General features: G+C 37.0%; 58 protein-coding genes and 1 other RNA gene (2 of these 59 cut by a window edge). 11 read left to right on the top strand and 48 right to left on the bottom strand.

Annotation, left to right across the window (positions count from 1 at the left end):
* From AC2S94_RS08385 to ssrA, 17 genes are all read right to left on the bottom strand, one after another.
* Positions 1-169: the 5' end (the start) of a DUF5018 domain-containing protein gene (locus AC2S94_RS08385; RefSeq protein WP_484628158.1), read on the bottom strand. 1,052 nt of this gene lie to the left of the window's left edge; only the first 169 of its 1,221 coding nucleotides appear in the window; it begins with the start codon at positions 167-169; its stop codon lies off the left edge, out of view.
* A 3-nt stretch (positions 170-172) separates the two neighbouring features.
* Entirely contained in the window at positions 173-1,570 is a 1,398-nt protein-coding gene (locus AC2S94_RS08390) for a PQQ-binding-like beta-propeller repeat protein (protein ID WP_484628159.1), read from the bottom strand.
* A gap of 261 nt (positions 1,571-1,831) precedes the next feature.
* Entirely contained in the window at positions 1,832-2,398 is a 567-nt protein-coding gene (locus AC2S94_RS08395; protein ID WP_484628160.1) for a hypothetical protein, read from the bottom strand.
* Between the two features lie 158 nt (positions 2,399-2,556).
* Positions 2,557-3,234: a hypothetical protein gene (locus tag AC2S94_RS08400; protein WP_484628161.1), complete on the bottom strand. Its 678-nt coding sequence runs from the start codon at positions 3,232-3,234 to the stop codon at positions 2,557-2,559.
* A gap of 138 nt (positions 3,235-3,372) precedes the next feature.
* On the bottom strand, positions 3,373-3,864 hold the full coding sequence (locus tag AC2S94_RS08405; protein WP_484628162.1) for a hypothetical protein: 492 nt from the start codon (positions 3,862-3,864) through the stop codon (positions 3,373-3,375).
* The gene (locus AC2S94_RS08410) at positions 3,864-4,622 is read right to left on the bottom strand and encodes a DUF2971 domain-containing protein (RefSeq protein ID WP_484628163.1); all 759 of its coding nucleotides are present in this window, start codon (positions 4,620-4,622) and stop codon (positions 3,864-3,866) included. The genes AC2S94_RS08405 and AC2S94_RS08410 overlap by 1 nt, the downstream gene beginning before the upstream one ends.
* 892 nt (positions 4,623-5,514) lie before the next feature.
* On the bottom strand, positions 5,515-6,054 hold the full coding sequence (locus AC2S94_RS08415) for a DUF4738 domain-containing protein (RefSeq protein ID WP_484628164.1): 540 nt from the start codon (positions 6,052-6,054) through the stop codon (positions 5,515-5,517).
* 167 nt (positions 6,055-6,221) lie between these two features.
* A complete protein-coding gene (locus AC2S94_RS08420; protein WP_484628165.1) occupies positions 6,222-6,914 on the bottom strand; it encodes a tetratricopeptide repeat protein in 693 nt (230 codons plus the stop codon).
* 174 nt (positions 6,915-7,088) lie between these two features.
* Positions 7,089-7,769: a hypothetical protein gene (locus AC2S94_RS08425; RefSeq protein ID WP_484628166.1), complete on the bottom strand. Its 681-nt coding sequence runs from the start codon at positions 7,767-7,769 to the stop codon at positions 7,089-7,091.
* A 158-nt stretch (positions 7,770-7,927) separates the two neighbouring features.
* Entirely contained in the window at positions 7,928-9,349 is a 1,422-nt protein-coding gene (locus AC2S94_RS08430) for a TlpA family protein disulfide reductase (RefSeq protein WP_484628167.1), read from the bottom strand.
* A 171-nt stretch (positions 9,350-9,520) separates the two neighbouring features.
* On the bottom strand, positions 9,521-10,105 hold the full coding sequence (locus AC2S94_RS08435) for a hypothetical protein (protein ID WP_484628168.1): 585 nt from the start codon (positions 10,103-10,105) through the stop codon (positions 9,521-9,523).
* 143 nt (positions 10,106-10,248) lie between these two features.
* Entirely contained in the window at positions 10,249-10,659 is a 411-nt protein-coding gene (locus AC2S94_RS08440) for a hypothetical protein (RefSeq protein WP_484628169.1), read from the bottom strand.
* On the bottom strand, positions 10,649-11,188 hold the full coding sequence (locus tag AC2S94_RS08445) for a hypothetical protein (protein WP_484628170.1): 540 nt from the start codon (positions 11,186-11,188) through the stop codon (positions 10,649-10,651). Before AC2S94_RS08445 ends, AC2S94_RS08440 begins: the two co-directional genes overlap by 11 nt.
* A 121-nt stretch (positions 11,189-11,309) precedes the next feature.
* Positions 11,310-12,593, bottom strand: a complete 1,284-nt coding sequence (locus AC2S94_RS08450) for a hypothetical protein (protein WP_484628171.1) — start codon at positions 12,591-12,593, stop codon at positions 11,310-11,312.
* Positions 12,594-12,751: 158 nt separating this feature from the next.
* Entirely contained in the window at positions 12,752-13,204 is a 453-nt protein-coding gene (locus AC2S94_RS08455) for a hypothetical protein (protein WP_484628172.1), read from the bottom strand.
* A gap of 273 nt (positions 13,205-13,477) precedes the next feature.
* Positions 13,478-13,861 carry a hypothetical protein gene (locus tag AC2S94_RS08460; RefSeq protein ID WP_484628173.1) on the bottom strand — a complete coding sequence of 128 codons (384 nt, stop codon included), beginning with the start codon at positions 13,859-13,861 and terminating at the stop codon, positions 13,478-13,480.
* A 633-nt stretch (positions 13,862-14,494) separates the two neighbouring features.
* Positions 14,495-14,893: a transfer-messenger RNA gene (gene ssrA, locus AC2S94_RS08465) on the bottom strand.
* 261 nt (positions 14,894-15,154) lie between these two features.
* Between ssrA and AC2S94_RS08470 the strand changes: the two genes are divergently transcribed.
* A complete protein-coding gene (locus AC2S94_RS08470) occupies positions 15,155-16,363 on the top strand; it encodes an NAD(P)-dependent oxidoreductase (protein WP_484628174.1) in 1,209 nt (402 codons plus the stop codon).
* Between the two features lie 47 nt (positions 16,364-16,410).
* Here the strand turns inward: AC2S94_RS08470 and AC2S94_RS08475 are convergent, their stop codons facing one another.
* From AC2S94_RS08475 to AC2S94_RS08510, 8 genes are all read right to left on the bottom strand, one after another.
* Positions 16,411-16,809 (bottom strand): ribosomal maturation YjgA family protein, encoded by a 399-nt coding sequence (locus AC2S94_RS08475; RefSeq protein ID WP_484628175.1) that lies wholly within the window; start codon positions 16,807-16,809, stop codon positions 16,411-16,413.
* Positions 16,796-17,434, bottom strand: coding sequence for a DUF1361 domain-containing protein (locus AC2S94_RS08480; RefSeq protein ID WP_484628176.1), 639 nt, complete (start codon positions 17,432-17,434; stop codon positions 16,796-16,798). The genes AC2S94_RS08475 and AC2S94_RS08480 overlap by 14 nt, the downstream gene beginning before the upstream one ends.
* Positions 17,431-18,153 carry a DoxX family protein gene (locus AC2S94_RS08485; RefSeq protein WP_484628177.1) on the bottom strand — a complete coding sequence of 241 codons (723 nt, stop codon included), beginning with the start codon at positions 18,151-18,153 and terminating at the stop codon, positions 17,431-17,433. Before AC2S94_RS08485 ends, AC2S94_RS08480 begins: the two co-directional genes overlap by 4 nt.
* Positions 18,154-18,184: 31 nt before the next feature.
* Complete coding sequence (locus AC2S94_RS08490; protein WP_484628178.1) at positions 18,185-18,955, bottom strand: oxygenase MpaB family protein; 771 nt, start codon at positions 18,953-18,955, stop codon at positions 18,185-18,187.
* 45 nt (positions 18,956-19,000) lie between these two features.
* Entirely contained in the window at positions 19,001-19,288 is a 288-nt protein-coding gene (locus AC2S94_RS08495) for a hypothetical protein (protein WP_484628179.1), read from the bottom strand.
* A gap of 25 nt (positions 19,289-19,313) precedes the next feature.
* Complete coding sequence (locus tag AC2S94_RS08500) at positions 19,314-19,637, bottom strand: hypothetical protein (protein WP_484628180.1); 324 nt, start codon at positions 19,635-19,637, stop codon at positions 19,314-19,316.
* 82 nt (positions 19,638-19,719) lie between these two features.
* Positions 19,720-20,031 carry a winged helix-turn-helix domain-containing protein gene (locus AC2S94_RS08505; protein ID WP_484628181.1) on the bottom strand — a complete coding sequence of 104 codons (312 nt, stop codon included), beginning with the start codon at positions 20,029-20,031 and terminating at the stop codon, positions 19,720-19,722.
* Positions 20,028-20,669: a hypothetical protein gene (locus AC2S94_RS08510; protein WP_484628182.1), complete on the bottom strand. Its 642-nt coding sequence runs from the start codon at positions 20,667-20,669 to the stop codon at positions 20,028-20,030. The genes AC2S94_RS08505 and AC2S94_RS08510 overlap by 4 nt, the downstream gene beginning before the upstream one ends.
* A 124-nt stretch (positions 20,670-20,793) precedes the next feature.
* On the opposite strand from AC2S94_RS08510, the gene AC2S94_RS08515 reads away from it, so the two are divergent.
* Complete coding sequence (locus tag AC2S94_RS08515; RefSeq protein WP_484628183.1) at positions 20,794-21,621, top strand: endonuclease/exonuclease/phosphatase family protein; 828 nt, start codon at positions 20,794-20,796, stop codon at positions 21,619-21,621.
* A 70-nt stretch (positions 21,622-21,691) separates the two neighbouring features.
* On the opposite strand, the gene AC2S94_RS08520 is transcribed toward AC2S94_RS08515, so the two are convergent.
* The 6 genes from AC2S94_RS08520 to kdsA form a co-directional block, all read right to left on the bottom strand.
* Positions 21,692-23,620, bottom strand: coding sequence for a redoxin domain-containing protein (locus tag AC2S94_RS08520; protein WP_484628184.1), 1,929 nt, complete (start codon positions 23,618-23,620; stop codon positions 21,692-21,694).
* 105 nt (positions 23,621-23,725) lie between these two features.
* On the bottom strand, positions 23,726-24,580 hold the full coding sequence (locus AC2S94_RS08525; protein ID WP_484628185.1) for a universal stress protein: 855 nt from the start codon (positions 24,578-24,580) through the stop codon (positions 23,726-23,728).
* Positions 24,577-26,208 carry a BCCT family transporter gene (locus AC2S94_RS08530; protein WP_484628186.1) on the bottom strand — a complete coding sequence of 544 codons (1,632 nt, stop codon included), beginning with the start codon at positions 26,206-26,208 and terminating at the stop codon, positions 24,577-24,579. Before AC2S94_RS08530 ends, AC2S94_RS08525 begins: the two co-directional genes overlap by 4 nt.
* 20 nt (positions 26,209-26,228) lie before the next feature.
* On the bottom strand, positions 26,229-27,383 hold the full coding sequence (locus AC2S94_RS08535) for a hypothetical protein (RefSeq protein WP_484628187.1): 1,155 nt from the start codon (positions 27,381-27,383) through the stop codon (positions 26,229-26,231).
* Positions 27,384-27,569: 186 nt separating this feature from the next.
* Positions 27,570-28,877 carry a mechanosensitive ion channel gene (locus tag AC2S94_RS08540; protein ID WP_484628188.1) on the bottom strand — a complete coding sequence of 436 codons (1,308 nt, stop codon included), beginning with the start codon at positions 28,875-28,877 and terminating at the stop codon, positions 27,570-27,572.
* Between the two features lie 182 nt (positions 28,878-29,059).
* Positions 29,060-29,878, bottom strand: a complete 819-nt coding sequence (kdsA, locus tag AC2S94_RS08545) for a 3-deoxy-8-phosphooctulonate synthase (RefSeq protein ID WP_484628189.1) — start codon at positions 29,876-29,878, stop codon at positions 29,060-29,062.
* A 115-nt stretch (positions 29,879-29,993) separates the two neighbouring features.
* On the opposite strand from kdsA, the gene AC2S94_RS08550 reads away from it, so the two are divergent.
* A complete protein-coding gene (locus AC2S94_RS08550) occupies positions 29,994-30,479 on the top strand; it encodes a DinB family protein (RefSeq protein WP_484628190.1) in 486 nt (161 codons plus the stop codon).
* A 51-nt stretch (positions 30,480-30,530) separates the two neighbouring features.
* Here the strand turns inward: AC2S94_RS08550 and AC2S94_RS08555 are convergent, their stop codons facing one another.
* The gene (locus AC2S94_RS08555) at positions 30,531-31,079 is read right to left on the bottom strand and encodes a CHRD domain-containing protein (protein ID WP_484628191.1); all 549 of its coding nucleotides are present in this window, start codon (positions 31,077-31,079) and stop codon (positions 30,531-30,533) included.
* 360 nt (positions 31,080-31,439) lie between these two features.
* Here AC2S94_RS08555 and typA point away from each other — a divergent pair, with 360 nt between their 5' ends.
* Both typA and AC2S94_RS08565 read left to right on the top strand, forming a co-directional pair.
* Positions 31,440-33,242 carry a translational GTPase TypA gene (gene typA, locus AC2S94_RS08560; protein ID WP_484628192.1) on the top strand — a complete coding sequence of 601 codons (1,803 nt, stop codon included), beginning with the start codon at positions 31,440-31,442 and terminating at the stop codon, positions 33,240-33,242.
* Positions 33,243-33,373: 131 nt separating this feature from the next.
* Positions 33,374-34,282: an EamA family transporter gene (locus tag AC2S94_RS08565; RefSeq protein ID WP_484628193.1), complete on the top strand. Its 909-nt coding sequence runs from the start codon at positions 33,374-33,376 to the stop codon at positions 34,280-34,282.
* Positions 34,283-34,307: 25 nt separating this feature from the next.
* Here AC2S94_RS08565 and ppgK read toward each other — a convergent pair whose 3' ends face one another.
* The 3 genes from ppgK to AC2S94_RS08580 all read right to left on the bottom strand — a co-directional run bounded on the left by ppgK (position 34,308) and on the right by AC2S94_RS08580 (position 36,011).
* A complete protein-coding gene (gene ppgK, locus AC2S94_RS08570) occupies positions 34,308-35,054 on the bottom strand; it encodes a polyphosphate--glucose phosphotransferase (protein ID WP_484628194.1) in 747 nt (248 codons plus the stop codon).
* A 94-nt stretch (positions 35,055-35,148) separates the two neighbouring features.
* Positions 35,149-35,328, bottom strand: coding sequence for a hypothetical protein (locus AC2S94_RS08575; protein WP_484628195.1), 180 nt, complete (start codon positions 35,326-35,328; stop codon positions 35,149-35,151).
* Positions 35,328-36,011 carry a cell division ATP-binding protein FtsE gene (locus AC2S94_RS08580; RefSeq protein WP_484628196.1) on the bottom strand — a complete coding sequence of 228 codons (684 nt, stop codon included), beginning with the start codon at positions 36,009-36,011 and terminating at the stop codon, positions 35,328-35,330. Before AC2S94_RS08580 ends, AC2S94_RS08575 begins: the two co-directional genes overlap by 1 nt.
* Before the next feature lie 249 nt (positions 36,012-36,260).
* On the opposite strand from AC2S94_RS08580, the gene AC2S94_RS08585 reads away from it, so the two are divergent.
* On the top strand, positions 36,261-39,281 hold the full coding sequence (locus AC2S94_RS08585; RefSeq protein WP_484628197.1) for a tetratricopeptide repeat protein: 3,021 nt from the start codon (positions 36,261-36,263) through the stop codon (positions 39,279-39,281).
* A gap of 26 nt (positions 39,282-39,307) precedes the next feature.
* On the top strand, positions 39,308-41,044 hold the full coding sequence (locus AC2S94_RS08590; RefSeq protein WP_484628198.1) for a TonB-dependent receptor: 1,737 nt from the start codon (positions 39,308-39,310) through the stop codon (positions 41,042-41,044).
* Between the two features lie 91 nt (positions 41,045-41,135).
* Here the strand turns inward: AC2S94_RS08590 and AC2S94_RS08595 are convergent, their stop codons facing one another.
* From AC2S94_RS08595 to AC2S94_RS08630, 8 genes are all read right to left on the bottom strand, one after another.
* A complete protein-coding gene (locus tag AC2S94_RS08595; protein ID WP_484628199.1) occupies positions 41,136-41,879 on the bottom strand; it encodes a DUF6090 family protein in 744 nt (247 codons plus the stop codon).
* A gap of 45 nt (positions 41,880-41,924) precedes the next feature.
* Positions 41,925-43,316 carry an amidohydrolase family protein gene (locus tag AC2S94_RS08600; RefSeq protein WP_484628200.1) on the bottom strand — a complete coding sequence of 464 codons (1,392 nt, stop codon included), beginning with the start codon at positions 43,314-43,316 and terminating at the stop codon, positions 41,925-41,927.
* Positions 43,317-43,459: 143 nt separating this feature from the next.
* Positions 43,460-44,239 carry a hypothetical protein gene (locus AC2S94_RS08605; RefSeq protein ID WP_484628201.1) on the bottom strand — a complete coding sequence of 260 codons (780 nt, stop codon included), beginning with the start codon at positions 44,237-44,239 and terminating at the stop codon, positions 43,460-43,462.
* A gap of 10 nt (positions 44,240-44,249) precedes the next feature.
* Entirely contained in the window at positions 44,250-44,984 is a 735-nt protein-coding gene (locus AC2S94_RS08610) for a DUF6090 family protein (RefSeq protein WP_484628202.1), read from the bottom strand.
* Positions 44,977-46,005, bottom strand: coding sequence for a DUF6090 family protein (locus AC2S94_RS08615; RefSeq protein ID WP_484628203.1), 1,029 nt, complete (start codon positions 46,003-46,005; stop codon positions 44,977-44,979). Before AC2S94_RS08615 ends, AC2S94_RS08610 begins: the two co-directional genes overlap by 8 nt.
* 3 nt (positions 46,006-46,008) lie before the next feature.
* Positions 46,009-46,854 carry a DUF6090 family protein gene (locus tag AC2S94_RS08620; protein WP_484628204.1) on the bottom strand — a complete coding sequence of 282 codons (846 nt, stop codon included), beginning with the start codon at positions 46,852-46,854 and terminating at the stop codon, positions 46,009-46,011.
* Positions 46,854-48,269, bottom strand: coding sequence for an MBOAT family O-acyltransferase (locus AC2S94_RS08625; RefSeq protein WP_484628205.1), 1,416 nt, complete (start codon positions 48,267-48,269; stop codon positions 46,854-46,856). The genes AC2S94_RS08620 and AC2S94_RS08625 overlap by 1 nt, the downstream gene beginning before the upstream one ends.
* A 14-nt stretch (positions 48,270-48,283) precedes the next feature.
* Positions 48,284-49,330: a hypothetical protein gene (locus AC2S94_RS08630; RefSeq protein WP_484628206.1), complete on the bottom strand. Its 1,047-nt coding sequence runs from the start codon at positions 49,328-49,330 to the stop codon at positions 48,284-48,286.
* A gap of 322 nt (positions 49,331-49,652) precedes the next feature.
* On the opposite strand from AC2S94_RS08630, the gene AC2S94_RS08635 reads away from it, so the two are divergent.
* The 3 genes from AC2S94_RS08635 (at position 49,653) to AC2S94_RS08645 (ending at position 52,862) form a co-directional block, all read left to right on the top strand.
* A complete protein-coding gene (locus AC2S94_RS08635) occupies positions 49,653-51,284 on the top strand; it encodes an amidohydrolase (protein WP_484628207.1) in 1,632 nt (543 codons plus the stop codon).
* 36 nt (positions 51,285-51,320) lie between these two features.
* Positions 51,321-52,253 carry a peptidylprolyl isomerase gene (locus AC2S94_RS08640; RefSeq protein ID WP_484628208.1) on the top strand — a complete coding sequence of 311 codons (933 nt, stop codon included), beginning with the start codon at positions 51,321-51,323 and terminating at the stop codon, positions 52,251-52,253.
* Positions 52,254-52,316: 63 nt separating this feature from the next.
* Positions 52,317-52,862: a YfiT family bacillithiol transferase gene (locus AC2S94_RS08645; RefSeq protein ID WP_484628209.1), complete on the top strand. Its 546-nt coding sequence runs from the start codon at positions 52,317-52,319 to the stop codon at positions 52,860-52,862.
* Between the two features lie 32 nt (positions 52,863-52,894).
* On the opposite strand, the gene AC2S94_RS08650 is transcribed toward AC2S94_RS08645, so the two are convergent.
* The gene (locus AC2S94_RS08650; RefSeq protein ID WP_484628210.1) at positions 52,895-53,539 is read right to left on the bottom strand and encodes a peroxiredoxin; all 645 of its coding nucleotides are present in this window, start codon (positions 53,537-53,539) and stop codon (positions 52,895-52,897) included.
* Between the two features lie 97 nt (positions 53,540-53,636).
* A complete protein-coding gene (locus tag AC2S94_RS08655; protein WP_484628211.1) occupies positions 53,637-54,194 on the bottom strand; it encodes a thioredoxin family protein in 558 nt (185 codons plus the stop codon).
* A gap of 65 nt (positions 54,195-54,259) precedes the next feature.
* On the opposite strand from AC2S94_RS08655, the gene AC2S94_RS08660 reads away from it, so the two are divergent.
* Positions 54,260-54,598: a tRNA-binding protein gene (locus tag AC2S94_RS08660; RefSeq protein WP_484628212.1), complete on the top strand. Its 339-nt coding sequence runs from the start codon at positions 54,260-54,262 to the stop codon at positions 54,596-54,598.
* A 1-nt stretch (position 54,599) separates the two neighbouring features.
* Here AC2S94_RS08660 and AC2S94_RS08665 read toward each other — a convergent pair whose 3' ends face one another.
* From AC2S94_RS08665 to AC2S94_RS08675, 3 genes are all read right to left on the bottom strand, one after another.
* Positions 54,600-55,307, bottom strand: coding sequence for a potassium channel family protein (locus AC2S94_RS08665; RefSeq protein ID WP_484628213.1), 708 nt, complete (start codon positions 55,305-55,307; stop codon positions 54,600-54,602).
* A 10-nt stretch (positions 55,308-55,317) separates the two neighbouring features.
* Positions 55,318-57,108: a TrkH family potassium uptake protein gene (locus AC2S94_RS08670; protein ID WP_484628214.1), complete on the bottom strand. Its 1,791-nt coding sequence runs from the start codon at positions 57,106-57,108 to the stop codon at positions 55,318-55,320.
* Between the two features lie 153 nt (positions 57,109-57,261).
* A protein-coding gene (locus AC2S94_RS08675; protein WP_484628215.1) for a M14 family metallopeptidase crosses the window boundary here: on the bottom strand, positions 57,262-57,671 show its end. It continues 2,107 nt past the right edge of the window; only the last 410 of its 2,517 coding nucleotides appear in the window; its start codon lies off the right edge, out of view; the stop codon is at positions 57,262-57,264.

Genomic DNA, 57,671 nt, shown 5'->3' on the forward strand with positions numbered 1-57,671 from the left:
TTGAATTTTGATCTATTTCACCGGAGACATATATTCCATCTACAGGTAATTGAAAGTCTGTGATTTTGTTTTCATCGCTTAAAACTTCTGGTTCGTTAGTATCATCATCTTTATTACAGCTTATAATAGTTATTGCTAGGAGTATAGAGATTATTTTAAATTTCTTCATTATTTAATTTGTTGATGGGTTTAGGGATGGGTATACTATTTCTTCAGATTCACCAATTACAAGGGTTGGACTAGTATAAGGGTAGTCACCGGTTTTAAAACGCCAAATTTCGCTACCATCTAAAACATTAAATGCATAGTAATATTCATCCCCTCCAACATAAATAATATCGTCATGGACAATTGGTGAAATTTGAGTGTGGGTGGGCAGGGTACGTTTCCATTTAATTGAACCTCTTGTTGCATCCATGCAAAATAAAAATTCGTTACTGGTGAAATAAATATGGTTTTCATAAAGAAATGGACTTGAATAAATTTGGCTTCCAGTGCCGAGCCTCCAATTGAGATTTCCATCATTTTGATTTATTGAAAATACTTCTGTATTCGCAATTACAATTATATCGTTGTGAAAAAGGATAGGTCTGGTTTCATTTCCCTTATAATTTGAAATACTTTCATTGGTAATTTGGATATACCAAATGGTTTCACCAGTATCTTTCGAAAGTGCAAAGAAATATCCCAGCCCTGATCTAAAGAATACCTTATCTTCAGAAGTTATCGGGGTATGTCCAATTTGGTTGTAATAATCATTGCCTAGTTCATTCGGTATTGTGAAGGTCCACTTTTCCTCTCCTGTAATTTTATCATATACTTCTAGATCTGGATTAGACCGATCAGTTAAATATATATTGAGATCGTCTAATCCTGCAGGTCCTTTACTTTCATATGTGTCTATAGACCATTGGGTTGCTCCTTTATCATTTGGATCGAGTCTTTCAAATGCATCATAATTAATTTTTCTATAAATAGCCTCTCCATCACTCATAACGAAATGACTTTCATATTCATCATTGGATTCTTTAGTCCATACAACGTCGCCGGTTAAAATATTCTTAGACTGCAATTTCTTGTAGTGTATAAATATTTGATCGCCTATAGTGGAATGTAGACCTCTCATTAGTGGATTCATTTGATCTTTCCATAACAGTTGTTGAGTTCTTACATCTAAAGCATAAAAGATATCTTCAGCTGTAAAGAACAAGATTTTACTTTTAGGCATTTCCAGGGTAAAGCTTACCTCTGAATTTCCTCCCTGGCTGTCTGTAGCAATTATTTTTCCAGAATGAGTTGAATTATATGGTAGGAAACCTGTTGCGGACTGATTGATGGTCTCAGAAAGTATCTTCTCGTTACCAATATAAACGTCATAAGTAATTAAGTCGCCATCCGGATCTGACGGGGTAGACCATTGCACCGTAAAATTTTGATTTTCATACTGGATCGATTCAATTTGAATTTTCCCGGGAGGTCTGTTTTCTTTTGGCTTATTTTCTTTGGAACAGGAAAAAAGTGATAACCAAATAATTGATAAAGTAATTACCTTAAATGGATTTCTTAGCATTAAAAATGTTAGTTTGAGAATTAAGAATCCAAATATAAAATTATTTCAATATGATTTAACAATTATTTAAGATTTCAGGCTATTTCTCTTCAATTGTAGGATTATAATTAGAGCTCTTGTATACAACGGTTACGGTTATCGCAAGTTGCGGGAGTAGGGACGCGGACTTGTCGGATTAACCATTTTCTTTCCTGGTTTCTAAAATTACACTTATTGGACAAAACCCGTTATTTGCGATGAACCGATGTTGGGCTGCGTTTTTTACTCTAAACCTAATTCCTTAATTAATCGGTTAATTTTGTCTTCTGATTTATATGCTCCTTCTTGCGTGGGATATTTTCCTGTTTTCATCTGATATGTTCTTCCTAAATATAATTCGAACTGATTTGAATTTATATTCTTATTTAAATAAGCCTTTTTTAAAACTTGAAAGTATTTATTTCTAGTTTTTATATCTGAGGAATGGTGAATTACCAGCCACGGTGCGATATTAGCATTTTGAGAAAACCTTTGTTTATCTGGATATTCAAATTTATTTAAATAAAGATCGATTCTTTTCAAATTTAATTGGTCTACAGAATCCATCTTCTTATAGAACTTCTTCAATTCTTTTGAATTCTTTCCATATTTAAGCAGTATTTCTGAACTCTCTCCTTTTCTTATATTTTGATCTGTCTGATGTATTGTTTCTAAGAATATTTCTTGTTCAGAAGTAGAATTCAATTCTGCAATTTCTTTTACTACGTTGATTTCCTCCTTTTTGACAACTTCTTGACAACTAAAGATTGTCATTATTAAAAAAGTCAGAATTATTCTTTTTAAACTCATATTTGTAAAATGCTGCCCAACGGTCTCGGTTATCGCCAGTTGGCGGAGTAAGAGACGCGGCTTTGTCGGCTTAGTATTGGTTTGTTGGTCAAGTTAATTATTTTCTTTCTAACGGTGCCGCTTATTGGCGATGAACCGTTGTTGTTGCAAGTATGGTATTACGAAATAGATGTTGTTTGAATTTTATCAATTACCCAATCACCATCATTATTTTTTCTAATAAAAACTCTAAATCCAATACCATTTAATATTCCCATCGAATAACCAATGGACATAACACCAAAATTCTTATTTATATCAAATTGTATTCTACTAATAGATACAACAGAGTTTAGATAAAATTTATAATCTGTTTTCCAAATTTCTCTTCCTTCAGGTAAGTCCGATTTATAGATGAATCTTATCTTATTGTCAGCATTTAATTTGTCAAGATCAATCTTATATTTTTCATTGGTATTAATAGTATCTATATCTGAATTATTAAGATTATAAAATTTTAGTAGTTGGCTCTTTTCACCTGCATCTAGTAAAAAAGTTGAATCGCTAATTGCAGTCACCAATTTTACAGAATCTTGATAATACTCAAGTTTTAATCTATCAAATTCCTTCCATCTTCTTTGGGATTCAATTGTATCAAACTCTAATCTATTACCAAGAGAATCAGTTTTATATGGCGGTGCAGGTATAGGAACCCTGGTATCTCTATGCAGAGAATCCATTAATTGTGGAAAAACTTCATATGCTACTTGCTTTTCGAACTTTAGGTGATCGAATTTTTCATTGCAACTATAAAGCAATGTTAGGCCGGTTATGAAAACGAGAAATTTCTTTAACATATTTGCTACAACGGTCTCGGTTATCGCCAGTTGGCGGAGTAAGGGACGCGGATTTGTCGGCTTAGTATTGGTTTGTTGGTCAAGTTAATTATTTTCTTACTAACGGTGCCGCTTATTGGCGATGAACCGTTGTTGGCACTAGTTTTTCTTACTCCAAATCCATTCATCTGCATTAATTTTTGGTTGAAATTTTGAATGGCCAATCCACTTTCCTTGTAAATTACTTGAATCAATTATTCTTAATTCAAAACTTCCATGATAAGAATTTTTATCATAAATCTCACCCCAAGTCCCAACAACGAAACTATTTTTAATTTCTCCGAAAAAATAAAACTTATCATTTCTGGAATAAAATTCACAATACAAATATTTACCTAACTGTTTTACCTCTGTAAAACTGTGACGTTCGGTATCCTTTTTATAGTTTTTCTTAGCATTAGAGAAGCTCCAATTTTGTTCCCAATCTCCTGCCAGCTTAATGGGATTTGTTCTGTATATAAATCGGACCGGAGTTTTATGACAATATTTTACTATCCATATTGCCAAGTTATGATCTAAGAGAGTTTTAACTATTAGTCCAATTATAAAAGCTATTATTGAAGTAATGACATGAGACAAGTTAATTTCCATTAATTAATTTTTTCTTCTATTAATTCAAAACTTTTTGGTGATTTCTGCATTTTGTAGAAGTCGACATTATTATAGCCTTTATTAAATTGAATAATCTGAATAATTTTTTCTTGTTCTTTTGGAACGCAATCAAGACCAAAATAAATGGCTTCTAAACATTGTGGATCAAATATTTCAAGACTATCTGCTTTTTTCATTAGTCTGACTTCTTGTTCGTAAGACCATTGTTGTGATTTGGTGAAAAAAAGGAAATTATCTGATTTGTCCTGCTTTGCGATATCATCAGAAGTGGGGAATTCCTCTGAATATTTAACTTCTTTATAATCTTCAAAAAAGGATTTGTCTTTGGTGTTGAATTTTAAGCAAACACCAGAATGATTATTGGCATAATGTGACCACATTAAAATACTTAAATGTGTTTTAGAAAAGCATGAAATACCAACTTCTGAAACTCTCTTTTGTAAGTCCAAATTCAATTTCTCCGTTTTCTCTTTCCGATCTTTTTCATGTCCTTCAGCTATTTTCATCAAGTTTTTATGCTGTCTAATAAAAATCTCGTTATGTGTCGCTGAATTGAAAGCAATACGTTGTTCCTCATTAATTTGTTCTTGATAATACTTATCAATTATATAATTACATTTTAAATTACAATCAAATGGATCATTAAATGTGCTTGGATTCGCAAACCAGACTTCATTTTTTTGTAACGATTTATAAAGGTTAATATTAATTTGATGATACTTAAATAAATATTCCATTTTTCTATTGAAAAATTAGTGCCAACGGTCTCGGTTATCGCCAGTTGGCGGAGTAGGGGACGCGGTATTGTCGGCTTAGTATTATTTAGTTGGTCAAGTTAATTATTTTCTATCTAACGCTGCCGCCGCCTATTGGCGATTAACCGTTGTTACCCACTGTGGCTTAAACTAATCATTAATTTTACTTTTTCGACTCCTTGTTAAAAATCGAGCGTAGAATAACGTTACTATCAAATACCCGACTATTGAAATAAAACTTATGTTTTTATTAAACATCATTAATATCACAGAAGTGATGAGACATACAAGACCTATTATATATAGGAGCTTCAAAAAAAATGGTTCGTTTTTAATAAAGTTGTTACTTGTAATTTTCATTCAATGAGCTCTTAGTTTTTAGTATTTGAATTTTTAAAATATTCAGTTTGTTATCATTTTTTATTTTTGATTCATTAAAAATAGAAAATAAAACATAATTCATTTATTATCAATATCATCTTAATCAATAATTTATTTTTTCTGACTTGAAAATATTGCAAGGCGGATTGTAAAAATTATTAAAATGATGCTAAAAGTTATATTTAGAAAACCATTAATTTCCCCTTCTTTAAAGAAGAAAAAAGTATTAAAAATAAATATCAAGATTGCTAGAATATAAATTAGTTTCAAAGCTTTAGGTTCTCTTCTCAAAAAGTCCATATTTTTCACCATTTTATTTTTATATTTCTTGATGTAGCCATTGTGGGTAACGGTCTCGGTTATCGCCAGTTGGCGAAGTAAGGGACGCGGATTTGTCGGCTTAGTATTGGTTTATTGGTCAAGTTAATTATTTTCTTGCTAACGGTGCCGCTTATTGGCGATTAACCGTTGTTGTGTGCAGTCTAGTTCATATCTAATTTTGAGTGATTTCTTTAATTTTAAATTCTTTTTTCTCTAAATCATAAACATGGTAAAAAAAGTAAGACCAATCCGTTTCCGGTTCTTGAATGATACCTAAAAAGATTAATTTGTTTTCCTCAGTTTTATCAAATTCATATGTTGTAAAATTTCCATATTTAATTAATTCTTCCCCAGCAAAATCTTTAAAGTTTTCTTTATTTAGTGAGGTATCTATGATTTTCAAATTTTCTTTTGTGACAACTAATGAATATTTAATGTCACGATATTTATCTATGTATTTTACATCTTCACTCTCAAAACTGTCAATAACATATGTGTCTAAAAATTTTTCAGAAATCGAGATCTCTAAATCGAGAGTTTGGATCAAAGTATCTCTTTGAGAATTGATTTTGTCTTTTCGAAAAAATCTAACTTGGACTGAATCAGTTTTTAGGTTTTTATCTTTTTCTAACTGAACTTGATTTTCTTTCTTTTGTTCTATACAACCACTTATTACTAAGAGTATAAAAATTGAAATTATTTTCTTTAGCATAAGATTTTAGCTTGCACACAACGGTCTCGGTTATCGCCAGTTGGCGGAGTAGGGGACACGGATTTGTCGGCTTAGTATTGGTTTGTTGGTCAAGTTAATTATTTTCTATCTAACGGTGCCGGCTATTGGCGATTAACCGTTGTTGTGTGTAGTGCTTGAACAAACAATTATCTCGTTTCATTCTTTTCTTTAATTTCACGCATACTAACACCTTTCATAAATTTCATTTCTATAGAATTCGTTAGCGATATATATTTATCATAATATTCAATAGATTTTTCTAGATTACCATCTTCTGTATATATCCAAGCCAAAAACATATAGAATTCTTCTTTAGGATCTATTTCAATAGCATGGTTAATATCATCTATTGATTTATCATATTTCTTATGCGCGAAATTCATTAATCCTCGTTGAAGATAGTATTCACTATTTCTCTCATTATCGGTTACACTATACAATGAATCTAGTGTTTTTTGGGACTGAAACTTATAAAGTCCATCTATAATATTGTCTTTTAAATCTTTAAAATAGTGATAAAAACTATCGCAATTTTCTACTAGGGGAATCTGCATAGTTTCAACAAATTCTTCTCCTAGTTCTTCAGATGTTACTCCATCAAAAAGAGTCGAATCTTTATTAATAATTCCTTTTAATTTTTCATCGTATTTACCCATGTTTTTTGTTAGACAGCCATTTAGAGCTTGAAGTTCTTGACCTTCATTCATGGTTACGCATTCGCAAACTTCTATTACAAGATGATCAAAAAGCTCTTTCTTAGTTATGCTATTTTCATTTGACTGGCCAATTATAGATGAAGAGCTTGTTAGGATTATTAATATTATTAATTTCTTGATCATGAATTTTGACTTTGAATTATTCTTAAGCATTACACACAACGGTCTCGGTTATCGCCAGTCGGCGGAGTAAGGGACGCGGATTTGTCGGCTTAGTATTGGTTTGTTGGTTAAGTTAATTATTTTCTTTCTAACGGTACCGCTTATTGGCGATGAACCGTTGTTGTGCATAGTGCCTTATTTAAATCCTTTTATTAATCTCAATATATTTGATTCTAAATATTCGTCCATAGTAAACTTGTTTGGTCGAAATTCATTAAACCCTTCTAAATTCTCTTTTTCGTTTTTGATAGCCTTTTGATAATCTGCTGTTTTTTTAAATTCTTTAAACTGGTTTTTTTTGAGCCTTCTGAACTTTTTATAATTTAAATCTAGTTCACTTATGACATTTCCATTTTTTATTTCGAAAACTAGATAATCTTCCCAATGAATATCAGTCCAATTGTTTTTAGTTACTTCTTTAATTTCACCAAATGGAATTATTTGAATATTTGAATAGAAGTCCATCAAAACTTTCTCTTGGTTCGGAAAGTAGGTCTTAAAAACGGATTTACTTACCAAATCTGGAGGATAGTCGGAACCATATTTAGACTCCTGTGTCACTTCAATCTCTACATCTATTAAAAATAATTTTTGATTGACTATTTCATAAGTCATTATGAAAACAGAATAGTTAGCGGTAGTAACAACTGCTTCATCAGGCGGTTGAAAATTATTCCGTTTAAAGTATTCATAAGCTGGACTATAACCATTCCAGTCATATTTTCTTCCTTCATATATTAAAATGTCTGGTATTTGCGGTGTAGCTAATACTTTAAATCCAATTATTAATATTATGAATATAAGTAGGTTTCTCATTCTTAGGCATTATGCACAACGGTTTGCGGTTATCGCAAGTTGCGGGAGTAGGGACGCGGACTTGTCGGCTTACCGTTTTCTTTCTTGGTTTCTAAAATTACACTTTTTCTTCAATACCCGGAATTTGAGATGAACCGCTGTTAGCATACGTTTTTAACTCAAAGTTCTTTCTGTAATTCTTCAAAATTACTTGGTCTTGGTGCATCTGAATTTGTAAGGTTTCCCTCTTTATCAATAATAAAATACCTTGGAATACTTCCTACTCCATAGTTATTTATTAAATCTGAATATAACTCTTTACTGGCCATTAAGTTTAATCCCTTCAAATCATAATATTTGATATCATTTTTCCATTTCTGCTCCATTTCAGGCTGATCTACAGAGATAAGAAGTTTTTTATAACCTTTTTCTTGTAATAAGCTATCAAGTTTTTGATTATGTTTAAATTCTATTTTGCAGGGTCCACACCAAGTTGCCCAAATATCTACGTAGTATTTTTCTCCTTTTAATTCTGCAGCAAGTGACTTGAAATCTTGGAATTCTTCTCCATGCATAATCTTTGCATCCTCAGGCATCTTATTTGCAATTTTCTCATTATATGCTACTACTTTATCGATTTCTGGTTTTAAATACGGAATATAGTTACTGTTCGGATACTCCTTCTTAAACTTATTAAATACAGAAATTAGGCCTTTCTCGTAATTGTCTTGCTTGGAGGAATTAATAAGATTGTAAGCCGCCACTTTTTCTGCAATTTGAGGATTTTTATAATTTGAAATAATCTTGAATTGATAATCAAAAAATTTATCATTCTCGTATAATTCTTTAATGGAATCGAAAGTCAATTCTCCACTTGCTCTTAGATCAGATAATTTTTTTGACAATAAGATTTCTTTTGCATATTCTAACCAACTGCTAGGCTTATATTGAATATTTAATGGATACTTGCTTAATGTTTGATCGTATAATTCACTCATGCGTGCATCTAGTGGAAAACCTTGATTCTGCTTGCTAATAATAATCTGTACGGTTCTTAAGGCATAGAAATAATTGATTTCGTCTTCTAAAGTTTGAAACAGAATATTATCAATTTGATTATTTCTCTCTAAAAGCTTTAAATCGTTTAGTTTTTCTCTTTTTAATGAATCTATTTTTCTTTTGATTTGAGATGCCGTTGTATCCTTCCTAAATCTACTTGCTTCTTCTACTGTGAAAATTGGAGGTTTTATTTTATTCAATAATACCACCCCCTTTTTATTTTCCCCAATAATCTTAAAAGCAGTGTCTTTAAATGAAATTTGTATTTCATCACCAGGAATTAGAAGTAATTTTTTTCTTTTATTGCCAATTTTTATAATGGCATATTCAGGTTTATCTACTTCTTTTTCGAAAGAATATATATTGTTATTATCTTTTTCAAGAGTATCTGTTTTATTATCCGATAACATAATATCATCTATCGGGGTTCTTAGTTCTATAGCTGTATTACCCTTGTAATTTACGGTTACCTTGGCCAGCTCATTTGATTTATTACATGATGCGATAAATAACACTAAAAGGATTAAGAAAAAATTTTTCATCGAAGTTCCAATCTTGTTTAAAAATGTATGCCAACGGTCTCGGTTATCGCCAGTTGGCGGAGTATGGCACGCGGCTTTATCGGCTTAGTATTGAATTGTTGATCAAGTTAATTATTTTCTTACTAACGCTGCCGCTTATTGGCGATGAACCGTTGTTGGCCACTGGCTTGTCTATAAAATTTCTGTCAGATAAACTATTCCATATATCCATCCTAAATATAGAATTGTATATGTCAAAGAATATGAGATAGATGAAAATATGTCTCCGAAGGTTTTATCTGATTTACTAAAAACTAATTTGAGAGCTCTAAAAAACACCCAATAAAGCATCATTAGAATAATAAATAAAGAGAACCAGAAAATTGCTTCTAGTAAAATTAATAATATAATCATTGCGATTGTTACCAATATCCATAACACGATGGATAAGATTAATCCTGCAATTCCATCTCCAACATCTGTATCTGGTGTTTCTATTGATCCTGGATGAGTACTTCCAAAAAGATCTCCTTTTTTAAAGCTTCTATATTTTGGAAAATCATCTTCTAATCCAACTCCTTTATAGAGTCCATATGTCATAAAAAGAAATAAAATCACTCCAATTATGGAGAGTGATAAATATAAATTAGAAGTTATTTCTCTGTTATAGTTTATTCCAGTCAGCCACACCGTTAAGAATGTTGCTAGAATCACAATAATTGAAACTATAAAGAGAGTTTTTCCTTTAAAGTAGTTTTTCTTCTTAGTTAATTTCATTTTGTTGCTTGTGGCCAACGGTCTCGGTTATCGCCAGTTGGCGGAGTGCGGGACGCGGATTTGTCGGCTTAGTATTGGTTTGTTGAACAAGTTAATTATTTTCTTTCTAACGGTGCCGGCTATTGGCGATGAACCGTTGTTGGCTAGCGTTTTTGACTACCGGCTTTTGTGCCTTTGTATATTATTGTTAAACCAATTAGACTTAATAAGGTTCCATATAAGAAATTGTTATTTTGTTTAAATGCATTCGGAAAAATGAACTTAGTATGCTTTTTATTGGTAAGCAATTTCACTTCTTTTTCGCCTTTAATTCGTCTAAAGTTTTCAGCGTCGATTCTTTCTACAAAGTTCTTATTATCGTATTGAAGCTTTAAATAATAGTTACTTCTTCTTTTTGATAATTCTAAAACTTGAACTGTAACTATTCTATTCTCTTTTGTAATTTCTTTCTCTATAAATCCATTTCTAATTACAATAAGACTTACAACTAGAATGAATATACCTCCAATTACAAGTCTATATTTTCCAAAGAAAAGGATTGCCTTATTTTTCAATATTCTGTAATGTTTCTTTAATCAGATTAATATAGTATTCACTTTCTTTTAAAAAAGTTTTTTCAATATCAATTTGATCATCTTCAAATCTATTATGTCCTAAACTAATAAAGTCTATTAATTTTTTATTTTTAAAAAGATATGTTCCGTTAAAACCTCCATCAAATTTGGTATAATCAAACTCATCAGTTTTTTCATCCCAAGCAAATCGTTTAAAATTATCAATAATCAGAATTATATTTTCCTTCCTCAAATAAAAACTGTATTCCTGGACTCCTATTGATTTAGAAACTAGAATTTCAACCTTTCTTATTTCTTGATTTTCATCATAAAACCCTGTAAGTATTCCTCCGCCATCTGTCATTTGTTCTAAAAATTCTTCATTCTCAAGAGAAATTTTACTTAAGGAGTCATTATTGTCAATTTTGATTTTTTCATTTTTGATATCAGGGTATTCATTAATCAAATCTTGTCCATAACTTTTAATAGTTAGGATTAAAAAAGTCAGAATTAATATTTTAGCTCTCATTTTCTAAAAATGCGTGGCAACGGTCTCGGTTATCGCCAGTTGGCGGAGTAGGGGACGCGGAGTTGTCGGCTTAGTATTGGTTTTTTGGTCAAGTTAATTATTTTCTTACTAACGGTGCCGCTTATTGGCGATGAACCGTTGTTGGCATTAGTGATTGTTCTCGCTCACAAAATTCTTGATACAATTCAGTTTCTCGCATTTCCTGAAATATTGGAAACTCTTGTAATTCTTCAGGTTTCAGTTCTTCAGTTTTCAAAACCTGTGGTAAGTTTTTGAAGAACCTTTCTTTATCTTCCTTTAATGCCATTAAAGCAATTTGAAATATTAAAGATTTATCAGAATAATCTATTTTTTCTAAATCATTTTTAATTGCTTCTAATCCCTTTTCTCTTTTTTTACAAAGCCATAAATTAAGTTCAGCGGCTGTTCTACTTGCCACAGGCATTTTTTTATCCATTGTTAAAAAGTAATTTGCTGAATTAGCCACTTTATAATCTGATTCACATAGATATTTATAACCTAAATTCATTACCAATTCTCCACGGCTTTCATCTTCACTATCTATTTTTTTCCATAATTCAAATGCAAATAGAGAGAATACTAAATGAAGTTTATTCATTGAATCGAAAAGGTAAGTTTCATCGATGGAAATTTTATCTCCTGCCTCTAAATCTTTGGAAAATTTTGAATTTACTTTCGATAAGTAAGTAGAATTTACTATACCATTGTTATGTACAAGAATATTTCTTCTTTGAAATACTTCTATGATATCATCTTCGAAGTCATTTAAATACCCCATTTTTAGTCCAAGGTCCTTTTTTAAAATTTGTGTCCAATCACTAAAACCTGCACGAACAGATTTGTCTATTAAATCTTCAATTAAATACTGTTCAGCATCTTTAATGGAATCGAAACCCTTCAAATCAGACAAAGTCAAAGTTTTATTTTTTACACCAGCAGATTCGGGAAACTCGTCATAGTAATAATGTAGTAATTGTGCAAAAAACCATTCTACAGAACTTATCAAGCTAATTAGGGAGCTTTTGTAAAGTCTTTCAATTTGAGATGAAGATTTATGTATAGCTTTCATTCCTTTATCAAATGATTTTGCATCTCCTGATAAAAACTTGAAATTTAAGCTTGTGATCTCATCATTTTCATCTTTTTCAGAGCGCACCTCTATTTCTCCATCGAAAATATCTTTCAATTGCTTATCAAGTTCTTTTGCCTTCTCGATGTCCTCTTCTAAATGCTTAGCAATAGCTAGATTTACTGGTTTTATGGCAGAAGAATGTTTTTCAGATTCTTTTCTAATGTGCTCTTCTAAAAACGGTTTTATAACTTCTGCAAAGTCTTTTAAACCTTCAATGTTTTCATTGAACTTTTCAATTATATTTTTAAGCATATATATTGTTTATCATTAATGCCAACGGTCTCGGTTATCGCCAGTTGGCGGAGTAGGGGACGCGGATTTGTCGGCTTAGTATTGGTTTGTTGGTCAAGTTAATTATTTTATTTCTAACGGTGCCGGCTATTGGCGATGAACCGTTGTTGTACACAGTTTTATTTCTTGATCACGTTTATCCATTTATTTCCTCCAGTTGATAGTTTTTCCGTTTCGATAATTTCAAATTTTGCATCATTTCGTTTTATAAAGGAAGTTTTGTTATTAGCGAAATCACCTGGGTATCTTGGATATTCTATTAATTTATTTATTTCTCCATCATTAAAAAATATGATAAGATTGATATCATCTCGATGTTCGATTCCCGTGTGTTCTACTGCAGAAAAATCTACTTTAAATTTTTCCGAAAGTATTTCTGGATTAGAATAAGGAGTTAATATGATTAGACTGTCCCAATTAAATTCGGCAGTTTCATTTAAGTCCAATGTTTTATCCCCCGACAATACTTTCTCTCTTATAGAATTTTCTAGAAATTGATCTGATTCAAGTTTCTTATTACAAGACAAAATTAAAATTGTCAGAATCATAAAGGTTATATAATACTTCTTCATCTTTTAAAATTGTGTACAACGGTCTCGGTTATCGCCAGTTGGCGGAGTAAGGGACACGGATTGGTCGGCTTAGTATTGGTTTGTGGATCAAGTTAATTATTTTCTTTTTAAAGGGCCGCTTATTGGCGATGAACCGTTGTTGTATGCTGTTTTTTCACTAGTTCTATATTAAGTTAACATTTTCAATGGATATCTATCTATTCAATTTGATTATAATTTAAAAAAGCCCCACATTTCTGTGAAGCTTCTGTCTTAGAATATTAAGCTTTGAATTTAATTAATTCGATGAAATAGAGTCCCGCGGTATTCTTCACCTTCCTTTCCATTGTGGCCTATCATTTCATCATTACTTATTTTTTCGATAAAAACAATACTCTCATTTTCATCAGTTTTAAGTTCCATGGTTTGAGTATCAAAAGTGTAATCATAAGTAGCTCTAAACTCTCCATTTTGTTCTGAAGTAACCGTAGTGGCTGTGTATGTATGAATAAATTCTCCATCTACTTCAGTAGAGACTTCATCACCTATATAGTCTTCTTTCGATTCCCATTTACCAATTAAAAAGTTTGATTCGTTAGTGTTTTCTTCGTTGTCATCTTTTGAGCAACTCGTTAGAACTGTAAGACTGACTAATACAATTGCAAAAATTTTTCTCATTTTAAATTTTATTATTAATGAATTTGAGCGCACTAAATAATTAAAACTTCTTTGAAAAAAATAACGTTTATGTGTAAAATATTTAACTAGAACTTATTTCCTTTCTTAAATAAGATACATTCCATTTACTATAAAATTTTCTATTTGCATCGAAAAAGCACCAATAGATAGCATAGAATATATTAGACTTAATTGACAAATTCTTAAAATTTGACATTTTACTTACGGTCTATTTCTAACGCGATAGAAATAAGAGTTCGGATTTTCTAAAAAATAGCATACAACTCGTTATATCCACAGCGATATACACTTTTACACGAATCAGCTTCGGGATAAACGCAGGTTTTGCTACTTTTTACGTAATTAGATATTAGGGTGAACCGTAAAGAATAATGATCATTAAATTGTCACCCAGATTGTCACCCAGATTGTCACCTGCAAATAAAAAGCCCCGATATCATTGCTGATTCGGGGCTATGTGATCCAGGGGCTGGCTGCGCCTTCCCCTGGTAAATCCAGTCCTGCAATTACAACTGCTCATCCCTACGGTCTGGGTGCTTTAAAACAAAAAATCCTGCTCGAATAAATTCGGCAGGATTTCTTTGTTCCAAATCACAACGCAGTTGTGAGTGATCGTGGAGTCGGAGGGGTTCGAACCCTCGTCCAAACAAGCAATTCAGCAGCTTTCTACACGTTTAGTTTTCACTTGGTTGTCGATGCAAAGCCGGCCGAAAACCACCAACTTTACACGTATCCTCGCTTAAGTTTCGCAACCGCATCAAGGCCCTGCGGTCACTATATTTACTTTATCGGTGCCTCTGGTGTGAACGCCGTAAATCAAGGCTTTCACGAGACATCTTGGTTCCCTGCCTGGCAGGGACTAAGGTAACGTACTATAATTCGGTTACGCAGCCAAGGCGTAGTTATTCTCGCCGTTTAAAAAAGTGTGAAATATGAGATTTAAGAGCTATATCCCAGCGCTCTACGTGCTTACAACTCAATTAGACTCGCTGTCAAAACCAAGTCGACCCCATAAAATAATGAACATCTTCTTTGTCGTAATGATTATACCAATCATTAGGGCGTTCCCCGCTTTAGCGGGTCGGGCTATTCGCTGCAATCTTTTTAATCGTGCTTCGACAAGCTCAGCACTTTAAAAAAGGATTTTCGCTACTATCCCTAACGCCAACTTTCAAAGAAATCCGACTGTAGTTTACAATCGGGCCAGCAAAGATACTCATTTAAATTTATATCTTTGAGACACTACAAAACTACGCAAAACCTATACCATAAATGATAAAATTCGCCCTGATCAAAGAACGAAAAACCCCGCCAGACAGGCGTGTGGTCTTTTCTCCAAAAATGCTTAAAGAAGTGGTTTCCCAATTTCCGGAAGCCTCTTTTAAGGTGGAAAGTTCTGATATCAGGATATTTAGCGATCAGGAATATCGCGATGCAGGTTTTGAAGTTTCCGAAGATATCAGCGATTGCGATGTATTATTGGGGGTAAAAGAAGTGCCTATTCCAAATCTGATACCTGACAAAAAGTACTTTTTCTTTTCCCATACCATCAAAAAGCAGCCCTATAATCGTGACCTGCTTCGTGAAATTTTGTCAAGAAAAATTGAATTATACGATCATGAGGTGATCACTGCAAAAAACAAGGCACGTCTTATCGGTTTCGGTCGCTACGCAGGCCTGGTGGGCGCTTATAACGGAATTCGGGCAATTGGTATAAAAGAAGATAAATTCCAGCTTCCCAAGGCAGAAGGTCTTCCAGACCTGGAGGCGATGCTGGCAGAACTGAACAAAATAGAATTACCCAATTATAAATTCGTGCTCACCGGAAGTGGAAAAGTAGCTCACGGCGCTCGTGAGATCCTGGAACATTTAAACATCAAGCAAATAGATCCTGAAACTTACCTGGTGAACGAATTCAACGAGCCGGTTTTCTGCCATATAGATGTGCTGGATTATGCCAAACGAAAAGATGGCGCCAAAGGCAGCAGGATGGAATTCTATAAAGTGCCAGAGAATTATGATTCTGACTTTATGAAATTTGCCAAAACCAGCGATGTCTTTATTGCCGGGCATTTTTATGGCCAGGGTGCCCCGGTCTTCTATTCCGAAGAAGATATTCGCGATAAAGATTTCCGTATCAAATATGTGGCCGATATTTCCTGCGATATCGCAGGTCCTGTGGCGAGTACCATAAGGCCTTCCACCATAGCAGAACCTTTTTACAGCTACGATCCTAAAACCGGTGCCGAAACAGATTTTCGGGAGAAATCGGCCATCACCATCATGGCGGTAGATAACCTGCCATGCGAATTGCCGAAAGATGCCAGTGAAGGTTTCGGTGAAATGTTCTTAAAGCATGTGATCACGGCATTTTTCAATAATGATAAGGATGGGATCCTGGCCCGCGCAAAAATGACCGAAAATGGCAAACTAACCGTGAATTATATGTATCTGGAAGCTTTTGTAAAAGGCGAAGAATAGTTTTAGATCATTTTATTCAGGATAATTCGATTAAAAACTGCTGGTGTTCAGGTCGCTGCTGATTCATTTTTAGAATTGAATTTTAATTCCAGTGATCCGGTAAATAGAATGCCGAGGCTGTAAGCTACCAGGTCCCAAACCGAAAAATCACTTCCTATAGCGATCATCACGATCTTTGGCGGCTGGTATTGTAACAATTTTACAATATTCAGCATCTGCAGGAATTCCACAGCAAAAGAGAAAATAAGTACTGTGATAAGGGCAGGAACTACTTTCAGTCTGGTGATCATCATAAGAAAAGAATAGATCAAGATCACCACCAGGAAATCTCCCAGGTAAGGTCTAACAAATTCATCTCTTACCCAGGCCGCGATTGCAATTTCTATCAACAGCAGCAGGCAGAAAAAGAAGAAATAGGTCTTTCTGTTTTGTCTATGAAATTTCATTCCTGGTTTCAGTAATTTTCAGAAATATATGGTATAAACCGGTAAGTAAGAGACCGAACCCGAAAGTAAATAACCATACCTGCGCATGATCCATGGGATATCGTACAAATCTGAAGCAATCTCTGAAAAGTGAAATAGGGTTATTCAAGATATTCCATGAATTATACCTTAAAAACCTGCCCAGGAAAATTCCGAAAGCAGAAAGAAACAACAGGAGAATATTCAGGATCCAGGGATCAAGCCCCGGAACTTTCTCTTGAAAATAAGTAGTCACTTTTTTCATGGATAGAAATCCTGCCTGCCCGCATACCAGGGCGAAATAGGTAATTAGAACAGTATCGTAAATTAGGAAATTGGAATTTTTAAGATGGATCAAATCGGTAATTACATAAAAGGAGTTTGGGAGGAACAGGATCCACAAACCAATAAGCAAGATCGAAATACTGAAATGGATTTTCTGTTGATTTAGAATATACGCCAATACCAGCGGAACCAGGGCAAGGAATAAATTCCAGATGAGAAAAAAATAATAAAGCTCGAAAGTGATCCAGAACCTGAGACCCACCAGGAAACAGGCAAAAATAGAAGCAGTTAGTATGTTGATTTTGAATAAATTTTTCATCATCGGTCAAATTTTGATCCATATTCGTTTAAGCAATTATCGAGAGAGTTACCTTCCTTATGAATGCATTTGCAAAATGTCGCGCAGGCTTCGGGATCGCTGCTGTCAGGACACTGACTGTTACAGTCTGAAATATGATTTCTTGGCATCACCGCATTCCGGTTCATAGTAAAAATGAGTCCCACGGCGATGATAAGCGTAAGAAAAATGCTCATAAAGAATTTAAAGGGAAACCTTGATCGAGATCTCTTAGCTTCCGGCATCAATTCGGCAAAACCGGACTTTTTAAACGGCAGGATGAATTTTATGCGGTGATAATCCCAGCAGATCAGGTATAGGTTCGCCAATACCATGAGCGGAGAGGTAAGCAAAGACCCGTCAAATCTTACCGCATAAGAAAGTATGCAAATATTCAGAATGATAGGAAAGTAGAGCAGCGCTCCAAGCAAAGCTGTTCGCGGGATTAGCAACAACAAACCGGCAAGCATTTGTGCGATCCCGATAAATGTATAGTAGAAACCCGTGTGAAAAAGTGCTTCCAGGTAATGTCCCATGGGATGGTTGTTGGAAAGCGAAGTAAAACGTTCGCCGTCAACTTTTGTAAAACCAGCCACTAGAAATGCGTAAGCAAGAGCAATTCTCAGGAAAATGGTAAAATAACCCAGCCATTTATTGTTTCTGACTTCCGCATGGAATTGTTCGAATTTGTTTAATAATCTCATCGTTTCAATATTGATGATCTCTGAAATGATTTTATGCAGCACCGTAATCCAGTGATCTAATTTCTTCCTTATAATTTGCAGGTAAGATCAGGGATTTTAGCACCCGGTCCAGATGAATGAGTCTGCTTAATTTGTAGCTGGTAATTACAGGGCTTAACACTGAAAAACTTCGTAGTCCCAACAATTTTCTCACATGTTTGGGAACGATCATGATCTGGGTTTCCAGTAACAATTGATAGCGTACAAATCCAAGATGTTTACGATACTGCCGGTATAGATCTTTAGAAAAATCACCGTAATAGAGGTGTTGCTCTAAGTGCAATTTTCGCATTTTCTCGTAGGCATCGAATGAAACGGGAAGACCTTTGATGTTCATTCTGGTTCCCACTTCCCAGAATACCTGGAAAACCTCTTTCTTTTCTGATCGGCTTAAAGGTTTTTCCAGAATTTCATAAGCCCTGATGGAATAATCGATCAGCATGAATAAAACATCGCGATACGCCCAGTCTGGAATAGTGGCTCCGCGTTTATTTTCCACAGAGCCATGAATCTGATTTATCCTCTGGATGGCTTTTATAGCGGAATCTTTACTGGCAAACACGATTTCTCGTGCGTAGGAAACTGTAGAAAACAGTCTTCCCAGAGGGTCTTGCGGAAGTTTCCCGGTATAATAGAGCCAGTCTACAGATTTATTCAGCGCAAATTCTGCGGAAGCGCCTGCGAAAATGAATAGAATAGTATCGCTTTTCCCCCAGATCTCCCGAACGATCGAATCTTTTCTAACAAAATTTTCTTTCTCCATAATGCGAATTTTAATTTCTAAATTGAAGCAGTTCGATGCCTATTTCTAACTTCCGGCGAAGGGACTACCAAAGATTCCAACGGCCAGTTCAGCCCAGATTAGGAATAATCCAATTAGGATTATTGCGCAGGCAATGATTCTGCTTTTCATAGTGTGTAATTTCCTTAAGGCATATTCTATTGCCAGCCCGGTACTAAAAAGCAGTATTCCTATAATTACAAAATCTCGGATATCCCAGTCTACACCTTCAGCTCCAAGCTGCATGGCGAAGAAAGGGATAGAGAGGATTGCTGCAGCAATTCCTAAAATGATGATCAGTCTTGTGTTTTTCATGATATGTATTTTTAGTTGATTATGATTAATCCCAAAGTCCAACCTGGGCAAGTGCAAAGATCAAAGCAAGCCAGAAAGAGGCTGCGAAAACCAAAAGGCAGCATATCTTGGCGAGCACATTCCTGATGCCATTTGGTTTGAAAAAGTCATTGAGGAAATAATAGCAGATGCCCGCACCGAATCCTGAGATAGCTGTTGTTGTAAGTGCAATCCAGATGAGGTTTCCTTCGTTTCCAAATATCATGATTAGGAAGCTGGTTAGCAGAATAGCAATAGCGGCAGCGCTTATGGCTCTTTTAATAAGCAAACCAGTTTCAATTTTGTAGTTTAATGGATCTTGTAAAGTCATAATTTTAGTTTTTAGTTAATTTAAGTACTTTGAAATTCAAAGTTGATTGATAAAAAAATATAGTTCGTATTCGTATTTAAATTTAATTCTTCAAATCACTTTTGGTGTTCAGGAGTTTTTCCAGTGCATCCAAATGTTCCTGGAACGCTTTTCTGCCCTTGTCTGATGCTATATATCTTGTATTCGGCTTTCTGTCTATAAAAGACTTTTCAACTTTAATATATTTCTCCTTTTCGAGTGCTTTGGTGTGGCTGGCGATATTGCCATCGGTTGCTCCCAGCAGCTCTTTCAGAGTTTTAAAATCAGCATGGTCGTTCACCATCAGTACGCTCATGATTCCGAGTCGTATTCTATGATCAAAAGCCTTATTTATATTGCTAATTATATTCTTCATTCAGCACTTTTTCTGTCATATTTATTATGCATCCAAATGCCATAAATAATATGAAAGAGTCCAAAACCAACTGCCCAAAAGTATAATCCAAAACCTATGAACTGTGTGGCCACAAGACCGAGTAACAAATTTGCGTAACCCAGGCCTTTCAGGTCTGCAAAGGTATATTTACTTGCGTGAATTAAAGCCAGTCCGTAAAAAATTAAAAGGCAGGGGGCGATCAAACCAATAATTCCATACTGCAAAAGTACCAGGCAGAAAGCTCCACCGGCCGCCAGAGGCGCGAAAAAATTAATGACCAGCCTTTTGCTCGTACTGTCCCAGATCTTTTGGTCGTTCTTTTTTGCTTTCCGCGTGGTTAGGAATATTGCGGTACTAATAGCCAGAATTAGCACCACGATGGCAATTAATAGTAATTGCTGAACAAGTTCACTGTTTATATATTCTGAAGCTGTTACGTCATAATCATAATTGTGATCCCTGCTATCAGAAATGATAATTCTCGCAGCAATTGCTCCTAATATTGCATAGCATCCCGCAAAAACTCCGGAAAGACCACTTAAGGATATGAACCGCGAAGAGCGATTCATCATATTTTTGATCTCGCTGAGATCTTTAAGATACTTTTCGTTTTCCATTTTAAAGTACTTTGAAAAACAAAGTAAAATAAAAATTTTTATTATCAACGCTTAAATTTTAAATATTTTGCTGGTGCTTTCTTTTCCGCAGATAATTCCGAACTTTATATAAAATTGAAAAGTTATGAAGAAACTGGCCTTTTTAATTGCTGTGATGATCAGCATTCCAACTTTAAAATCTCAGGAATTAAAGGTGATGACCTATAATATTAAGTATGCAAATGAGAATGATGGCGAAAACAGCTGGTCTAAAAGAAAGGACTGGATCACAGATCAGATTCGATTTTATGAACCTGATGTCCTGGGAGTACAGGAAGCGGTGAAGTCTCAGCTGGATCATTTTTCCGGGTATATGAAAAATTATAAAGTACTGGGTGTGGGCAGAGAAGGAGAAAACAAAGGTGAGTTTAGCGCCATCCTGTATAATGTTGACAAACTGGTGGTTTTGTCTTCAGATACATTCTGGTTATCCGAAACTCCTGAAAAAGTGAGCAGGGGATGGGATGCCGATTTTAACAGGATCTGTACTTATGCTTTATTTCAGGATAAGGAAACAGGAAAGGAATTCTATGTTTTCAATACGCACTTTGATCATGTTGGCGAAAAGGCACGGCTGGAAAGTTCCAGGCTTATCTTAAAAAAGATCGCAGAATTGAATAAAGATGAAATCGCGGTATTTTTAATGGGAGATTTTAACCTGGAACCGCAAACCGAAGGAATTGAAATTATATCGAAAGAACTGGAGAGATCGAGAGAAAAAGCAGCGCTGACTTTTGGACCGGTGGGAACTTTTAATGGCTACAAGTTTGACGAAAAGGTTACCAGAAGGATCGATTATATTTTTAGTAATGAGAAAGTCAGTATTAAAAAGTTTGCTGTACTTACAGATTCTAAAGACCTGAAGTACCCATCAGATCATTTTCCTATTCTGGTTGTTGCCAGCATTCAATAGAATAAATCTAAATCGGTATTAAATAAAAAAGCCCCGCTATTGGCAGGGCTTTTTTATTTAATTTCTGAATTTATGCCTGTGGCGATTTGTTTTCCTGTGTCAATTCTATCATCATGCCGATCTCTTTCAGCATCTTTTCATTATTCCCGCTATAGCCAACCTTCTTGAAGTTCACTTTTCCCTGAGGGCCAACAATGATCTTAGTTGGAATACCATTGATCCCGAAATTGGAAGTAGTGGTGAAATCACGGCTTCCTTCAGCAACAGGTTGATCCATGATCACATGAAAATCGTAGTTTTCACCTTCTATAAAATCGCGTACCATTTTCTCACGAGTTTCACCATCTTCCCAGGTATTCACGAATAGAAATTCCACATTTTCATTATCGTCATATTTTTCCACCGCTTTCTGCATTCCGGGGAATGATTGTTTACACGGTCCGCACCAGGTAGCCCAGAAATCAAGAATAACAGTTTTACCTCTCATGTCGCTCAATTTTACCATATTTCCATCTAGATCGGTAAGTTCAAAATCCTCTGCCTTTTCGCTCAACATGTTTTTCTTTAGATCTTCTCTGAACTTCTTAGTCGCTTTTTCCTCAAGCTTTGCAAGGTAGGTTTCAAATTCTTCGGAATTATCATTCTCGGCATACGCTGTTTTTAAATAATCGGTCATTTCAGCATTTGCACGGTTTTCTGCGATAAATTCAGCTGCTTTCTCCTGGGCTTTCTTATATTTTCCAGCCTCGACAAGATATTGCACATATCTAGTGGTCATGTCGGCTCCAGATTCTTTGGAAAGTGCATCTTCCTGGGTGGCGATCGCACCTTCAAGGTCCCCCTGCTTGAACTGGATCAGGGCATAAGTATCTGAATACAAGGAATGGCTCCATTCCATTGCCCGATCATATTGTTTATTAGAATAGAACTCAGGTTTTTCTGAATAGTTTCCGGTAGCTGAAGAAATGATATCGATAGATTCTTTAGACATCTTTGCTGCGGTGTCCAGGTTTTCGCCATCTTCTGCCAGCTTCCAGGCCGTAGAATTGTAGAGTCTCGCTTTTTCTCGGGAATCATTTATTTGAGAAGCATATTTTTCAAAAGCTTCCCAGTTCTCTTCTTCAGCAAATTTAGCAGCTATAAGACGTAGCATTACGTCTTTTTCGTAAACCGATTTAGATCCAAATACTTGTTCAAAATCTTCCAGCACTTTGACCTGTTCGTCAGAAGACTCCGCCTCAAAAACCTTGATCATCCAACTGCGACGGGCCATTTCACTTTTCGGAAATTTTTCAGCTACTAATTTTGAGATAGAATCATTCTTGGCTCTATCATTTTTTAGAGCATACAATCCTGACAGCGCTTCATAATTTTCATAATTCAGAGAGTCCTTGGATTTATAATACTCCAATCTCTTATTAATATATTTATCTCCTTTTTCCTTGTTTGAAGCTATAAGGGCATTGGAATAGTCCACATCAAAACTTTCTTCGATCTCCGGATCTTCCTTAATGGCATTTTCCAGGATCGCGGCGATCGAATCATTTTCCAGCTTTACATCAAAAGAATTCGCCGCACGAGTAAAATAAACACCTTTAGTGGCCTTAGACTTTTTTAATTCATTTCCATCTTCATCATACAAGGAAAAAACATAGCCATTTTTCTCATTACTGTCATACTTATCGCCAGATTTAAAATTAAAAGCCATGGCATGAACGGTATCTGGAATACTGATCTTCCCATAAAGTGCGTTCGCAGAATCTTTCAGTTGAATATCAGTTGGATAATACTTTTTTCCGACGAGATAATTAACGGTTGCTTCAGGTGCTTCAGATTCCGGATTATTGTACTTGATTAAAACCTCTTCTCCCGGTTGTGGTTTGGATTTAGACAGGTAAAGATTTCCCATTTCCATACCTTCCTCTTTTTCCTTTTTTTCATCACAGGCAATTAAAGAAACCAGTACGGCAAGTGCCATAAATTTGGTCAAATTCTTCATAAATAGATTGTTATTTTGATTAATGAACTACTAAAACTAATGAATTTCAGGCAGTTTCAATCAATAATGAAGAACTTATTTCTGCTCACGTTTAGGGATGAAAAATTACTTGGCGATCCATAGTGGTATTTTTAAGCTCCTGTCGAATAGTTCATCTGCCACGCTTCCCACCAGAAGTGATGAAAATACATTACCACCTTTATCACCCACTACGAGAAGGTCACAGCCGGCTTTCTCAGCCTCCAGGGAAAGTCTTTCAGCAACGCTTACGTCTCTGCCACGAATGATCCTGATCTCAGTATTTTCGATCTTATTTTTTTTAAGAAATTTCTCGAATTTCTCCCGGGTATGTTTTTCGATCTTAGGTACCATTTCTTCCTTATCCAAATATGGAGTAAACTGCACCGGGACATTGTAGATGTGGCTGGCAGTGATCTTCGCATTTGTGATCTCCTTGATATTTTCGGCTACTTTAAATGCTTTTACTGATTCCCTTGAAAAATCTGTACCTGTCCAGATATTTTCCATTTTTAAACCTGCCTGAGAAGGAATGGAAAGAATATCACATTTAAGCATGCGCATCAATTTTTCTGAAACCACACCGGTGCCTTTATCTTTGGTTTTATTTCCCAGAATAACCAGGTCTATGGCGTACTTCCTGGCGATATAACTTACCAGTGATTCCGTATACGGATCTTCTGAAATCAAAACCTTCGTGGAAATATCGGCGGTAAATAAGCTGGAAACCTTTTCCTCGAGTTCTTCGCTAATCGCTTCTTCCAGGTTAAGGTTTTTTAACTGTTCCTGGAATAATTCTGAAATCTCATATTTCTTGATATTATGAACAAAATATACCTTTGATGGTTTCATCTTTTCGGCCATGAAAGAGGCGTACTTAATTAGATCATCATCAGTTGAAGTAAGATCCAGCGCGACCAGTATTTTATCTATATTTTTCATGATTGCTCTTTATTTTCTGAAGTTTTTAAGTTCCTTTTATTCACGATATCAGATACGATCTCTTCGTAATTCTCCATTTGCTTTTCAGATTTTTTCTCCTGAAGTTTTCGATGGTCTTCATTCAATCCTTTATATAGCGAATAACACATGATAAGGAGTATGATCGCAAAAGGTAATCCTGTGACAATGGTGGCGGTTTGCAAAGCCTGAAGTCCTCCGCCCACTAAAAGTACGGCAGCAACGGTTCCTTCGGTTACGGCCCAGAAGATTCTCTGTCCCACCGGAGCATCAATTTTTCCTCCTGAGGTCAAACTGTCAATCACTAAAGATCCTGAATCTGATGAGGTAATGAAAAAACCTGCGATTAGCAATACCGCTACGATATTAATAATCATTGTTAACGGGTAATCCTGAAAAAATACGAATAAAGCAGTTGCGATATCACTATTCACCGCCTCGCTTAAAACATCGTTTCCAGACATGATCTGGTTTATTGCCACGCTACCGAAAGCTGACATCCAGAAAAAGGTCACCAATGCAGGAACAAGTAAAACTCCGAGTATAAATTCCCGAATCGTACGTCCTTTGGAGATCCTGGCGATGAACATTCCCACAAAAGGGGACCAGCCTATCCACCAACCCCAGTAGAAGACGGTCCAGTCATTCTGCCAGCTGCCGTTGGTATATGTTTCACTCCAGGTGGAGATCTCCAGGAAATTATATAGATAGCTTCCCGTGTTTTCTACAAAAGACCGGAAAATGAATATTGTGGGTCCTAAAACCAAGGCGAGGATTAAAAGGACTACAGCAATTCGCATATTCCATTCACTTAGAATTTTAACCCCTTTATCAACCCCCAGAACCACGGAGGTCGTAGCTATAAGTGTGATCACTGCGATAATGAGGATCTGTGTGGTAATCCCATCTGGCAATCCAAAAACGTGATTCAATCCGGAAGCAATCTGCTGTACTCCGAACCCAAGCGAAGTTGCCAGCCCAAAAAGGGTAGCCAGTACTGCGAATATATCGATGATGTCACCAATTCTACCATAAATCCTGTCTCCCAAAAAAGGATAGAATATAGACCTGATAGTTAGTGGTAGTCCCCGCGTATACGTAAAATAACTTAGCGAAAGTCCTACCAATGCGTAAACTGCCCAGGCATGAAAACCCCAGTGAAGAAATGTGAAATTCATTGCTTCCTGGGCTGCCGCAGCGGTCCCAGGATCAGCTGTAGGAGGTGAATTAAAATGCATTACCGGTTCTCCAACTCCAAAGAATAATAATCCAATTCCCATCCCTGCGCTAAAAAGCATGGCGAACCAGGAATGTGTTTTGAATTCAGGTTTTGCCTTCTGACCCCCAATTCTCATATTCCCGAATTTCCCTGCAGCCAGGTAAATTAGAAATATTAAAAAGAGGTTGATGCATAAAATAAAGAACCAGTCAGCATTTTCTGCCACTCCATTTTGTAACTCAGAGAAGAAGCTTTCTGCCTGTTTCTTAAAGATAAGCGTCAGGGCAATGATTGCGATAATAATGAAAGACGAAGTGAAAAATACAGGCCCATTCACTTCCAGGCCAAATATTGATTTCTTTTCGTCGCTTCTAGTAACTTTTTCTGCCATAAAATTTTATTCGGTTAGTATTAAAAATAATAGCCAATATTGATGTTGAATCTGGCTTCCCATTTTGCGTCAGGATTTCCCGTAGAGAAATCGTCTACAAAATTTCCGCCAAGCCAGGAATGATTATATCCGGCTGCGTAATCAATATAAGTATACAAATGACCTGCGCTTACCAGCACACCGGTCACGTTCATAAAAGAATCTTCGAAAGTATCCAGTTTTTTATCCATATATCCAAAATCGTTATAGAACTCCAGGTTGCTTATCGGGCCTAACTTTACCGGAATGCTTTTAGAGAACGCCAGCGTATAGATATTAAAATCGGCGGCAACTTCATAAGGCACTCCATAAGCTCCCATTTGCAGAATATCATCAGATTCTCCTGGTAGATTTTTAGGGTCATTATTGATCGTCATCGCCTGCAGCTTTATATTCCAGTTGCTGAAATCTAACTCGTAATGCAGTGCCAACCCATTGTGCGAACCGGTCTTCTTTGTGTCAAGATTATAAAGTCCGCCATATTGAGCGGAAAAACCAACCCGGTTTTTAATGCTATCTCCAAATTTATAGATCAGCTTTCCATTGAACTGATTTATTTCTTTATTTCGGCCAACTACATCATATGAATACCTGTTTGGAGATGTTTCTGTATCGCCACCAAACTGAAGCTCTTCTGAATTCTTGTAAAATGCAAGATCGTATTCAAATTTATCTCCCTCGTGCACGTACTTTACACCCATATCGTGGTCATCTTCCAGACCAAAATAATAGGTAAGGTTAAAGAACCAGTTATGTGAATTGTATTGCTGAATTCCAAAAGGAACCTGGTTTAGTCCAACCTGGATCTCATCCCGTTCATTGAATCTATATCCAACCCAACCCTGCTTCATAAAACCGCCACCAAAAGCTTCAGAATATAGTCGATATTCGGCGTTTAAGTAAATGTCTTTCCAGGCAGCATCAAAATTTACCCGGAACATATCATAGCCAAAATCACCTCCGCGCTCTTTCTGACCATCTTTCCAGGAAGAAAGATTGTAATTGAATCTTAGCGCACCTCCAACATGTATCTCAGGTTTTTCCTGAGCCTGTAACTGAAATTCCGGAAGGAACATCAGTAATAATAGGATAGTGACCAGCGGAACGCCGGAAAAAGTAGTAATAGGTCTTCGCATTGTAGGGAAATATTGCTTGAAGCGATAATTTACTTCGAATTTCCCTCTTTAGACCTAAGCGTTTTTAAATTTTAAGATTTTTTTTGGATTCGGCCGGATCTGCAATTTTTCAAATTCAGGTTTAAAATTTTTGAACTTTCCAGATAGAAAATAAAAAAGTCCTGTGAATTCACAGGACTTATAGAATTATAGATCTAATCGGGGATCATTGGGATCTCCCGGCTTATCCGGATTGTTCGGATTTGCAGGATCATTAACATCTCTCGGTGGATTGGTAGATGATGCTCTGTTAGTTGAATCTGATGTGTTCGATGATTTTATGGATTTATCATCTTTGAATTTCTGAATGATCTCTTTAAAGTGTTCACCTGCAGCTTCACGACCTCCAAGTCCATAGCTGAGGGCCACTGCAACGGCGATCGCACCTAGAATCAGACCAAAAGCTAATTCTACGATCTCATTGGCAATACCCATGGTGCGTAATGCGATTGCGAGGAATAGCGCTAATGAAGCCCATCTAACAACGCTGGCAATAAAGTTATTGCTACGCGATTTACTCATTGTATTATAAATTACCATGGAAATATAATTTCCAACGGCAAGTATGATGAGACCAAAAATGATCTGTCCTGTCACTTCCAGGATCTGATCCAGGGTTTCGCTTAAATGTTCAAGTCCCAGGATATCTACTGCTGTGATTATTCCAAAGAAAACAAGGAAAAAATAAATAAGGTTTGCTACGATCTTAGAAAGCGACTGGTTTGCACCGATCATGTTATGGATCTGGATCTTTTCAGCAGCTCTGTCCAATCCTAAACTTTTAAATAGGTCTTCCAGGAAATTTGCCAGATAACGTCCTCCCCAGATAAAAATGATCAGGATCACTGCTGCTATTAAAATCTCACCTATGAGATTAGTAAAATCTGTAAGGATATCATTCGCCGGTCCGGAAATCGCTTCCAGTTCCAGGGCATTGAAGGCCTGAATAAGAAAAGGTATAAAGATCACGATAAAAACGATCTTCTTGATAATGTCAATGATCTGGGTTGTGTCTTTAAAACCTGTTTTATCTACAAGCCTGTCCAGAAATCCTCCCGTGATATTGATAAGGTTGGAAACAAATTTGGCCAGTAAATATCCGATAAAAGCTATAAGTACTGCTCCTACAAGATTTGGAATAAAGCCAAGGAACTCTCCCACCATATTTTCCAGAGGAGTTAGAACCTGGTTGACTCCAAGAATTTCCAGAACCACCATAATCACAATGATCATGATCACGTAATAGAAAATGTTAGCTATAAATACGTTGGAATCTCCTACGTTGGTTCGGGATAAAACTTTCTCATCCCAGTGGGTTTTTTTCAGCAAGCGGATTATTAATGCTTTTATTCCTTTAGCGATAAGCCATCCTATTAAAAGAACAAGTAAGGCACCAATAAGATCGGGAAGAAAATTGCCAATTCTCTCCGCGAAATATTCCAGTTCATTTTTCATAATTAATATTGATTAAGTTAGTTTCACTTAATATACTGCATATGAAAAGGAACAAATATTTGATTAACAATAGTTTAAGCCTTTGTTTGTAAAAGCTTAATATTCTAACGATGGGCTATAAAAAAACCTCCCGAGAGAGATTTTCTGGATTCAAATATTTATAAAGGGCTCCGCGCTTTTAATTATAAAGAATTTACCGTTTTCCTGATGGCAACCAGGTTGCTCAATAATTTTTCGAGATGAGCTAGATCCAACATATTGGCGCCGTCACTTTTAGCATTTGCAGGATCAAAATGCGTTTCGATGAACAATCCATCTACTTTATTTACAATACCTGCGCGAGCAATGGTTTCAATCATATCTGGCCTGCCTCCAGTAACTCCGCTACTCTGGTTGGGTTGTTGTAAAGAATGGGTAACATCAAGAACCGTTGGTGCAAATTCACGCATGGTTGGAATTCCGCGGAAATCAACGATAAGATCCTGGTAGCCGAACATAGTTCCACGGTCGGTTACCATTACCTGCTCGTTATTGCAATCGGTCACCTTGGTCACCGCATGTTTCATAGCTTCCGGGCTCATAAACTGGCCTTTTTTCAGGTTGACTACTTTACCGGTTTCGGCCGCGGCAACCACAAGATCTGTTTGTCTAACCAGAAAAGCAGGAATTTGAAGAACGTCTACATATTCAGCAGCCAGGCTGGCGTCTGAAATTTCATGAATATCGGTAACGGTTGGGATATTGAAAGTTTCAGAAACCTTACGCAGGATCTTTAGCGCCTTTTCATCACCTATACCCGTGAAACTGTCAATTCTGCTTCGGTTTGCTTTTTTAAATGAACCTTTAAATACATAAGGAATTTCGAGTTTATCGGTAATATCCACCACTTTTTCTGCAATCCTCAGGGCCATTTCTTCATCTTCTATCGCACAAGGGCCGGAAAGAAGAAAGAAATTATTGGAATTGATATGTTTCAGGTTCGGAATTTTGCTTAGATCCATTTCTTATAATTTGTGGCAAAGATAACTGAATTAATAGCGTGTTCCAATTTGAATAAAATTTCTCGTCGGCTAATTTTCCTTAAATTAGAAGGTCTTTTAATTTAATAACAAGGTTATGAAAATTCATGAATTTCTGATCCCCCAATTGCAGCAGGAAGTAGCACTAACTGAAAAATTTCTTAAACGGATTCCGGAAGATGAAATGGGGTGGAGGCCTCATGAAAAGTCTATGAGCATAAAGGAACTGGCGAATCACCTTGCAGAAATCCCGGCATGGATCACTGCTACGATGGAAAAGCACAGTATGGATCTCACCGGATATAAATCACCGGCAAAAGATTCAATTAAAGAAATTATCGAATTATTAAAAGAAAATAATGCTGAAGCTGAAAAAGCTCTGCAAAAACCGGATGAAGAATATAGAAAAACCTGGAAGATGATCGTAAATGGTGAAACGGCCATGGAAATGCCAAAATTCAATGTTTTGCAGTCTATAGTAATGAACCAGTTTCCACATCATAGGGCACAACTTGGGGTTTATTTCAGGTTGCTGGATATTTCAGTACCATCAACTTATGGTCCTTCTGCCGATGAATCTTAAATAAAAAAAACCGCCATTAAGGCGGTTTTCAATAATTGGTTAGTCATAATACTACATATCATCCAGCTCGCCACAGGCAACTGGAATTGTAGCTACATACTCATCATTATTATTCAGTCCGTGTAGAACGATCACCCTGTCATCAAGGTCATCAAGTTCTTCAGCAGTAGGAACACCGTTTTCTCCAAGCATGAAAGTTTTTTCATAAGAAATGTTTCCGTCGGCATCGGCCATTGGGAAATCATCTAAAGGAAGAAGAACTTCCCCATAAAATGGAGCACCTTCAGGAATCGTAATGATACCATCATCATCTGTATCTGCGGATGCAGGAGGACAGGTAGCATCCTCTCCATTAGATAATCCGTGAATATGCTGAGGGTGAGCTTCGTTTGGAACCATTCCCTGAGCTATAACATTCACAGTTAGCATATCACCCTGAACAGTTACGGTTGCCGTACCGCTAGCTCCAGAATCGTTTATAGATCCTAATTGAGCTTCATAAGACATCATCGTTTCCATGTTCTCATTGTCATCGTCGTCATCACAACTTGCAATCCCAAGTGCAAGAACAGATAGAAATAAACCTTTAATAATTTTCATAATAATTCATTTTGTTTGGCTCAAAACTAGAATTCAGAAGAGGCCTATTCAAATAATTTAAAAGCCTTTAACAGGATAAGTTTTCAGGTTTAACAGTGACGAAATTCATTTAAATTTTAATCTGTTTGGACATCAGTTAACTAGCGATGAAATTTGAAAAATCACGATATTTTGAAATTAACTTTTTTAGGAGAGTTTTTAAGCTTTCGCCAATTCCTGCAGATTTCAGCAATCTGAATGAAGAGGCGGATATTAAATTTGGTTTTAAACATATTGATTATCAGTAAATTAAAATCTTTTAAAACAACGCTTGTTTAGCGAAAAATAGCTGTACATTTGCAGCCTTAAAAATAAGGCTTCATGACAGCTATTAGAAATATCGCGATTATCGCACACGTTGACCACGGTAAAACTACCCTGGTTGATAAAATTATGCATCACTGTGAATTGTTCCGTGATAACCAGTCTACGGGTGAACTTATCCTGGATAACAATGACCTTGAAAGAGAACGTGGAATTACCATTACTTCCAAGAACGTTTCGGTAACTTATAAAGATACCAAGATCAATATCATTGATACTCCTGGTCACGCCGATTTTGGTGGAGAAGTGGAACGTGTACTAAACATGGCCGACGGTGTTCTATTGTTGGTAGATGCTTTTGAAGGACCAATGCCGCAAACCCGTTTCGTTTTGCAGAAAGCAATCGACCTTGGTTTGAAGCCATGTGTGGTGGTAAATAAAGTTGATAAAGAAAACTGTACTCCGGAAGAAGTTCATGAAAAGGTCTTTGACCTTATGTTTGAACTTGGTGCTGAAGAATGGCAGCTGGATTTCCCAACCGTTTACGGTTCGGCGAAGAACAACTGGATGAGTGACGACTGGAGAAATGAAACTGATAACATTGAGCCTCTTCTTGATATGGTGATGGAACATATTCCTGCGCCTAAAGTAGACCTTGAAGGAACTCCGCAAATGTTGATCACATCTTTAGACTTCTCCTCTTTTACAGGGCGTATCGCAATTGGACGTTTACAAAGAGGAACGTTGAAAGAAAACCAGCAGGTTTCTCTTGTGAAGCGTGACGGAAGCATTAAGAAAACAAAGATCAAAGAGATACATACTTTTGAAGGACTGGGACGTAGAAAAGTAGAATCTGTTCAGGCAGGTGATATTTGTGCGCTGGTAGGACTGGAAGGTTTTGAGATTGGTGATACTGTTGCCGATTTTGAAAATCCTGAAGGCCTTAAAACTATCAGGATCGATGAGCCAACCATGAGTATGCTTTTCACGATCAACGATTCTCCTTTCTTTGGAAAGGATGGTAAGTTCGTTACTTCTAGACATATTAAGGAAAGACTTTACAAAGAACTTGAGAAGAACCTTGCGCTTCGTGTAAACGAAACCGATAGTGCCGATAAATTCCTTGTATACGGTCGAGGTGTACTTCACTTATCTGTTCTTATTGAAACCATGAGACGTGAAGGCTACGAACTTCAGATAGGTCAGCCACAGGTTATCATTAAGGAAATTGACGGAGTTCAGTGCGAACCTGTTGAGGAACTTACGATAGATCTTCCGGAAGATGTTTCAGGAAAAGCTGTAGAAATGGTGACCATGAGAAAAGGGGAGATGCTGAGCATGGAAGCAAAGGGAGAAAGAATGAACATCCAGTTCCTTATTCCATCCAGAGGTATCATCGGTCTAAGAAACCAATTGCTTACTGCAACTGCAGGTGAAGCGATCATGGCTCACAGATATAAAGAATACCAGCCGTTAAAAGGAGGGATTCCTGAGCGCCAGAATGGTTCTTTGGTTTCTATGGAAAAAGGTAAAGCGATTCCTTATTCTATTGATAAACTTCAGGACAGAGGTAAATTCTTTGTAGATCCGGGAGAGGATATTTACGAAGGCCAGGTGATCGGGGAGAATTCACGTCAGGATGATATGGTGGTGAACATCACGAAAACCAAAAAGCTTTCTAACGTGCGATCTTCAGGAGCAGATGATAAAGCGAAGATCGTACCTGCGATTAAGTTTTCTTTAGAAGAAGCACTGGAATATATTCAGAAAGATGAATATGTTGAAGTTACTCCGAATCACCTTAGACTTAGAAAAGTTCTATTGACTGAAAATGAAAGAAAAAGATCCAAAGCGATCTAATTGAAATTATATATTATTGAAAAGCCTGCCGGAAGGTGGGCTTTTTTGTGCGGTTAAACTGCACTGGAGACTTCATCTTTCGGTGATTATTAAAAATTCTCCGATAGGTTTCTGAAAATATTCTGTAGAAAATGGATAAATCTGTATTAAAAGGAGCGATCCTGGTTGCGCTGGGCGCATGTAGTTACGGTATGCTTACCACCTTTGTAAAATTAGCTTATCAAGATGGCTATACTTCCCAGGAAGTTACTTTCTCACAGATGGCTCTCGGTCTTATAGGACTTTTAGTCATCAACCTCTTCGTGCGTAAAAAAGATAATGCCGTTACCGGAATTTCCAGAAAGCGTAGTAAGATGAAATTGATTGCCGCGGGTACCACTTTAGGTTTTACCAGCATGTTCTACTATCTCGCCGTAAAATATATTCCCGTTTCTATTGGAATTGTCATGCTTATGCAAAGTGTCTGGATGGGTGTCGTGTTGGAGACCATCGTAAAGAGAAAATTTCCGGGAATGAAAAAGATTATTGCGGTTATCGCGATTTTAACCGGAACCTTGCTGGCAACGAATGTTTTAAAAGATTCTTTTGAAATTGACTGGAGAGGAATTGGCTGGGGTATGCTGGCTGCTATGTCTTATACCGGTACCATTTACTGTTCCAATACTGTTTCGCTTGAACTGCATTCTCTGAAAAGAAGCTTATGGATGATGCTGGGTGGTTTTATAGTAGTTAGTTTGATAACATTTCCATCTTTGATCTCAGGTTTTAATATCGATATTTTTGGAAGCTGGGGCTTGATACTGGCTCTTTTTGGAACTATTCTGCCACCACTTTTATACACCGCCGGAATGCCAAAAATCGATGTTGGTTTAGGGGCTATTATTTCCTCAATTGAATTACCAGCAGCAGTGCTAATGGCATATTTTTTACTGAATGAACAGGTTGACCTGGCGCAATGGCTCGGAATTGTTCTGATATTACTGGCTGTGGTTCAAATGAACCTGAAGAAAAGTAAGCATGTTAAGGTTAAAGCCGATTGATTCGGTATAGCTAAACTTAGAAAGTTTAACCGGTATAATTCTGATGCGCGGCAAGTGCTGCCCCCAGAATTCCGGAACTGTTTCTTAATTCAGCCGGGACCAGTTTTGTATCTACTTCAAGATATTTTTCGAACTTTTTCCAATCGTTGGAAATTCCCCCTCCAACTAGAATGGCGTCGGGGTTCAAAATTTTATGAATGTAGTTCAGGAATTTGTTGAATCTCAAAGCCCATTCTTTATAGCTTAGATTCTGTTCGGTTTTAATGGAAGAAGCTGCCCATTCTTCGATCTTTTCAAATTCGCGATAAGGGATCTGGCCGAGTTCAAAATTCGGGATAAGTTTTCCATTAAGGTAAGCACCGCTTCCCAATCCAGTTCCCACGGTAATCATCAGGATAAATCCATCTGCGTTTTTCCCTGCTCCAAATTTTACTTCTGCAAGTCCTGCCGCATCTGCATCATTTATCACGGTAAAATTTAGCCCTGTAATTTCTTCAAATAGGGAATCCACATCTACATTCAACCATTTTTTGCTAAGGTTTCCTTCGTGTTTGCAAATACCTTTTTTTACAATTGTTGGAAATCCACATCCAACCATCCCATCATAATTGAAACGGGCCACCATTTCTTTTACGGCATTTGCTATTCCTTGAGGCTCCCTATTTGCAGGAGTCGGAATTCGATGCGTCAAAGTTTTCAGTTCTCCTGTGTTTACATCCACTATGGCTCCTTTTAGACTTGAACCACCTATGTCTATTCCCAGTATTTCCATTGAATAATTTGAAGACTTACAAGTTATCAAAAATGATATTCTTCAGGAAGAAATTTGGAGGAATGTTTAAATTTTTAAATCAATTATATGATTTCTAAGCTTCAGTATTCTTGTTGTTCACCGAAACGATCATGGAAATAAGAATGAGAATATTGGCGATGATGCGAAGAAAGAATCCGGTATCAAAATCGTCTGGATAAGCATGCCACAAATTCGCGATTATCAGAATTACTGATAATACCAATACGATCCATGCAGCCTTTTTATTTTTCATTAAACAGATTTCTGCACCACCTCGAATACGCGCTGTCCATCACATTTCAAAGTTTTGGAAGGATATTTAAGAAGAAGTGCATAATCATGAGTTGCCATAAGAATGGTATTTCCATTTCTACTTATCTCCTGAAGCACTTCCATGACTTCTACCGAAGTCTGCGGATCCAGGTTTCCGGTAGGCTCATCTGCCAGAATTAATTCCGGGTCGTTAAGCAAAGCCCTGGCGATAGCAACACGCTGCTGCTCACCTCCAGAAAGCTGGTAAGGAAATTTAAAGCCTTTGGTCTTCATGCCTACTTTATCCAGTACTTCATCGATCTTGCTGTCCATACCTTTTTTGTCTTTCCAGCCGGTTGCTTTTAAAACGAACAAAAGGTTGTCCTTTACATTTCTATCGGTAAGTAATTTGAAATCCTGAAATACCACACCAAGTTTTCTGCGCAGAAATGGAATATCTTTTTCCTTTAGTGTTCTAAGGTTGAAATCCACAATTTGGCCTTCACCTTCGGTAAGGGGTAGATCTCCGTAAAGAGTTTTCATGAAACTACTTTTTCCTGTTCCGGTTTTCCCGATAAGGTAAACGAAATCACCTTTATAAACAGTTACGTCTACTTCAGATAAAATTAGGCTTTCACGTTGGTAGATGGCCGCGTTTTTTAGTTCCAGAACAGTTTCAGGCATGAAGTTATTGGTTTAATTCAGTATTTTCAATTCGTATTTCAGCTCCGGGATAGAACCCTAGAATCATAGTTTTATTGTGAAAAATAAGTAGATCTTATGAGGATCAGTTTCCCGGTTTAAGCATCCAAATATACATTTTTCAGCAGGTGCTTACATACTTTTTTTTCCATTAACATAATTATAAAACTTTCTCAGCGTTATAGAAGCAAGCTTTAAATTATCTTTGAATTCCAATCTAAAATACAATAAATGACACTTAAGAGAGCTTATCTGCTAGTCGTTTTTATATCTATCTCATTTTCCGGTATTTGTCAGCAAACAGCTGCATATACTCACGCGTTAGTCGACTTTAACCGTGCTTTGGAATTATATAATAATGAACAATATCTGGCGGCCCAGAAACTTTTTGATGAGGTTAAGGATGATACCAATGATGAAAAGATCAAGGGAGACGCAGCCTATTATATCGCCAATGCTGCGGTAAGATTGAATCAGCCTGGTGCAGACAGGTTGATGGAAAATTTTGTGACCAGATATCCCACTAGTACTAAAACCAATTCAGCTTACCTGGATGTAGCCGATTATTACTTTCAAACAGGAAAATATTCTTTATCCAGAAAATGGTACGATAGAGTAGATGAGAAAGCTATGAGCCGCAAAGACAGGGAGCGTTTTTATTTCAATAATGGTTATGCATACTTCAGGTCTAACCAGTTTGATGAAGCTCAAACTTATTTAAATCGTGTTCGTGATTCCAAGGAGTATGGAGCACAAGCCAAATATTATCTAGGATATATCGCTTATGAAGGTGACGATTACGAAGAAGCGAATGAATATTTTGAAGAAGTAAAAGGGAATGATCGTTATACCGAAGATCTCTCCTATTTCCAGGCGGATATGAACTTCAAGCTGGGGAATTTTGAAAAAGCTATCGAACAGGGTTTGGAACAGCTTCCAAAGGCGAATCGCCAGGAAATCCCACAATTGAACAAGATTATCGGGGAAAGTTATTTCAACCTTGAAAAATATGAAGAAGCAATTCCTTATTTGAAAGGATACAACGGACTGCGCGGAAAATGGAACAATACAGATTATTACCAGTTAGGATATGCTTATTACAAGCAGGGAAATTATGAAGCGGCGATCAATGAGTTTAACAAGATCGTAGACGGGAAAAATGCCATCGCGCAGAATGCTTATTATCATTTAGCGCAATCTTACCTGGAGTCCGATCAAAAACAGCAGGCTTTGAATGCATTCAAAAATGCTAGCGAAATGGATTTTGATGCAAAGATCCAGCAGGATGCGATGCTTAATTATGCAAAGCTTAGCTACGAGATCGGGAACTCTTACGAGAGTCCGTCGCAGGTTTTAATCAATTACCTGAACAAATATCCAGATTCAGATAAGCGCCAGGAAATGGAAACTCTGCTTATCGATTCTTTTATCACTTCCAAGAATTACGAGGAAGCGATGAGATTGCTGGAGAATAACAGGAATTTCAGCGATAAGCAGGCGTATCAGAAAGTGGCTTATTACTACGGACTGGAACTTTTTGAAGAAGGAGATTATTACGGGGCTATCGAGAATTTCGATAAAGCATTAAAAGAGCCTAGAGACCAGAATATCACCGCCAGAGCAACTTTCTGGAAAGCCGAAAGTGAATACAATATCAATAGAATGGATGATGCCATTCTGGGTTATCGCGAATTCAAAGGAATGAGCGCGGCAAGAAATACAGATGAATATGAAGATCTGGACTATAATATTGGTTATGCCTATTTTAAAAAGAATGATTATTCTCAGGCTGTAAATTATTTCAAATCCTATGCTTCCAGTGCAAATGCTGAAGGAGCTAAGAAAAATGATGCCTTGCTAAGACTTGGTGATACTTACTACGTGACCAGCCAGTACTGGCCGGCTATGGAAGCTTATCAAAATGCCATTAATAATGGAGTGAGTAATGCTGATTATGCAGCTTTTCAGAAAGCGATTAGCTACGGTTTTGTGAATAGAAATGATACCAAGATTGAGGAACTGAACAGCTTTACCGGGAAATATCCACGTTCGCCTTACCGGGACGACGCGATGTATGAGCTAGGAAATACTTATGTGGCTACTAATAACACCGGCCAGGCAATTCAATCTTATAACAGGTTGATAAGAGATGTTCCGGAAAGCGCGCTGGTTCCTAAAGCCATGTTGAGACAAGGTCTTATTTATTATAACAACAATGAAGGGAATAAAGCTCTTGAAAGATTAAGAAAGATCGTTGCGGAATATCCAAATACTCCGGAAGCAAAGCAGGCCGTATCTACCGCCAGGAACGTTTATGTAGATCTTGGTAGAACCGATGAATATGCAAACTGGGTAAGAAATATTGATTTTGTGGAAGTGAGTGATTCAGATCTTGATAACACCACTTATGAAGCGGCAGAAAATCAATACCTGAATAATAATAACGCCAAGGCGATCGCAAATTTTGAAAAGTATATTCAGAATTTCCCTAATGGAATTCATTCGATCAATGCCAATTTCTACCTGGCGCAATTGTATTATAGAGAAGGACAGGTTGAAAAATCCATTCCGAATTATAAATATGTAACCTCTAAGCCTAAGAATGAATTTTCGGAACAGGCCCTGGCAAGATTATCCCAGATTTACCTCGAGAAAAAGGATTATTCTCAGGCACTGCCTTTACTTGAAAAATTAGAAAAGCAGGCAGATAATGAGCAAAATGTGGTATTCGCTCAGCAAAACCTGATGAAGTCTTATTACGAAACAGGTAATTTCAATAAAGCGAATGAATACGCTGAAAAAGTATTGAATAATTCTACCGCTGAAGCTGCTGCACGTAATGATGCCAGGATTATGGTTGCCAGAGCGGCGATCCAATCAGGGAATGATAACAAAGCACGTTCAGCTTATAAAGAAGTGCAGAAAACTGCGACCGGGGAACTAGGTGCAGAAGCACTTTATTACGATGCTTACTTTAAAAACAAGGATGGTAATTATGAAGCTTCAAATGCTGCCGTACAGGTGCTGGCTAAAGATTTTTCAGGATATAAATTATGGGGAGCAAAAGGACTTGTACTTATGGCTAAGAACTTTTACGCTCTTGGAGATGCTTACCAGGCAACTTATATTCTGGAAAACGTAACCAAGAATTTTCAGAAATATCCAGAAGTGGTAAAAGAAGCACAAGCCGAATTATCCAGGATCAAAGCCCAGGAAGCAAAGACCAATTCTTCTGTAGAAACAAATAACTAAACTTAATCTAATAGATTCACTGCTATATGCGATTTAGAGCAATCAAGAAAAGTCTGTTTTTTAGCCTGTTCATATTTAGTGGGATCCTTTACGCCCAGGATCCTATAGGGAGCGAAACAGTAACCGTAGTTAAACCATATACGCCGTCTGTAAGAGACGCTAGCAAGATAAAAGCAACTCCAAGTAAAAGCGATTCTGTAAGCCTTCAGAAAAAACCGGTGCAATATTCAATATTTTCGGTTCCTGTGGCTTCAACCTTTACTCCGGTAAAAGGGCGAGCAACCACGGTGGAACGCGTGAGACCTCCAAAGGTTTATGACAATTATGCAACTTTAGGATTTGGAAATTATTCTAATGTCCTGGCGGAATTCTATTCCAACCTGGAAATAGACAGAAGCAGTAATTTCGGAGTCTTTCTGACTCATAATTCTTCCCAGGGAGGAATTGAGAATGTATATCTGGATGATAAATTCTACGATACAGAGCTAAACCTGAACTATAATACTAGAAACAGAGATCTTTCGTGGATGGCTGAAGTAGGAGGAGAGCATCAGCTTTTCAACTGGTACGGATTGCCAGATTATAATATCCCGGCAGATCCGGGTAACGATCCTACATTAAATAGTATTGACCCGTCGCAAAATTATTACTCCGTTTATGTTGGTAGTGAAATTGAGTTGTACGATTCCTTTTTCAATAGCGCCAATGCTCGTTTTCGTCATTCTGGAGATGCTTTTAGCACAGCGGAAAATCATTTTAATGCCGACGGACTTTTTGAACTCGAGATTGCTGAAGAATTGATCACTACAAAAGTTGGCGCTGATATCGTAAATGGAAAATTTGACCGTAGATATGATTCAAATGTTGGTTATGATTATACTTTCATGAACTTTAATATAACTCCGAGTTTGCTGATCTTAAGAGATGACCTGAGCATTAATCTTGGGGTGAATTTCGTATATGGAATGGATGTGGAAGGTAGTGATGGTAGCTTTTATATTTATCCTGCGGTAAATGCAAGCTACAGGCTGGCTGGAGATTATTTTACAGCGTACGCAGGAGTAGAGGGAGACCTGGAACAGAATTCTTATTATAATTTCTATCAGCAGAATCCTTATGTTTCTCCAACTCTTAATATCATGCCTACAGATAATGAGTACAAAGGATATCTTGGTGGTAAAGGTAAATTGAGCAATGCGGTTTCCTATAACGTAAGAGCAAGTTATCAATCGCAATACAATAAAGCGCTTTTCAAACGCAATTATGATGCGTCTACCTTAGAAGGCGAGCCTTATACATACGGTAACAGCTTTGAAGTGGTTTATGATGATGTGAATACACTTTCTTTCTATTCTGAACTGAATGTAGATGTAAATAGAAATTTCAGATTAGGGATCAATGCTGAATTCTTTGATTATAGTACAGATACACAGGCGGAAGCCTGGAATTTGCCAACCATGAAAGCAAGCCTTAATGCAGATTACCAGATCACTGAAAAATGGTATACTGGTGTAAACTTGTTTTATGTTGGGGAGCGTAAGGATGAGAACAGGTCTATAAGCCTGGTTTTTAATGATCCAATCGTAACTTTAGATAGTTATTTTGATGCCAATGCGCACTTAGGTTATAGATTCAATGACCGTCTATCTGCTTTCGTAAAAGGAAGTAACCTACTGGATAATAATTATCAGAAATGGATGGATTATGATGTACAGGGTATTCAGGCGTTGGCTGGAGTGACGTATAAATTCGATTGGGATTAAATCCCGGACAAAATTTTATAGAATAAGCCTCTCAAATGAGAGGCTTATTTATTTTTAATAACTATCGTGTCGATTTTATCTTAATCAGATTTCACTCTTCTTCATAGCTCTTACATTCACCAATAATTTCTTCCAGTAATTTTTCACCTTCCCGATAAAATCCTAGCATAAATGTGTGATGAACAACCCGGTTGGTAAGAATACTTTCAAAATCTTGCAGGCGAAGTAATTCTTCATTATTACCTTTAAATTTTGATCGTTTGATGTTCAGTCTTTCCCCGGAATTCAGGTTTCTGTTGATTGCATTTGCTTCCAGGTAATCGAAATAATGATGTCCTCGTTCCACATAAAAATCACCCCAATCCAGTAAATTGGAATAAAAACTTTCCCATTCTATCAATTTGATTTTCAGCTCCTGATTGGAAAGGCTGGACAATTTTCCGGAGTTTTTGATACTTTCCAAAGTATATAAGCTTGGATCCCAAACCGCCATCCTAGAAGTCATACTAATCAGGCTATCTACATTTTGCAGAGTTCCGTCGTGATATTCCGGTCCTGTATGTTCCAATAAAAGATTGCCAGACTGGATGAAAGCATTTAATCCACCCATTGTTGATCTTAGGTCTACCAGATTTTTTTCAAATTCAAGTTGAAGACTCGCCACGGTAGCTTTTTCATCTTTAAATTTTTTTCTTTGATCGTTCCACTCATCGATTTGCAAAGCGATGAGAATCCCAATAACCACCAGAATAATTTCCCCGATAGCATAAATAAGATATCTCGTGAAACGATTTTCACGGATCAAACGTCGGCGTATATTTTTGAAGAATTTCATTTTTACATATTTCAGAATTTGAAATGCTATAAAAAATTTAGCTTCCTATTTCTGAGCTGAATTAGCGCTTCCTGCCTTTATTTCTGAAACTTTCAATACTTTATTTTTAGTCACTACGGCATCGATAGATTCAAGATTCTCAATATTTTCCATTGGATTCTCAGTCAGGATAATAAGATCTGCTACCCTTCCTTTATCAATTCTTACAAACATATTTTGCAGATCGAAAAATCTAGGCCCGTTCTTAATGGAAGTAAGTAAGGCTTCCTGGGTATTCAGGCCTGCTTCCACTAGGGCTTTAAGCTCCTGATGTAAAGATTCTCCGGGGTAAACAAAAGAATTGTATGGTCCGCAATCTGATCCTGCCAGGATCTTAATTCCTGAATCATACATTGGTCTTATCATCTTTTGAAATACATTTTCTGTATAATCCCGCATGCTGGAACCTGATTCTTTCGCCCTCTTTGCAGACATGATTCTGCCCTGATAGGTTTCCTGAATTCCAGGCCCGATGAATTCCAGCAATTCATCTTCGGTATGATCTGCATCGGCAAGATCCTTCAGTATATTCCCAATATTTAAAGTGGGAGTAACATAAAAATCAGATTCAGCAAGTTCATCGAAAACTACTTCAGCTACAGAATCATTGTAAGTCTGGGCCAGAGGAATGATCATAGAATATCCCGATTTTGCCTTTTCAATACTATCTTTTTTGGCTGAGGTGGCCTTCATTACATAATACAAATGTTCATTTCCGTCCAGACCAAATTTCACCGCCTCAGTCACATCTGCAGCCATGGGCATATGCCCGGTTACTTTCATCTTTCTTTTTTCAGCCTCTTTGATTATCTCGTAATACATTTCTTTGGTAATACTACCGTCATAAATTTTTACATAATCGGCATTTAATTTCTTCAGTGAATCCAAAGCTTTCTGAACATCATCTTCCAAAGTTATAGAAATTGATCCGGGCCAGGCAGGATTTTCACCATCCAGTTTTGGACCGGAGGAAAATATACGCGGACCCTGAAGTTCCCCATTTTGGATCTCCTCTTTCCACTTAAACACAGATTCGCTGATATCGCCACCAGCATCACGTACGCTGGTTACTCCATATTTCAGAAATAGTGGTAAAAGGTTTTTATTTTCAGATGCCAAGGTATCGCCTCCTCTAAAATGTACATGATTATCCCAAAGACCAGGCATTACAAAACCGCCTTTAGCATCATATGTTTCGATTGCCGTAAAATCATCGCTGTCGCGCATTGTTTTTACCGCTACTATGGTATCATTACGAATGGCAACAAACCTGTTTACCCATTTCTTGTTCTGCTCAATATCAAGTACAGTGGCATTTGTAATTAACAGGTCTACATTTTCAGGTTCCTTATTGCAGGCAATCAAAGTGATAAAAAACAGGAATAATAATTTTTTCATTATAATGAGATTGATGATTTCGGAAAATCTTATTGCGGAATTAATTTACGATAAAAACCGCGATCATTTTTCCAATAGGGTTTATTAGGTATCTCGTAAAGCGATTTCCCGGAAACATCCGCCAGCGAATTTTTCCAAAGTTTTTAATCAGATGTTGGTGGAAATTTATCTAAAGTATTTTGAATATTATTTATTTGCCAGGATACTAACAGAATCCTTGCCTGATTGAGTTGTAGTTTACTATCCAGAAGAAACCGCAAATTTCCATCATTTTGTATATTTTTCAGAAAGCTCAAATAGGTTTTTCTATCCCAGTCTTTAGAATCTAATCTATCTCCCTCTTTAAATAGTTCGCCATGCTTTTCACTAATACGTTTTGTAATATTTTGAGCTAACTCGTATTCCTGTTCAATAAACTGATTGAGCCTAAATTTTTTGCCCACATAAACATCTGAAAGTTCGACTACAAAAGCTGGATCAATCAAAGATATTGAACCTTCATTCACAGATTTATTATAGATTTCATTACTTATGTCATTAAATTGGGAATACCATGTAATATATGTTAGAAGACTAAGAGGTTGATCGCTATAGCCGTATGTTTCCAATTGATTATTAAGATCATCATAATCTAGTGAATTCCAATGGTCGATTATATATTCCAGAAACTCTACATAGTTATTTAGGTTTTGATTAATTCGAATATAGATATTCTGAGTTCTCTCAAGCTCTTCATATAACTGTTGATGTAATTGAGTTGCCTTAAAATTCTGTTTTCTATTTTCATTCCAGTTATTGATCTGTAAGGCGATCAAAATCCCAATAACTACCAGGATGATTTCACCAATTGCATAAATCAGGTAGCGCGTGAAACGATTTTCCCGTAGCAGACGCCGGCGGATATTTCTGAACAATTTGATCATTATTTGGTATTCAATTTTCTTTTTGAGATATAGAGATATTCTTATCTATTTGCATAGCTTTTTTTCTCATATTCTGCAATCTATCTCTTAAGCTATATATAATCATGGTGTATGCAAAAGCCTTATTTGTAAACTCATTCACCTCTTTTTTAGTTAGATTTGAGAACCACTCCTGATTTAAGTATTTTTCCTCCCGAAGCCCCATCAAGTCAAATAGGTGAGAATTTATTAATATATCAAGCATAATTTCAGTTGCAGCGGTTTGCTCCCTGTAATAGACCTCTACATCATCGTAATAATCCAGTAAATCAACACGAAGATTTTCATCTGAGACAGCTTCAACATTACCGTTACTTTTAAGTGTTTCAAGGGTATGATCGTTCGAAACGAATTCAGGAAAACCGAAGGCATAAGAATAATGGGCCAGTGCCTTATTATAATTGATATTTTCTCCGAATTTTTTAACCTCTGTTGTCAAACTGTCCAGGTTCGAAATTTTTACATTCAGAATGTCGATAATAGAATCCTGGGCTTTGATATCTCTATAAAAATCAGATTTTAAGGATTTTAAGTATCCTTGCTCTGCCTTGGCTGTTTTTCTACTTTCATTCCAATTATTTACCTGCAAGGCGATCAAAATTCCGATGACCACAAGTATAATTTCCCCGATGGCATAAATAAGGTATCTGGTAAAACGGTTTTCACTAAGCAGACGGCGGCGGATATTTCTAAAGAATTTAATCATTCACTTTTTTTAGTCTATCAGGTTGGTCAAATAAAGTGGAAGAAATTAATGTTTTAGTTTGAGGTTCAAACCGATAAATTTCAGCTCCAAGTGGTCTCGGGCTATATAAAATCTCATTATCATCCAGGAAATAGGCTGTATAACCATCAACCTTTAGTGAATCATTTTTATAGCTAATCCTTGTTGGCGGCTGTAGGCTGTCGTTTTCAGATGCATATGTTCCAACAAGATTATTTATATATTTTTCGGATTTGGACTCATAGAAATTTTTCACTTGTTCCGGTAACTCAATGGGGTAATTGGTGATCTCGTGAATTTTCTTATAAAGGTCGATTGCCGTTTTTTGGATCATTAATCCTACAGAGACATTCCAGTAAATATTATTCTGGAACTCCCATACTTCATTTTTGAAAAGTTGGTTGTTGGCTAAATATTCTGCGTATTCCTTACTTAGCGGCGTACTATATAAAACTTCTCTAAACCAGTTCTGATGCCTGGCATAGGTCATTTGGCGATGTTGTAACTCTTTTAGTGTGTTTTGAAAACCTTCAAAATAGAATTCATAATCTAAATAATGACTTTTTAGTGCTGGTTCCAGTTTGCTATATTTACCTGAAAACTGATCTACTTTACTGATGTATGATTTATAGCCCTCCTTCTGAATTCTAAAAGGAATGTATTGAAAAGTTATATTGGAGAATTTTCGATTTTTTATGTCCATATAATCTGAGACTTCCAGCGTATCAGCCATTATAATATCGCTAAGAGAATCCCTTTCTCTGTAGGCTTTTCTTTGTCTTTCCAAGCCCTGAACTGTGTTTAACAACTCATCCTGGATTTGTATCAAAATTTTTCTAGCTTCCTCGTCTTTTTTGCGCTGTTCATTAAAATCACCTATCTGCAGGGCGATCAAAATTCCAATGACTACTAGGACGATTTCTCCAATCGCATAAATAAGATATTTGGTGAAACGATTTTCACGAAGCAAACGCTGGCGGATATTTCTAAAGAATTTGATCATGGTTTATTGGTCTCTTTCCTGTACGCTATTATTTAGAACTTTCAGTAGATCGTTGGTGTAATCCAACATATCTTCATAGCGAAGATGCCTGTTTCTGTGAGCAATGAGGTACCATCTAAAGGCAATAAATACGTCTTTGCTTTGAAACAATTCTTCAGGTTGAATAGGAAAAGGGATCCGGTCGATTTCCAGAGGTATGGTATTGAGATCAGAGGCCAGGAATTCCTGAACATCTTTATCAGTTTCTGCCAATACCTGAATTTTTTTATTTCTCTCAATTACCTCTTCAAACGTCCTGATATCATCGGTTAAGGTATTCGCCAGTTTTTCCTGTGCCTTTCGAAAATAGGTCTCCTCGTAACGGTCTACGTCTTTAAGTGAATAATCAATCTTTTCAAGATAAGTATTGATAGCCGTTCTTATTTCAGGATCGTTCACTAAGTCGATTTTACCTGAATTCATTAATGCCTTCATGTTTCCTAGGGGAGGGCTGTAAACACGGCTTCCTCTTACCATATAAAGTAGATCTCTCAGTGAATCTTTTTTATAAGGAATTTCGTCTTTCCAGAAAATTCTCAAAACATTTGCGCTGGCCTTGGCCATTTCCAGATAAAAAGCAGAAATTTCAATAAGTTCTCCATGGGATTGGTTTAAGTCTGTACGAACCTGAGATAGAACTTCATTTTCCCATTGCTGTCTATTTCTTTCGTTGTTCCATTCATTTATTTCAAGCGCAATCAAAATCCCAATAACAACTAGTATAATTTCACCGATAGCATAAATCAGATATCTCGTGAATCTATATTCTCGAAGCAGACGGCGGCGGATATTTCTAAAGAATTTGATCATTAGAATTGGAAATAAATGAACTGGTCACTGCTTCCCTGCGCAGCAACGATCAAAAAGATCAATATAGCCCATATGATTCCCAGGGTCGTAGCTGGCGTTTTTCCTGCGACCTCTTTCATGCTTGTATTCCGCATTATCCAATGGCAAATAAATAACAGAGTAATAACCAGCAGAACTTTATAAATATCAAAATACTGTAAAACCTTTTCTCCATCCCTTTCTATAAAGAACATGGATAAGATCATATTTTTTGCCGAAAGAAAATCTCTGGCCCTGAAAAATACCCAGGTGATATTTACACAGAAGTAAGTGAGGAGAGCCATCAGAATGCCGGTAAAAACGTTCAGTTTAAATTTGAGTTTTCCTTTGAGCATTCTTTCTATCACTAAAAACAGTCCATGTAAAGCTCCCCAAATAACAAATGTCCAGGCGGCGCCATGCCATAGACCTCCAAGAAGCATGGTAAGAATTAATGCCACGTACATTCTCGTAATTCCGTGTCTGTTTCCTCCTAATGGAATGTATAAATAATCTCTTAACCAAGTTGAAAGGGAAATATGCCAGCGTCTCCACAGATCTGAAAATCCTATGGCAGCATAAGGATACCGGAAGTTGTCTGGTAATATAATTCCCAGCATTAAGGCAATCCCGATGGCACAGGTAGAATAGCCGGCAAAATCAAAGAAAATTTGTCCAGAAAATGCCAGCGTCCCCGTCCAGGCATCGAGTGAATGCAATAATTTTCCAGCACCAAAAACTTTGTCTGATGTTTCAGATAGTAAAGTATCGGCCATGACCACTTTTTGAAATAGGCCAATGGTAAGCAAAAAGCACCCCCACAAAAACTGGTTTACTGTAGCTTTTTTTGGTTCATAGAACTGGGAGATCAATTCACTGGCTCTTACAATTGGCCCGGCAACCAGCTGCGGAAAAAATGTGACATATAGTGCGAAATCCAGGAAGGTTTTTGCCGGTTTCATCTTCTTATAATACATATCTATGGTATAAGACATAGTTTGAAATGTGTAGAAAGATATTCCCATGGGTAGAATGATGTCCATAGGTTCAGGCTTATAATTCATTCCAACGAAACCGGTAAGAATCACAAAATTTTCCAACAGGAAATTCCCGTATTTAAAGAAGGCCAGGAAGCCAAGATTTACCAACATGCTTAGTATAAGCCAGAATTTTCTTTTTCGTTCATCTTCCAGAACCGCGAGTTTGTTACCGGCAGTCCAGTCTACCATTGTGGAAATCCAAAGTAGTATTACCAGCGGCGGATTCCATAATCCGTAAAAGATGTAGCTCGCCAGTAAAAGCATGAGTTTTTTACCGTTCCAACCCAAAAATTTAGAATAATATAAGGCCAGGACGATTACCAGGAAAACGATAAAACCTAAGGAGTTGAATAACATATAAAGTTTTTTGGTTAGTTGTTACTTTGGGTTGATGATTTTATATGACCATCAGCAATAAGAATTTTTACAAATTCTTCCGTAAATATCTCTCCCTGTGGCCCGGAAAGGTGCGACCACTCCGGACATTCAAATTGATCCAGTTGTGGATAATCTTTAAAGTGATAAGCGGGTAATCCAGAGGTTTGCACCAGGTAGTCCCAACCATTTTTTCGTGGCAGAAACTTTTTTTCAGCTTCATACAACCATCCTGTAGACGGAGCTCGAAGTAGGATCACTTTGCCACCTCTTTCAGTAATTAACTTTGCGTTTTCAATGAAATGCTGCGTAGTCTCTTTTATTTGAGGCTTTCTGTCCCTTGGAGCACTGGTTGCAAAAAATTTCCATACGTTCTTGATCTTCCTTGCTTCGCTGGTATCGTTAGCGTAGTTATCTCTCATTCTTAAATTACGATTATGGTCCACCTGTCCGAAATTTGGAAATGGAGGCATTGGATCTGAAATACGTGTACCGCCTTTTTTCCAATCATTGAGGATCGTCTGCAATTTGCTTCCGCCCGTTCCACGGTAAGAATTTGCAAAAGCAACATTGTTCTGGATCGGTAAAGAGATTAGATGATTAAGTCTTTGTGCGTAGGTACGCTCTTTAAAGTGCTTGATGGCTCCAAAAGCTTCTTCATGTGGACCTGCTTCAGGAAAAACTGTGGAAAAGAATAATCCTGGAGTGACACCTACGATCACGGTTCCGTCAAATTCAGAATTCCTGGCAATATCGTCAAAGGTGTACAATGGTGAAGTTCCCTCTATGGCCAATTGAACCGGCATTTTCCCGGTTATATCTTTCCAGGTCTGTAATTGGATATCAAAAAAGATCCTGGAAGAACCAACCAGAACCACATCCTCTTTAGATTTGTCAGGAACTTTTGCTCGCTGTAATGCCCAAAGTTCATTATCACTATCAAGGTTTGGAAAAGCACCTTGGTTTCGCCAGTAGATTTCCCAGGCGACAATTGCGGTAAGGCTAAGACCTATGGCAATTAGTAGAGAGGTTTTTAAATTCATATTCTCTATTATGGTTGATAGTTGTTACCCTATTTCAAATACCATAAATCATTGAGCTCGATATTCCTTCTTCGTTATTTAATCACAAACATTCCTTATTCGGGCTGGTCGAAATTTCATTAGTAGGGAGTTATTTTTGATTTAGCAGCTAAAAGTTAAAGAATCCTTAAATGTACAAAAAATTGATTATCAGTTACATAAAATTTAAATTGAATTATTTGGTGTTCATTTAGTGATCTCTAAGGATTAAATCAAAGCTTCATAAAAACAATTTTTCTAATCCATTTAAAAATCGGAATTTGAGGACCCTAAAATTCGATCTATGAAAAGAATATTTACACTAATAATACTTAGCATTTCAATTATTTCCTGTGACTCAAAAAAAGAGGAAGCAGATCTTTTGATATACAATGCCAACATTTATACGGTAGACGAACAGTTCAGTAAAGCGGAAGCTTTCGTAGTAAAGGATGGAAAATTCCTGGAAATTGGAAAATTCGATGCATTAAAAGATAAATATGAAGTTAATCAGGAAATTGATGCGGAAGGAAAACCGGTTTATCCTGGGCTTATTGACGCCCATGCCCATTTTTACGGATTGGGTATGCAGCAGCAAAGGGTAGATCTTACCGGAACAAAAAGTTTTGAGGAAGCAGTAATTAAAGTGGTTGAGTTTCAGCAGAAGAATTCGGTGGATTTTATCGTAGGTCGTGGATGGGATCAAAATGACTGGGAATTAAAAGAATTCCCGGTAAAAGATACCCTGGACGATCTTTTTCCTGATACCCCTGTAGCGCTTACGAGAATAGATGGTCATGCCATGCTGGTAAACCAGGCGGCACTAGATAAGGCCAATATTACCACAGAAACTAAATTTGAAGGTGGCGATATAGAACAAAAAGATGGCAAGCTTACCGGTATCCTGGTAGATAATCCGATGATGCTTATTGAAAAGATCACCGATGATGTAGACCATAGAACACAGGCAAAGGCGTTGTTAGCCGCTCAGGAGATCTGTTTCAGCTACGGATTAACCACGGTGGATGATGCAGGAATAGACAGGCAGGTGATCGAGCTGATAGATAGTTTAAATAATTCCGATAAATTGAAGATCAGGCTTTATGCGATGATCAGTAATACTAAAGAAAACCTGGATTTTTACCTGGATAAAAAGCCTTTTAAAACCGACCGACTGAACGTAAGATCGGTTAAATTTTATGGGGATGGCGCTTTAGGTTCCAGAGGTGCAGCTTTGAAGGAAGAATATTCAGATCGGCCAGATCATTTTGGAGCGCTACTTTCACCCGTTTCAGAATTCAAGGAAACTGCTAAACGAATCGCTAAATCTGAATATCAATTAAATACGCATGCAATTGGTGATTCTGCCAACTACATAGTTTTGAAAACCTACGATTCTTTACTGAGTGATGGTGAAGACAGACGATGGAGAGTAGAGCATTCCCAGGTGATTGATTCAGCAGATTTTAAATATTTCAGCCCGAATATTTTGCCATCCATTCAACCAACCCATGCCACTAGTGATATGTATTGGGCTGAAGACCGGTTAGGCGCAGAAAGGATCAAGGGAGCTTATGCTTACAAAAAACTTTTAGATCAGGCTGGAATGGTTGCTTTAGGAACCGATTTTCCGGTAGAGCAGGTAAACCCATTTCTTACATTTTATGCTTCAGTAGATAGACAGGATACCGATAACTATCCTGAAAATGGATTTATGAAAGACCAGGCGTTAAGCAGGGAAGAAACACTAAAGGGAATGACCATTTGGGCTGCTTATTCCAATTTTGAAGAAAAGGAGAAAGGAAGTATTGAAGTTGGAAAATTCGCCGATTTTGTGATTCTGGACAGGGATATCATGGAAGTAGAAATCGATAGTGTTCCAGATACGAAAGTGATCTCAACTTTTGTTAATGGGGAACAGGTCTATAAAAATTAAACTGGGTATCTTTGCCCTTTATCAAAATTTAATAAAATGAACGACGGATTATATGCAAAATTTCATACTTCCAAAGGTGAGATCCTTGTGGAACTGGAATATGAAAAAACTCCTGGAACTGTAGGAAACTTTGTTGGTCTTGCAGAAGGGAAAATAGAAAATAACCCAAAAGAAAATGGAGAGCCTTATTACGACGGACTCAAATTTCACCGGGTAATTCCAGATTTTATGATTCAGGGAGGAGATCCTCAAGGGACTGGAGCCGGCGGGCCGGGATATCAGTTCGATGATGAGATCCATCCGGAACTAAAGCATGATGCTCCAGGAAAACTTTCCATGGCCAACGCTGGTCCCGGAACTAATGGGAGTCAGTTTTTTATCACTCACGTGGAGACACCTTGGTTAGACGGAAAGCATACTGTTTTTGGAAATGTCGTGGAAGGCCAGGACGTGGTAGATAAAATACAGCAGGGAGATAAACTGGACAAAGTAGAGATCATTCGCGAAGGTAGCGCTGCTAAAAGTTTTGATGCTGCTGAGGCATTTCACAATTTCAATGCAGAAAAAGCCAGGCGAATTGAAGAAGAGAAAAAGAAAACTGAAGCTGAAGTAGAAAAGCTTGCTGCCGGTTTTGACAAAACTAAGAGCGGTTTACGTTACAAGATAATTCAAAAAGGTGATGGAGCCAAAGCTGAAAAAGGAAAGACTGTTTCCGTGCATTATAAAGGACAGCTGGCAGACGGTACTGTTTTCGACTCTTCATACAAAAGAAATAAACCACTTGAATTTCCAATTGGAGTAGGGCATGTGATCCCAGGTTGGGATGAAGGTATTCAGCTTCTTGAAGTTGGAGACAAAGCCAGGCTGGTCATTCCATCAGATCTTGCTTATGGCGAAAGAGGTGCCGGTGGCGTGATACCACCAAATGCAGTTCTTATCTTTGATGTGGAGCTGATGGCTGTAAAATAAAATTATAGCTTAAAATAAATATAAAACGCGCTGACCCCTCAGCGCGTTTTTTTATTTTTAAATATGACTACAGCTGAAATTGAAGATTTAAGATATCCCATCGGAAAACTTAAAATGCCGGAGCAGATAACTGCCAAAGAAATCAATAATTGGATTAATGATATAAGTGAGCTTCCGGTAAAACTGAAGGCGTCTGTAAAGCATCTTTCCAAAGAGCAATTGGATACTCCATACCGGCCTGAAGGATGGACATTAAAGCAATTAATTCATCACATTGCTGATAGTCATATGAGCGCGTTGCTTCGATTTAAGTGGGCCTTAACCGAAAATGGGCCTACAATTAAGGCTTACGACGAAAAGTCTTTTGCTGATCTATATGATTCAAAATTTGCGCCGGTTGATATTTCTCTTGATTTTATAAGTGCGCTGCATGCTAAGTGGGTTATTCTGCTGGAAAACATGAGCATTTCAGATTTTGAGAAAACCTTTGTTCATCCTGAATCCGGTTACAGGTATACCTTAAAAGAGAGTCTGGCAAATTATTCCTGGCATGGAAGGCATCACTTCGCCCATTTAGACAATCTATTAAAAAGAAAAGGCTGGAATTGATCCAGCCTCAGCAAATTCAAATAGAAAAAATATTACTTTTTTAATTCCGGTTGAGAAGTCATTCTCAAATATGGTTTTATGGTTTTATAACCTTTCGGAAACATTTTATCTGCATCCTCATTACTCACTGAAGGACTTATCACCACATCTTCTCCGTGCTTCCAGTTTGCCGGAGTTGCAACTTTGTTGTATGCGGTTAGTTGCAGTGAGTCTATTACTCGAAGTAACTCGTCAAAATTTCTTCCGGTACTTGCAGGATATGTAAGCGTCATTTTAATGCTTTTGTCTGGTGCAATCACAAAAACAGATCTTACGGTTAGGGTATCATCAGCCTTTGGGTGAATCATTCCATAGAGGTCAGAAACTTTTCGGTCTTCATCTGCGATGATGGGAAAATTCACCGTGGTATTTTGAGTCTCATTAATATCCTTAATCCAGCCTTTATGAGATTCAACACCATCCACACTTAAAGCCATCACTTTTACATCTCTTTTTTCAAACTCAGCTTTATAATTGGCTACGGTCCCTAATTCGGTAGTGCAAACCGGGGTGTAATCTGCCGGGTGAGAAAATAAAATTCCCCAGCTATCTCCCAGGTAATCGTAAAAATTGATCTCACCTTCCGAAGTTTCGGCATCAAAATTCGGGGCTTTGTCTCCTAATTTCAAATCACTCATAATAAACAAATTTTTAAATAAATTAATAACCTATTAAATCCATAGGAATTATAAAATTAAAGAAAATAAACTACTTTAAATGAAAGGGTGCGTTAAATTAATCTTTCCATTTTATGTTACACCCGATACTGGGTTTCTGGTCTTCATTCACCATGCGGTTGTTCAAAACTGAGTCCATGGCTTCACGCAGATCCCTTCCGTTCGGGTGAATCCCGTTTCCAGGTCTACTATCATCTAACTGACCTCGATAGATCAATTTTAATTCAGCATCAAAAAGGAAAAAATCTGGTGTGCAGGCTGCTTTGTAGGCTTTGGCAATTTCTTGTGTGCCATCAAATAAATAAGGAAATGAATACTGATGCCTGGCTGCGTGTTCTTTCATGTTTTCGGGACTATCTTGCGAATATTTAGTAATATCATTGCTCATAATCGCTGCAAATCCAAATCCAAGCTGGCGGTATTCATTGGCAATTCTAACGATCTCTTCATTAACGTGTTTTACGAAAGGGCAGTGGTTGCATAGAAACATGATAAGCGTTCCTCTTTCTCCCTTTATTTCATCAAGCGTGACCAAATGTTCAGTTCTGGTATCCATCAGTTTAAAATCTGGAGCCTTAGTTCCGAGGCTGATCATATTTGAAGGAGTAAGCGACATCTTTTTTCTTAAAATTAATTATTAATGTTGAATATTCTCTATTTTGTACTTCTTAAAATTTACAGATGGGAGAGATAAGCTGGAATGATTTTGAAAAGGTAGAAATGCGTGTGGGGACGATCACAGAAGTGGAAGATTTCCCTGAAGCACGGGATCCTGCTTACAAACTAACTATAGATTTTGGAGAAAAAATAGGAATTAAAAGATCTTCTGCGCAGATCACCAGAAGATATACAAGTGCAGAATTACCCGGAAGACAGATCATCGCTGTGGTAAATTTTCCTGTAAAAAGAATAGCCGGATTTAAAAGTGAATGCCTGGTGTTGGGAGTTCTGGGTGAAAATAAAGATGTTGTTTTGCTATCTCCAGATCAAAAAATGCCCAATGGCTCCAAAATAGCTTAATTTACATTCCTTCTTTAAATTTTCTATGCTCCTCCAGCAGATTCTTGATGTCTTTATTATGCCCGTAAAGCACCATGATCTCATCTTTGTAAAGAACAGTATCTGCTTTAGCAATTCCCTGTACGGAAGCTTTTTCAGTTTCTGCCCCTAATTCGTTCCTTGACCTTGACACATTCATGGTGGTTAGAATAAGTATATTGAACTGGTCCTTAATATTCAGTTCCTTAATGGTTTTTTCATGATATTCTTTCGGGATCTTGGTTTCCACAATACTGAAATTGCTATCCAGCTCGAAGCTATCTACCACACCTTCAAGATTTAATCTTTGGGCCCAACGGTCGGCAGTTTCTTTTTCCGGATGAATAATCTCGTCAATGCCCATCGTCTCCAGCACCATTCGTTGCAATGGATCTACAGCGCGGCTAATAAGTCTTTTCACATGCATTTGCTTCATTAGTGCCGCCGCCATGATATTGGCGCCTTTATCTTCACCTATTCCAATGATAACGATATCACAGTCTTCCAGCGGAAGGTTTTTTACAGCTTCCATATCTGTAGCATCCAGGCTTATCGCGTGAGTGATCTTTTCCTTGATACCTTCAACTTTACTCATACTAATATCAACACCAATCACTTCATTCCCCATTTCGGCAAGCTTTTCAGCGATTGACGCTCCAAAAACTCCAAGTCCTACCACTATGTATTTCATAATAATTCGTTTAGTTGATTAATATTTCGTCGGTTGGATATCGATAATTAAGATGTTTTACCCTTCTAAGCATCGCGATCAATAAAGTAAGCATGCTCACCCTACCAATAAACATGGTAAAAACCAATACTATTTTTGATGCTGAAGAGAGGTCTGAGGTTATCCCTGTTGAAAGTCCAACCGTACTATATGCTGAAAATGATTCAAAAGCGATACTCAACAGCGTTTTATCCTGATCGAAGGTCGCGATTAGAAAAATAGAAAACCCTATCACCATAAGGGATAAGGATATGATCGCGAAAGCTCTTCTCACGGAAGCCTGGGAAATTTCTCTTCGGTATACCTCGATCCTGTCTTTTCCTCTGGCGAGACTGAAAAAATTAAGTGTAGCCACCGCGATCGTACTCGTTTTTATACCACCTCCGGTAGAAGCTGGTGAAGCTCCAACCCACATTAGCAGGAACATCATCATAAGCGTACTGAAATTGAGCGCGCCCATGTCAACGGTATTAAATCCTGCGGTTCTGGGAGTGGCTGCGCCAAAAAATGCTGTAACGATCTTTCCAAACCAGTTATGTTCCGCTAAAGTATTATTGTATTCGAAAAAATAAAATCCGCTGGTACCCACAATTAGAAGCGTCAGTGTAGTAACGATCACGATCCTGGTGTTGAGGTTGATTACCCATGGAGAATAGGGCAGAGGCTTTTTTCTTGATAATTTCAGAAAAATGTTCTTTAAGATGTATTTACAGTATTTGTAAATATTCAGCACTATAGGAAACCCAATTCCTCCTAAGATGAATAAAAAGGCGATGGCCAGGTGCAAGGGATAATTGAACCGGAATTCTGGTTCGTAAAGGCTGTTTTCAAGGGTTGAAAAACCTGCATTACAAAAGCCGCTAACCGCGTGGAAAATAGAAAAGAAAAGCCGGTCTCCAATATGACCGATTTCAGATTTATTCAGGCTGAAATAGATTATCAAACCACCCAGGAATTCCACAATGAAAGTAATAAACAGGATCTTTTTAAGCACACTGAATACTTCCCCAATCTTTTCAGAATTAGTAGCATCTTTTAGCATCAGCTGGTTTTGATAAGAAGTTTGCCCCCGGAAAAAATAACTGAAATAACTGGCGAAGGTCATAATACCAAGTCCGCCAATCTGCATCAGGAATAGAATAACTGTCTGGCCAAAAAGTGTAAAATACGAGCCAGTGTCTACCACGATGAGACCGGTAACGCAAACCGCGCTGGTTGAAGTGAATAGCGCATCCAGTAGACTGATCCCATCATGAGTTGCCTTGGGTAACATCAACAGCGCAGTTCCAGCAAGAATAATCAGCAAAAAACTACTGATGAACAATTGTGCTGGATTGAGATATTGATTGTTGAAGCTAAACTCTACCGTAGAAAATTCCCTGATAAAATATATGAACCCGGCAAGATAAACGTAGATCATCTTGTTCATGAACTGCATCACGGGCAAATTTTCCAACACACCTTCAATCTTAATAAAGATGAGAAGGATGAAAAGTGTTCCCAGAATAGCATCAAAAATTCTCACTTTCAGTCGAAAATGGATCCGGAAGAGAAAATATCTAAGTAGAATAGCGGTCACTCCAATAATAAGAGCACCGAAATAAAAGTGATTCAATTTTTCTTCTTCGTACTGCTGGTGTCTGAATCCAAGATCGTAGATAGCAACTAATACGGTTGCCAGACTCAATAGAAATGAAAATCGGTTTAAATAAATTAGAAACCTTTCATTTTGAAGCCAGCTTCTGAATCCTGAAAATTTCACTTAAAAGTAGTTTTTAGCATGTACAGGAAAATTATCTAAAATCAAAAAAGTCCGAAATGAGACTTCCGGACTTTTTCTGATCTTTAGTCTTATGCAAAGTTATCCAAATTTGAAACAAGACTATTAAAATTTCCCTAAACTATCTTTAGGCTATCACATCTCGTCTCCAAAAAATATCGCATTCATCAATAGCTTATTGGTACCATACCAGAATGCTCTGAAATTCGTGTTATCTGTAAATAGCATCACTTCTCCGCGGCCCAGGCTCTCGTGTTTAAATGGCACCGTGCCGGCAATTGAGTCAAGATTGGGTTTGCTTATATAACCGCTAAGCAATGGTTTTTCTGTATACCGAATTGGGTTTTTATAGCTTTGCTCATCTGCTTCCATAAAAATGGTAGTATTTCTGAACATGGCGATTTTTGGATCTTTATAACCGAAAGCGATCGGATGACTTCTATCCAGCCTGGCTTCAAAAATGGCACCACCAATTACCTGTGCTCCTCTAAAATCTCCACGTTCACCAAAACTTATATCTTCAGCTTTCACTTCGCTCTTTTTAG

This window comes from Christiangramia pacifica, assembly GCF_057221535.1.

What these genes read in the sequence shown, in the direction of transcription:
- AC2S94_RS08585 (WP_484628197.1), top strand. Translation starts at nt 36,261, where the DNA reads ATGACACTTAAGAGAGCTTATCTGCTAGTCGTTTTTATATCTATCTCA.
- AC2S94_RS08635 (WP_484628207.1), top strand. Translation starts at nt 49,653, where the DNA reads ATGAAAAGAATATTTACACTAATAATACTTAGCATTTCAATTATTTCC.
- AC2S94_RS08580 (WP_484628196.1), bottom strand. Translation starts at nt 36,011, where the DNA reads ATGCCTGAAACTGTTCTGGAACTAAAAAACGCGGCCATCTACCAACGT.
- AC2S94_RS08530 (WP_484628186.1), bottom strand. Translation starts at nt 26,208, where the DNA reads ATGGCAGAAAAAGTTACTAGAAGCGACGAAAAGAAATCAATATTTGGC.
- AC2S94_RS08490 (WP_484628178.1), bottom strand. Translation starts at nt 18,955, where the DNA reads ATGGAGAAAGAAAATTTTGTTAGAAAAGATTCGATCGTTCGGGAGATC.
- AC2S94_RS08555 (WP_484628191.1), bottom strand. Translation starts at nt 31,079, where the DNA reads ATGAAAATTATTAAAGGTTTATTTCTATCTGTTCTTGCACTTGGGATT.
- AC2S94_RS08510 (WP_484628182.1), bottom strand. Translation starts at nt 20,669, where the DNA reads ATGGAAAACGAAAAGTATCTTAAAGATCTCAGCGAGATCAAAAATATG.
- AC2S94_RS08495 (WP_484628179.1), bottom strand. Translation starts at nt 19,288, where the DNA reads ATGAAAAACACAAGACTGATCATCATTTTAGGAATTGCTGCAGCAATC.
- AC2S94_RS08395 (WP_484628160.1), bottom strand. Translation starts at nt 2,398, where the DNA reads ATGAGTTTAAAAAGAATAATTCTGACTTTTTTAATAATGACAATCTTT.
- AC2S94_RS08475 (WP_484628175.1), bottom strand. Translation starts at nt 16,809, where the DNA reads ATGAAATTTCATAGACAAAACAGAAAGACCTATTTCTTCTTTTTCTGC.
- AC2S94_RS08615 (WP_484628203.1), bottom strand. Translation starts at nt 46,005, where the DNA reads ATGATCAAATTCTTTAGAAATATCCGCCAGCGTTTGCTTCGTGAAAAT.
- AC2S94_RS08610 (WP_484628202.1), bottom strand. Translation starts at nt 44,984, where the DNA reads ATGATTAAATTCTTTAGAAATATCCGCCGCCGTCTGCTTAGTGAAAAC.
- AC2S94_RS08450 (WP_484628171.1), bottom strand. Translation starts at nt 12,593, where the DNA reads ATGCTTAAAAATATAATTGAAAAGTTCAATGAAAACATTGAAGGTTTA.
- AC2S94_RS08575 (WP_484628195.1), bottom strand. Translation starts at nt 35,328, where the DNA reads ATGAAAAATAAAAAGGCTGCATGGATCGTATTGGTATTATCAGTAATT.
- AC2S94_RS08655 (WP_484628211.1), bottom strand. Translation starts at nt 54,194, where the DNA reads ATGTCGCTTACTCCTTCAAATATGATCAGCCTCGGAACTAAGGCTCCA.
- AC2S94_RS08605 (WP_484628201.1), bottom strand. Translation starts at nt 44,239, where the DNA reads ATGATCAAATTGTTCAGAAATATCCGCCGGCGTCTGCTACGGGAAAAT.
- AC2S94_RS08525 (WP_484628185.1), bottom strand. Translation starts at nt 24,580, where the DNA reads ATGAAAAATATAGATAAAATACTGGTCGCGCTGGATCTTACTTCAACT.
- AC2S94_RS08660 (WP_484628212.1), top strand. Translation starts at nt 54,260, where the DNA reads ATGGGAGAGATAAGCTGGAATGATTTTGAAAAGGTAGAAATGCGTGTG.
- AC2S94_RS08420 (WP_484628165.1), bottom strand. Translation starts at nt 6,914, where the DNA reads ATGATCAAGAAATTAATAATATTAATAATCCTAACAAGCTCTTCATCT.
- AC2S94_RS08515 (WP_484628183.1), top strand. Translation starts at nt 20,794, where the DNA reads ATGAAGAAACTGGCCTTTTTAATTGCTGTGATGATCAGCATTCCAACT.
- AC2S94_RS08470 (WP_484628174.1), top strand. Translation starts at nt 15,155, where the DNA reads ATGATAAAATTCGCCCTGATCAAAGAACGAAAAACCCCGCCAGACAGG.
- AC2S94_RS08550 (WP_484628190.1), top strand. Translation starts at nt 29,994, where the DNA reads ATGAAAATTCATGAATTTCTGATCCCCCAATTGCAGCAGGAAGTAGCA.
- AC2S94_RS08600 (WP_484628200.1), bottom strand. Translation starts at nt 43,316, where the DNA reads ATGAAAAAATTATTATTCCTGTTTTTTATCACTTTGATTGCCTGCAAT.
- AC2S94_RS08645 (WP_484628209.1), top strand. Translation starts at nt 52,317, where the DNA reads ATGACTACAGCTGAAATTGAAGATTTAAGATATCCCATCGGAAAACTT.
- AC2S94_RS08415 (WP_484628164.1), bottom strand. Translation starts at nt 6,054, where the DNA reads ATGCTAAAGAAAATAATTTCAATTTTTATACTCTTAGTAATAAGTGGT.
- AC2S94_RS08630 (WP_484628206.1), bottom strand. Translation starts at nt 49,330, where the DNA reads ATGAATTTAAAAACCTCTCTACTAATTGCCATAGGTCTTAGCCTTACC.
- AC2S94_RS08430 (WP_484628167.1), bottom strand. Translation starts at nt 9,349, where the DNA reads ATGAAAAATTTTTTCTTAATCCTTTTAGTGTTATTTATCGCATCATGT.
- kdsA (WP_484628189.1), bottom strand. Translation starts at nt 29,878, where the DNA reads ATGGATCTAAGCAAAATTCCGAACCTGAAACATATCAATTCCAATAAT.
- ppgK (WP_484628194.1), bottom strand. Translation starts at nt 35,054, where the DNA reads ATGGAAATACTGGGAATAGACATAGGTGGTTCAAGTCTAAAAGGAGCC.
- typA (WP_484628192.1), top strand. Translation starts at nt 31,440, where the DNA reads ATGACAGCTATTAGAAATATCGCGATTATCGCACACGTTGACCACGGT.
- AC2S94_RS08445 (WP_484628170.1), bottom strand. Translation starts at nt 11,188, where the DNA reads ATGAGAGCTAAAATATTAATTCTGACTTTTTTAATCCTAACTATTAAA.
- AC2S94_RS08665 (WP_484628213.1), bottom strand. Translation starts at nt 55,307, where the DNA reads ATGAAATACATAGTGGTAGGACTTGGAGTTTTTGGAGCGTCAATCGCT.
- AC2S94_RS08620 (WP_484628204.1), bottom strand. Translation starts at nt 46,854, where the DNA reads ATGATCAAATTCTTTAGAAATATCCGCCGCCGTCTGCTTCGAGAATAT.
- AC2S94_RS08485 (WP_484628177.1), bottom strand. Translation starts at nt 18,153, where the DNA reads ATGAGATTATTAAACAAATTCGAACAATTCCATGCGGAAGTCAGAAAC.
- AC2S94_RS08505 (WP_484628181.1), bottom strand. Translation starts at nt 20,031, where the DNA reads ATGAAGAATATAATTAGCAATATAAATAAGGCTTTTGATCATAGAATA.
- AC2S94_RS08435 (WP_484628168.1), bottom strand. Translation starts at nt 10,105, where the DNA reads ATGAAATTAACTAAGAAGAAAAACTACTTTAAAGGAAAAACTCTCTTT.
- AC2S94_RS08540 (WP_484628188.1), bottom strand. Translation starts at nt 28,877, where the DNA reads ATGAAAAATGAACTGGAATATTTCGCGGAGAGAATTGGCAATTTTCTT.
- AC2S94_RS08405 (WP_484628162.1), bottom strand. Translation starts at nt 3,864, where the DNA reads ATGGAAATTAACTTGTCTCATGTCATTACTTCAATAATAGCTTTTATA.
- AC2S94_RS08480 (WP_484628176.1), bottom strand. Translation starts at nt 17,434, where the DNA reads ATGATGAAAAATTTATTCAAAATCAACATACTAACTGCTTCTATTTTT.
- AC2S94_RS08455 (WP_484628172.1), bottom strand. Translation starts at nt 13,204, where the DNA reads ATGAAGAAGTATTATATAACCTTTATGATTCTGACAATTTTAATTTTG.
- AC2S94_RS08460 (WP_484628173.1), bottom strand. Translation starts at nt 13,861, where the DNA reads ATGAGAAAAATTTTTGCAATTGTATTAGTCAGTCTTACAGTTCTAACG.
- AC2S94_RS08650 (WP_484628210.1), bottom strand. Translation starts at nt 53,539, where the DNA reads ATGAGTGATTTGAAATTAGGAGACAAAGCCCCGAATTTTGATGCCGAA.
- AC2S94_RS08590 (WP_484628198.1), top strand. Translation starts at nt 39,308, where the DNA reads ATGCGATTTAGAGCAATCAAGAAAAGTCTGTTTTTTAGCCTGTTCATA.
- AC2S94_RS08625 (WP_484628205.1), bottom strand. Translation starts at nt 48,269, where the DNA reads ATGTTATTCAACTCCTTAGGTTTTATCGTTTTCCTGGTAATCGTCCTG.
- AC2S94_RS08520 (WP_484628184.1), bottom strand. Translation starts at nt 23,620, where the DNA reads ATGAAGAATTTGACCAAATTTATGGCACTTGCCGTACTGGTTTCTTTA.
- AC2S94_RS08500 (WP_484628180.1), bottom strand. Translation starts at nt 19,637, where the DNA reads ATGACTTTACAAGATCCATTAAACTACAAAATTGAAACTGGTTTGCTT.
- AC2S94_RS08390 (WP_484628159.1), bottom strand. Translation starts at nt 1,570, where the DNA reads ATGCTAAGAAATCCATTTAAGGTAATTACTTTATCAATTATTTGGTTA.
- AC2S94_RS08535 (WP_484628187.1), bottom strand. Translation starts at nt 27,383, where the DNA reads ATGCGAAGACCTATTACTACTTTTTCCGGCGTTCCGCTGGTCACTATC.
- AC2S94_RS08425 (WP_484628166.1), bottom strand. Translation starts at nt 7,769, where the DNA reads ATGAGAAACCTACTTATATTCATAATATTAATAATTGGATTTAAAGTA.
- AC2S94_RS08565 (WP_484628193.1), top strand. Translation starts at nt 33,374, where the DNA reads ATGGATAAATCTGTATTAAAAGGAGCGATCCTGGTTGCGCTGGGCGCA.
- AC2S94_RS08400 (WP_484628161.1), bottom strand. Translation starts at nt 3,234, where the DNA reads ATGTTAAAGAAATTTCTCGTTTTCATAACCGGCCTAACATTGCTTTAT.
- AC2S94_RS08640 (WP_484628208.1), top strand. Translation starts at nt 51,321, where the DNA reads ATGAACGACGGATTATATGCAAAATTTCATACTTCCAAAGGTGAGATC.
- AC2S94_RS08595 (WP_484628199.1), bottom strand. Translation starts at nt 41,879, where the DNA reads ATGAAATTCTTCAAAAATATACGCCGACGTTTGATCCGTGAAAATCGT.
- AC2S94_RS08410 (WP_484628163.1), bottom strand. Translation starts at nt 4,622, where the DNA reads ATGGAATATTTATTTAAGTATCATCAAATTAATATTAACCTTTATAAA.